The sequence below is a fragment of the Lentzea albidocapillata subsp. violacea genome, assembly GCF_900100275.1.
Lineage (GTDB): Bacteria > Actinomycetota > Actinomycetes > Mycobacteriales > Pseudonocardiaceae > Lentzea > Lentzea violacea.
On the sequence record NZ_FNET01000032.1, the window covers coordinates 1 to 56293 of the forward strand.

The 56293-nt window shown below is 68.8% G+C and carries 56 protein-coding genes (1 of these 56 cut by a window edge); 33 read left to right on the top strand and 23 right to left on the bottom strand.

Annotated features, from left to right (window positions below; genetic code table 11):
* Window positions 1-362: 362 nt before the first annotated feature.
* The 5 genes from BLR21_RS38595 to moeA all read right to left on the bottom strand — a co-directional run bounded on the left by BLR21_RS38595 (window position 363) and on the right by moeA (window position 7158).
* Entirely contained in the window at window positions 363-2528 is a 2166-nt protein-coding gene (locus BLR21_RS38595) for an AAA family ATPase (protein WP_090014748.1), read from the bottom strand.
* A gap of 110 nt (window positions 2529-2638) precedes the next feature.
* Window positions 2639-3607, bottom strand: a complete 969-nt coding sequence (gene pssA / locus BLR21_RS38600) for a CDP-diacylglycerol--serine O-phosphatidyltransferase (protein WP_090014750.1) — start codon at window positions 3605-3607, stop codon at window positions 2639-2641.
* Window positions 3607-4302, bottom strand: a complete 696-nt coding sequence (locus tag BLR21_RS38605; protein WP_030480613.1) for a phosphatidylserine decarboxylase — start codon at window positions 4300-4302, stop codon at window positions 3607-3609. Before BLR21_RS38605 ends, pssA begins: the two co-directional genes overlap by 1 nt.
* A gap of 204 nt (window positions 4303-4506) precedes the next feature.
* Entirely contained in the window at window positions 4507-5934 is a 1428-nt protein-coding gene (locus BLR21_RS38610; protein ID WP_090014752.1) for a M48 family metallopeptidase, read from the bottom strand.
* Between the two features lie 27 nt (window positions 5935-5961).
* Window positions 5962-7158, bottom strand: coding sequence for a molybdopterin molybdotransferase MoeA (moeA, locus tag BLR21_RS38615; RefSeq protein ID WP_256335212.1), 1197 nt, complete (start codon window positions 7156-7158; stop codon window positions 5962-5964).
* Window positions 7159-7229: 71 nt separating this feature from the next.
* Between moeA and BLR21_RS38620 the strand changes: the two genes are divergently transcribed.
* The 6 genes from BLR21_RS38620 to BLR21_RS38645 all read left to right on the top strand — a co-directional run bounded on the left by BLR21_RS38620 (window position 7230) and on the right by BLR21_RS38645 (window position 12561).
* Window positions 7230-7880 (top strand): AIM24 family protein, encoded by a 651-nt coding sequence (locus tag BLR21_RS38620; RefSeq protein ID WP_090014838.1) that lies wholly within the window; start codon window positions 7230-7232, stop codon window positions 7878-7880.
* 80 nt (window positions 7881-7960) lie between these two features.
* Window positions 7961-8167 (top strand): cold-shock protein, encoded by a 207-nt coding sequence (locus BLR21_RS38625; RefSeq protein ID WP_090014840.1) that lies wholly within the window; start codon window positions 7961-7963, stop codon window positions 8165-8167.
* 68 nt (window positions 8168-8235) lie between these two features.
* A complete protein-coding gene (locus BLR21_RS38630; RefSeq protein WP_090014754.1) occupies window positions 8236-9459 on the top strand; it encodes a serine/threonine-protein kinase in 1224 nt (407 codons plus the stop codon).
* Window positions 9460-9682: 223 nt separating this feature from the next.
* Window positions 9683-11302, top strand: a complete 1620-nt coding sequence (gene groL, locus BLR21_RS38635; RefSeq protein WP_090014756.1) for a chaperonin GroEL — start codon at window positions 9683-9685, stop codon at window positions 11300-11302.
* A 111-nt stretch (window positions 11303-11413) separates the two neighbouring features.
* Window positions 11414-12079 (top strand): DddA-like double-stranded DNA deaminase toxin, encoded by a 666-nt coding sequence (locus BLR21_RS38640; RefSeq protein WP_176929997.1) that lies wholly within the window; start codon window positions 11414-11416, stop codon window positions 12077-12079.
* Entirely contained in the window at window positions 12076-12561 is a 486-nt protein-coding gene (locus BLR21_RS38645) for an Imm1 family immunity protein (protein WP_176929998.1), read from the top strand. The genes BLR21_RS38640 and BLR21_RS38645 overlap by 4 nt, the downstream gene beginning before the upstream one ends.
* Window positions 12562-12846: 285 nt before the next feature.
* Here BLR21_RS38645 and BLR21_RS38650 read toward each other — a convergent pair whose 3' ends face one another.
* Window positions 12847-13323 carry a carboxypeptidase regulatory-like domain-containing protein gene (locus BLR21_RS38650; protein WP_169746023.1) on the bottom strand — a complete coding sequence of 159 codons (477 nt, stop codon included), beginning with the start codon at window positions 13321-13323 and terminating at the stop codon, window positions 12847-12849.
* Between the two features lie 5 nt (window positions 13324-13328).
* Complete coding sequence (locus tag BLR21_RS38655; RefSeq protein WP_090014759.1) at window positions 13329-13934, bottom strand: RNA polymerase sigma factor; 606 nt, start codon at window positions 13932-13934, stop codon at window positions 13329-13331.
* 353 nt (window positions 13935-14287) lie between these two features.
* Here BLR21_RS38655 and BLR21_RS38660 point away from each other — a divergent pair, with 353 nt between their 5' ends.
* From BLR21_RS38660 to BLR21_RS38680, 5 genes are all read left to right on the top strand, one after another.
* Complete coding sequence (locus tag BLR21_RS38660) at window positions 14288-14947, top strand: copper homeostasis protein CutC (RefSeq protein ID WP_090014761.1); 660 nt, start codon at window positions 14288-14290, stop codon at window positions 14945-14947.
* A gap of 79 nt (window positions 14948-15026) precedes the next feature.
* Window positions 15027-16304, top strand: a complete 1278-nt coding sequence (locus tag BLR21_RS38665; RefSeq protein WP_090014763.1) for an extracellular solute-binding protein — start codon at window positions 15027-15029, stop codon at window positions 16302-16304.
* 2 nt (window positions 16305-16306) lie between these two features.
* Entirely contained in the window at window positions 16307-17191 is an 885-nt protein-coding gene (locus BLR21_RS38670; protein WP_090014765.1) for a carbohydrate ABC transporter permease, read from the top strand.
* Window positions 17188-18021 (top strand): carbohydrate ABC transporter permease, encoded by an 834-nt coding sequence (locus tag BLR21_RS38675; protein WP_256335213.1) that lies wholly within the window; start codon window positions 17188-17190, stop codon window positions 18019-18021. The genes BLR21_RS38670 and BLR21_RS38675 overlap by 4 nt, the downstream gene beginning before the upstream one ends.
* Complete coding sequence (locus BLR21_RS38680; RefSeq protein WP_090014766.1) at window positions 18018-19385, top strand: beta-N-acetylhexosaminidase; 1368 nt, start codon at window positions 18018-18020, stop codon at window positions 19383-19385. The genes BLR21_RS38675 and BLR21_RS38680 overlap by 4 nt, the downstream gene beginning before the upstream one ends.
* Here BLR21_RS38680 and BLR21_RS38685 read toward each other — a convergent pair whose 3' ends face one another.
* Window positions 19386-19616, bottom strand: a complete 231-nt coding sequence (locus BLR21_RS38685; RefSeq protein WP_090014768.1) for a PspC domain-containing protein — start codon at window positions 19614-19616, stop codon at window positions 19386-19388.
* A 114-nt stretch (window positions 19617-19730) separates the two neighbouring features.
* Between BLR21_RS38685 and tnpB the strand changes: the two genes are divergently transcribed.
* Window positions 19731-21032 (top strand): IS607 family element RNA-guided endonuclease TnpB, encoded by a 1302-nt coding sequence (gene tnpB, locus BLR21_RS38690; protein WP_256335214.1) that lies wholly within the window; start codon window positions 19731-19733, stop codon window positions 21030-21032.
* A 40-nt stretch (window positions 21033-21072) separates the two neighbouring features.
* Here tnpB and BLR21_RS38695 read toward each other — a convergent pair whose 3' ends face one another.
* Window positions 21073-21456 (bottom strand): VOC family protein, encoded by a 384-nt coding sequence (locus tag BLR21_RS38695; RefSeq protein WP_090014770.1) that lies wholly within the window; start codon window positions 21454-21456, stop codon window positions 21073-21075.
* A gap of 29 nt (window positions 21457-21485) precedes the next feature.
* On the opposite strand from BLR21_RS38695, the gene BLR21_RS38700 reads away from it, so the two are divergent.
* The 8 genes from BLR21_RS38700 (at window position 21486) to BLR21_RS38735 (ending at window position 29939) form a co-directional block, all read left to right on the top strand.
* Window positions 21486-22316, top strand: coding sequence for an AAA family ATPase (locus tag BLR21_RS38700; RefSeq protein ID WP_090014772.1), 831 nt, complete (start codon window positions 21486-21488; stop codon window positions 22314-22316).
* Window positions 22313-23287, top strand: coding sequence for a vWA domain-containing protein (locus tag BLR21_RS38705; RefSeq protein WP_090014774.1), 975 nt, complete (start codon window positions 22313-22315; stop codon window positions 23285-23287). Before BLR21_RS38700 ends, BLR21_RS38705 begins: the two co-directional genes overlap by 4 nt.
* Entirely contained in the window at window positions 23280-24371 is a 1092-nt protein-coding gene (locus BLR21_RS38710) for an XdhC family protein (protein WP_090014776.1), read from the top strand. The genes BLR21_RS38705 and BLR21_RS38710 overlap by 8 nt, the downstream gene beginning before the upstream one ends.
* Window positions 24372-24450: 79 nt before the next feature.
* Window positions 24451-24984, top strand: a complete 534-nt coding sequence (locus BLR21_RS38715; RefSeq protein WP_090014778.1) for a (2Fe-2S)-binding protein — start codon at window positions 24451-24453, stop codon at window positions 24982-24984.
* Window positions 24981-27407: a xanthine dehydrogenase family protein molybdopterin-binding subunit gene (locus tag BLR21_RS38720; protein WP_090014780.1), complete on the top strand. Its 2427-nt coding sequence runs from the start codon at window positions 24981-24983 to the stop codon at window positions 27405-27407. The genes BLR21_RS38715 and BLR21_RS38720 overlap by 4 nt, the downstream gene beginning before the upstream one ends.
* The gene (locus tag BLR21_RS38725; protein WP_090014782.1) at window positions 27404-28228 is read left to right on the top strand and encodes an FAD binding domain-containing protein; all 825 of its coding nucleotides are present in this window, start codon (window positions 27404-27406) and stop codon (window positions 28226-28228) included. Before BLR21_RS38720 ends, BLR21_RS38725 begins: the two co-directional genes overlap by 4 nt.
* Window positions 28225-28821 (top strand): SRPBCC family protein, encoded by a 597-nt coding sequence (locus BLR21_RS38730; RefSeq protein ID WP_090014784.1) that lies wholly within the window; start codon window positions 28225-28227, stop codon window positions 28819-28821. Before BLR21_RS38725 ends, BLR21_RS38730 begins: the two co-directional genes overlap by 4 nt.
* A gap of 26 nt (window positions 28822-28847) precedes the next feature.
* The gene (locus BLR21_RS38735) at window positions 28848-29939 is read left to right on the top strand and encodes a CapA family protein (protein ID WP_090014786.1); all 1092 of its coding nucleotides are present in this window, start codon (window positions 28848-28850) and stop codon (window positions 29937-29939) included.
* Here BLR21_RS38735 and BLR21_RS38740 read toward each other — a convergent pair.
* The 5 genes from BLR21_RS38740 to BLR21_RS38760 all read right to left on the bottom strand — a co-directional run bounded on the left by BLR21_RS38740 (window position 29936) and on the right by BLR21_RS38760 (window position 34006).
* On the bottom strand, window positions 29936-30352 hold the full coding sequence (locus BLR21_RS38740) for a DUF6892 domain-containing protein (protein WP_090014788.1): 417 nt from the start codon (window positions 30350-30352) through the stop codon (window positions 29936-29938). The genes BLR21_RS38735 and BLR21_RS38740 overlap by 4 nt on opposite strands.
* A gap of 45 nt (window positions 30353-30397) precedes the next feature.
* On the bottom strand, window positions 30398-31330 hold the full coding sequence (locus BLR21_RS38745; protein ID WP_090014848.1) for an o-succinylbenzoate synthase: 933 nt from the start codon (window positions 31328-31330) through the stop codon (window positions 30398-30400).
* Between the two features lie 8 nt (window positions 31331-31338).
* On the bottom strand, window positions 31339-31770 hold the full coding sequence (locus BLR21_RS42955) for a GerMN domain-containing protein (RefSeq protein WP_090014790.1): 432 nt from the start codon (window positions 31768-31770) through the stop codon (window positions 31339-31341).
* 182 nt (window positions 31771-31952) lie between these two features.
* Window positions 31953-33329 (bottom strand): ATP-binding protein, encoded by a 1377-nt coding sequence (locus BLR21_RS38755; RefSeq protein WP_090014792.1) that lies wholly within the window; start codon window positions 33327-33329, stop codon window positions 31953-31955.
* The gene (locus BLR21_RS38760; RefSeq protein ID WP_090014794.1) at window positions 33326-34006 is read right to left on the bottom strand and encodes a response regulator transcription factor; all 681 of its coding nucleotides are present in this window, start codon (window positions 34004-34006) and stop codon (window positions 33326-33328) included. Before BLR21_RS38760 ends, BLR21_RS38755 begins: the two co-directional genes overlap by 4 nt.
* A gap of 129 nt (window positions 34007-34135) precedes the next feature.
* On the opposite strand from BLR21_RS38760, the gene BLR21_RS38765 reads away from it, so the two are divergent.
* On the top strand, window positions 34136-35647 hold the full coding sequence (locus tag BLR21_RS38765) for a trypsin-like serine protease (protein WP_090014796.1): 1512 nt from the start codon (window positions 34136-34138) through the stop codon (window positions 35645-35647).
* Here BLR21_RS38765 and phnE read toward each other — a convergent pair.
* From phnE to BLR21_RS38785, 4 genes are read right to left on the bottom strand one after another with little or no spacing between them, the layout of a single operon-like run.
* The gene (gene phnE / locus BLR21_RS38770; RefSeq protein ID WP_090014798.1) at window positions 35565-36368 is read right to left on the bottom strand and encodes a phosphonate ABC transporter, permease protein PhnE; all 804 of its coding nucleotides are present in this window, start codon (window positions 36366-36368) and stop codon (window positions 35565-35567) included. The genes BLR21_RS38765 and phnE overlap by 83 nt on opposite strands.
* Window positions 36365-36982, bottom strand: a complete 618-nt coding sequence (locus tag BLR21_RS38775; protein ID WP_090014800.1) for a phosphonate ABC transporter ATP-binding protein — start codon at window positions 36980-36982, stop codon at window positions 36365-36367. The genes phnE and BLR21_RS38775 overlap by 4 nt, the downstream gene beginning before the upstream one ends.
* Entirely contained in the window at window positions 36982-37866 is an 885-nt protein-coding gene (locus tag BLR21_RS38780) for a phosphate/phosphite/phosphonate ABC transporter substrate-binding protein (protein ID WP_090014802.1), read from the bottom strand. The genes BLR21_RS38775 and BLR21_RS38780 overlap by 1 nt, the downstream gene beginning before the upstream one ends.
* On the bottom strand, window positions 37866-39173 hold the full coding sequence (locus BLR21_RS38785) for an FAD-dependent oxidoreductase (RefSeq protein WP_090014850.1): 1308 nt from the start codon (window positions 39171-39173) through the stop codon (window positions 37866-37868). Before BLR21_RS38785 ends, BLR21_RS38780 begins: the two co-directional genes overlap by 1 nt.
* Before the next feature lie 96 nt (window positions 39174-39269).
* Between BLR21_RS38785 and BLR21_RS38790 the strand changes: the two genes are divergently transcribed.
* The gene (locus tag BLR21_RS38790; protein WP_090014804.1) at window positions 39270-40016 is read left to right on the top strand and encodes a GntR family transcriptional regulator; all 747 of its coding nucleotides are present in this window, start codon (window positions 39270-39272) and stop codon (window positions 40014-40016) included.
* A complete protein-coding gene (locus tag BLR21_RS38795) occupies window positions 40013-40732 on the top strand; it encodes a phosphonatase-like hydrolase (protein WP_218131096.1) in 720 nt (239 codons plus the stop codon). Before BLR21_RS38790 ends, BLR21_RS38795 begins: the two co-directional genes overlap by 4 nt.
* Here the strand turns inward: BLR21_RS38795 and BLR21_RS38800 are convergent.
* Window positions 40706-41134: a hypothetical protein gene (locus BLR21_RS38800; RefSeq protein WP_090014806.1), complete on the bottom strand. Its 429-nt coding sequence runs from the start codon at window positions 41132-41134 to the stop codon at window positions 40706-40708. The two genes, BLR21_RS38795 and BLR21_RS38800, sit on opposite strands and share 27 nt — an antisense overlap.
* Window positions 41131-42771 carry a DNA repair helicase XPB gene (locus BLR21_RS38805; protein WP_090014808.1) on the bottom strand — a complete coding sequence of 547 codons (1641 nt, stop codon included), beginning with the start codon at window positions 42769-42771 and terminating at the stop codon, window positions 41131-41133. The genes BLR21_RS38800 and BLR21_RS38805 overlap by 4 nt, the downstream gene beginning before the upstream one ends.
* 109 nt (window positions 42772-42880) lie before the next feature.
* Between BLR21_RS38805 and BLR21_RS38810 the strand changes: the two genes are divergently transcribed.
* The 4 genes from BLR21_RS38810 (at window position 42881) to BLR21_RS38825 (ending at window position 45574) form a co-directional block, all read left to right on the top strand.
* Window positions 42881-43468 carry an LppU/SCO3897 family protein gene (locus BLR21_RS38810; protein ID WP_090014810.1) on the top strand — a complete coding sequence of 196 codons (588 nt, stop codon included), beginning with the start codon at window positions 42881-42883 and terminating at the stop codon, window positions 43466-43468.
* Window positions 43469-43518: 50 nt separating this feature from the next.
* A complete protein-coding gene (locus BLR21_RS38815) occupies window positions 43519-44001 on the top strand; it encodes an LppU/SCO3897 family protein (RefSeq protein WP_090014812.1) in 483 nt (160 codons plus the stop codon).
* Between the two features lie 146 nt (window positions 44002-44147).
* The gene (locus BLR21_RS38820; RefSeq protein WP_090014814.1) at window positions 44148-44705 is read left to right on the top strand and encodes an LppU/SCO3897 family protein; all 558 of its coding nucleotides are present in this window, start codon (window positions 44148-44150) and stop codon (window positions 44703-44705) included.
* A gap of 83 nt (window positions 44706-44788) precedes the next feature.
* A complete protein-coding gene (locus BLR21_RS38825; protein ID WP_143028073.1) occupies window positions 44789-45574 on the top strand; it encodes an LppU/SCO3897 family protein in 786 nt (261 codons plus the stop codon).
* Window positions 45575-45632: 58 nt separating this feature from the next.
* Here BLR21_RS38825 and BLR21_RS38830 read toward each other — a convergent pair whose 3' ends face one another.
* The gene (locus BLR21_RS38830; protein WP_090014818.1) at window positions 45633-46610 is read right to left on the bottom strand and encodes an ABC transporter substrate-binding protein; all 978 of its coding nucleotides are present in this window, start codon (window positions 46608-46610) and stop codon (window positions 45633-45635) included.
* Between the two features lie 484 nt (window positions 46611-47094).
* On the opposite strand from BLR21_RS38830, the gene BLR21_RS38835 reads away from it, so the two are divergent.
* From BLR21_RS38835 to BLR21_RS38850, 4 genes are all read left to right on the top strand, one after another.
* Window positions 47095-50427: a sensor histidine kinase gene (locus BLR21_RS38835; RefSeq protein ID WP_256335215.1), complete on the top strand. Its 3333-nt coding sequence runs from the start codon at window positions 47095-47097 to the stop codon at window positions 50425-50427.
* Window positions 50424-50843, top strand: coding sequence for a roadblock/LC7 domain-containing protein (locus tag BLR21_RS38840; RefSeq protein ID WP_030470879.1), 420 nt, complete (start codon window positions 50424-50426; stop codon window positions 50841-50843). Before BLR21_RS38835 ends, BLR21_RS38840 begins: the two co-directional genes overlap by 4 nt.
* A 216-nt stretch (window positions 50844-51059) precedes the next feature.
* A complete protein-coding gene (locus tag BLR21_RS38845; RefSeq protein ID WP_256335216.1) occupies window positions 51060-51644 on the top strand; it encodes a DUF742 domain-containing protein in 585 nt (194 codons plus the stop codon).
* On the top strand, window positions 51625-52230 hold the full coding sequence (locus BLR21_RS38850; protein WP_030480664.1) for a GTP-binding protein: 606 nt from the start codon (window positions 51625-51627) through the stop codon (window positions 52228-52230). Before BLR21_RS38845 ends, BLR21_RS38850 begins: the two co-directional genes overlap by 20 nt.
* A 149-nt stretch (window positions 52231-52379) precedes the next feature.
* Here BLR21_RS38850 and BLR21_RS42960 read toward each other — a convergent pair whose 3' ends face one another.
* Both BLR21_RS42960 and BLR21_RS38860 read right to left on the bottom strand, forming a co-directional pair.
* Window positions 52380-52661, bottom strand: a complete 282-nt coding sequence (locus tag BLR21_RS42960) for a hypothetical protein (RefSeq protein WP_090014821.1) — start codon at window positions 52659-52661, stop codon at window positions 52380-52382.
* 120 nt (window positions 52662-52781) lie between these two features.
* The gene (locus BLR21_RS38860) at window positions 52782-55034 is read right to left on the bottom strand and encodes a helicase-associated domain-containing protein (RefSeq protein WP_090014822.1); all 2253 of its coding nucleotides are present in this window, start codon (window positions 55032-55034) and stop codon (window positions 52782-52784) included.
* 86 nt (window positions 55035-55120) lie between these two features.
* On the opposite strand from BLR21_RS38860, the gene BLR21_RS38865 reads away from it, so the two are divergent.
* Both BLR21_RS38865 and BLR21_RS38870 read left to right on the top strand, forming a co-directional pair.
* Window positions 55121-55306 carry a hypothetical protein gene (locus tag BLR21_RS38865; protein WP_030480667.1) on the top strand — a complete coding sequence of 62 codons (186 nt, stop codon included), beginning with the start codon at window positions 55121-55123 and terminating at the stop codon, window positions 55304-55306.
* Window positions 55307-55413: 107 nt separating this feature from the next.
* Window positions 55414-56293, top strand: the 5' portion of a protein-coding gene (locus BLR21_RS38870; RefSeq protein ID WP_030480668.1) for an NAD-dependent malic enzyme. Its footprint extends 503 nt past the window's final position; 880 of the gene's 1383 nt are visible here — the first part of the coding sequence; its start codon is at window positions 55414-55416; the stop codon falls past the right edge of the window.

The window sequence follows — 56293 nt, forward strand, 5'->3', positions numbered from 1 at the left end:
CCTGGTGAGACAGGCTCCTATCAGGTCACTTCCGCCCGCCTGGTGACGTGCACGCGAGACCGCCAGGCCGGACGACAGATCCGGCGAAAGACACCCTGGTCAGTTGCTTTGAGGGTCAGACCAGCCCAGGCGATCCCGCCACAACATCCTCTCTGTTGCTTTGAGGGTTGCGTTGGCGGTGGGGTCCCATCACGAGCCGAGCCAAGAGCGGGCCACATGTGAGAAGGGGTGTCAACTCGACGAAAAGCGTGTCGAGTTGACACCCCTTCTCACATGCAGCAAGGGCTATGGCGCGACTCGTGATGGGACCCCACCGCCTGGCCCGCGCGGTAAGGACGGCTTGCCTTCGGCTTCGCTGGCTGTTAGGCGTTGCTGCTGCGGTTTGCTGCGTATGCGGCTAGTGACACCAGTTGTGCTGGGTCCAGGGATGGGCGCACTACGTTTCGTGCTTTTGTCAGGTGGGTTTGTGTTACTTCTGCTGCGTCTAGTGATTCGCGCATTGCCGTTAGTGCTGCTTCTCGTACTAGGGCTGCGCAGTCCGCTGCTGAGTACATTTCCAGTTCGCCTGCCAGGGTGGCCAGGTTTACGTCTTCGGACAGTGGTGTGTTGCGGGATGTTGCCTTGAGGATTTCCGTGCGGGCCTCTGCGTCTGGTGGTGGCACGTAGACGAGGCGTTCCAGGCGGCCTGGGCGTAGTAGGGCCGGGTCGATCAGCTCTGGGCGGTTTGTTGCGGCGATCACCACTACGTCGCGCAGTGGTTCTACACCGTCCAGTTCTGTCAGGAGGGCGGCTACCACTCGGTCGGTTACGCCTGAGTCTGAGGATTGGCCTCTGCGTGGGGCGAGGGCGTCCACCTCGTCCAGGAAGATCAGGGCCGGGGCTGCGTCTGCTGCTCTGCGGAAGAGTTCTCGTACTGCTCGTTCCGACTCGCCTACGAACTTGTCCATCAGTTCGGCGCCCTTGACCGTCAGGACGTTCAGTTGGCCTGAGCCTGCCAGGGCTCGTACCAGGAACGTCTTGCCGCATCCCGGTGGGCCGTAGAGCAGGACGCCTCGTGGGGGTTCTACGCCCAGGCGGGCGAAGGAGTCCGGGTAGCGCAGGGGCCAGAGGGCTGCCTCGGTGAGGGCCTGCTTGACCTCCTTCATGTCGCCTACGTCGTCCAGCGTGAGTCCGCCGGTTTGCACGGTGTCCGAGGCGGACATGGAGATCGGGCGGACTGTGTTCAGGGCGGCCAGCAGGTCTTCCTGGCCCACTCGGGGTTCTGCCACCTCGCGTTGGCGTAGGGCGGCTCGGACTGCTGCTTCTCGGCGGAGGGCGCAGAGGTCTGCCGCTACGAAGCCTGGAGTGCGGGCGGCTACCTCGCCGAAGTCCACATCGGACTCCAAAGGGACGTCGCGGAGCAGTACGCGCAGTAGTTCGGTTCTGCCTGCTGTGTCCGGCAGGGGGAGCGTCAGTTCGCGGTCTACCAGGTCTGGGGCGCGTAGGCGGGCGTCCGCGGATTCTGCCCTTGCCGAGGTGACCACCAGGGCGAGGTTCGGGCGGGAGATCGCTGTGCGGAGCATGTCCAGGACGACGGTGGCCACCGGTGGTGGGGTGGTGGGCAGCAGGGCGTCGATGTCTGTCAGGAGCAGGACTGTGGGCTGTTCTGGGACGCCTGCGATCGCGTCGCCCAGTTGTTTGGCCATCGCGCCCGGTTCCAGGACGGCGATGCTGGGGGCGGCCAGTTCCACCACGGCGGCGTCGAGGGACCTGGCTACCGCGCGGACCAGCGTTGCCTTGCCGACGCCCTCCGGGCCGCTGACCATTGCGGCCAACCTCGCGGAGGCGCCCAGCTTCGTGAGGAGTTCTGGCTGGCGGAACATCAGTTCCAGCCACTCGGTGAGGCGGCGGGCCTGGTCGCGCTGGCCCACCAGGTCGGCGACGGGGAGTGCGTCGTGCTTCTCCTGCACCACGACAGGGGTCACCTCGGCGGCCGGGGCCTGGGCCGAGCGCCAGCCCACGACGCTCGACGGCTGCACCGCCACCGGGCCCGCCGGGTCGGTCGAGGTGATGGTGATGAGTTCGTTGGTCCACGTCATGCCGATGGCGTTGGACAGCTTGCGGCGCGTCTCGGAGAGGTTCGCGCCGGGCGGCGGTGCCAGGTCCTGGGGGAGCAGCGAGACGTTGTCGCCGACGGTGAGGACCTTGCCGGTCAACGCCATGCGCACGTGTTCCGGCGTTAGTGCTGTGGTGGCGAGGCGGGAGCCTGCGACGGTGATCGAGCGCGCGGCCGTGACCTGGACCGGGGCCACGACGATCTCGGAACCCTCGACCACGCCCAGGTTGGTGAGCGTGACGTCGTCGACCAGGACGACGCCGGGCGGTTGTTCGCCCGCCGCCGCCAGGGCAGCGCTCACGCGGGCGCCGGTCAGCTTCACCGCGTCCCAGGCGCGCAGGCCCAGGGCGTCGAGCACCTCCGGGTGGAGGCGGACTACGCCGCGCCGGGTGTCCAGAGCGGACGGGGACAGGCGAGCCGTCAGCGTGATCACGCCGACGACTCTAGTTGACCTCGTCCGAATGCGGAGTTCGTTGGCAGCGGGGGCAAAAACCGGGGCCGGACACGTTCGACGTGCCCGGCCCCGGTTGGAAGTGCTGGCGATCAGCGCTTGGGCTGGCGCCTCAGTCCCAGCTGACGCCACGAACGGCGGCGCCCGTTGGCACCGGACGCCGCGCTTTCCGCCGCAGCAGCGGTAGAAGCGTCACGCCGAGGCCGGCGCACCGCCCGCATGGCCGCACCAGCGACACGACCGTGCAAAGGCTGACGCAGCCCAAGCCGACGAGCCGCAACCCCATGCGCCCGCTTGATGGCACGACGATCAGCCCCGGTAACGGTCCACGCCTCAGGATGCTTGGACAGCCACATGTACCGGCGCACCGAGTAAGGCAGGTGCGCCAAATACACGACCATTGCGATGATCAAAGCCACCAACGGGTACGTGATGATCGCGGCGGCGAGCAGTCCGATAAGGACCAGCAAAGGCGCGACCGCACGCGGCGGCACCTTCACGGTCTTCACGGACAAAGTCGGAATCCGCGATACCAAAAGCATCGCCACGACCACAGTCCATACGCCGACGACGATCGGGCTGTTCCACCAGCCGTCACTCCGCACCTGCTCCTCGATGATCAAAGGCAGCAGCAGCAACAAGCCGCCGGCCGGAGCGGGGACGCCGACGAAGAACTCCTTCGCGAACGGCGGTTGTTCCTTCTCCAGCAACGTGTTGAAGCGGGCCAGGCGGACCACCATGCAGACGGCGAAGATCAGTGCGATGACCCAGCCGGCGCGGCTGCCCTCGAACTTCCAGAGGTAGATCGCGAGTGCGGGCGCGACGCCGAACGAGATGGCGTCGGCCAGCGAGTCGAGTTCCGCGCCCATCTTCGACGTCGCGTCCAGCATGCGGGCGATGCGGCCGTCGAGGCCGTCGAACACGGCTGCTGCCGCGATCGCGGCGATGGCCGCGCCCCACATGCCGACGTTCGCGAAGTGCACCGCGGACAGGCCCGAGCACATGGCCAGGACTGTGATCGCGTTCGGCAGCAGGCGAACGCCGGGCCCGCTGGGCGCCATCAGGCCTCCGGGAGTTCGGCGAGAACGGTCTCGCCGCCGATCGTGCGCTGGCCTGCTTCGACCAGGACACGGCTACCGCGCGGGACGTAGAGGTCGACGCGCGAACCGAAGCGGATCAGGCCGTAGGTCTGGCCGGCGGTGACCTTCTCGCCCTCGGCGACCTCGCACACGATGCGGCGCGCGACCAGGCCGGCGATCTGCACGACGACGAGGTCGTGGCCGTCGACGGTGCGCAGCAACACGGTGTTGCGCTCGTTCTCCTCGGAGGCCTTGTCGAGGTCGGCCGAGAGGAACTTGCCGGGGTGGTACGAGACCTGGACGACCTCGCCGTCCGCGGGCACGCGCTGCACGTGCACGTCGAAGACCGAGAGGAAGACGCTGACGCGCGTCATCGGCTGCGAGCCGAGGCCGAGCTCGGCGGGCGGGACGGCGTCGACCACGTGCGAGACGGTGCCGTCGGCCGGGGCCACGGCGAGGTTCGGACGGGTCGGCGTCACGCGCTTCGGCTCGCGGAAGAACCACGCCACCCACGCCGTGACCAGCGCGAGGACGACGCCCAGGCGCTTGAAGCGCAGCCGGACGAGGAGGGTCGCGATCGCCGCACCGGCGACGAACGGGCGCCCAGCCGGGTGCATCGGCGGCACCATGCCGCGCGCGAGTTCGAGGAAGTGGGAGACGGGCTTCTCGCTGCTCATCGTGTCTGTGGGTTCCGTAGCTTCCGTGGATTGTCGGGCAGCATCACGCTACGGCAACACGCCACACCGCCCATCGGGACTGCCGGAAAGACAAGTGGCCGGTCGGCCCGTGCATCCCCCGACGAATGCAGGGGCCGACCGGCACCTGCGGTCAGTGTAATCCCCGTCACATGGCGTGAACAACGTCGCTGGGTGAGCGTTCCGTCACAGTCCGTCGACGCCAAGCGCCTGCAGTCTGAAACGCACGTCAGGCACCTGGTTTGCGTCACGCACGGCGGGCGCGACCAGGTCCTCCGGATAGACCGCAGCTCCGTCCGGCATCCGCAGTACGAACAGTCCGCCCCAGTTGAGTTCCAGCGTCGCGCGGCCGGCCGTCACGAGCAGGTCAGCGACCATGCACCCGAGCAGTTCCGTCACGGCGTCGACGGCCGCTTCGTGCACCTCCTCCGTGGTCAGCGAGGCGTCCACAGGAGCTCCGGTCAGCTTGTGCAGCTCGGCCCGGGACAACGCCGCCAGCACGTCGGCCGGCGTCTCGCCGACCTTGCTCACCCTGCCCGCGTGCCGCAGCAGGTCCGCGTGCTGACGGACGAGCGCCGGTCCGGCCAGCGCGGCGAGCTCCTCCCAGGTGATCGGTGGCCCCTGCACCCCGACGAGCGCCGCCACCTCCTCGGGTGGCGTGCCGTCGAGCAACGGCCAGGACTGCCGTTCGTCGACCGCCTCGGCCACGCCGCCGGTGAACGGCGAGAGCCGCGCGATCGTCGCGACCCGCTCCCGGACCGGCGGATGGCTGTTGAACACCGACTTCGGCTCCTGCGCGGCCAGCAGCGGCTCGATCTCGCGCAGCTGGTGCACGCGCCGCGGGTGGTCCAGGTAGGCGCGGAAGCCCTCCAGCAACGGCGGCGTGCGTCCGGCCAGCACCGCCAGCGCGACGTACCAGCGCTGGTAGTCGGCCCAGGCGACGCCGAGCGGGCCGCCGCGCAGCAACGACCGCATCGACGCCTCACGCCCGGCCGCCGCGACGGACACCTCGTCGGCGAACCGCTCGTGTACCCGGCTCGCCGAGGCGGCGACCAGCGCATACAGCCTCGCCCACGCGTAGAGGACACCGCTCAGGTAACCGGCGCCCTGCTCGCTCATCATCCCGAGGGCGACCTTCGCGCGGAACGTGACGGCGGAGAGTCGCGTGTGCCCGCCGCCGTAGTGGCCGAGCTCGTGGGCGAGGACCGACCGCAGTTCGCCGATCGTCATGCCGGCCACCCATGGCAGGCCGAGCTCCAGGTACCGCGTGCCGCGGCGTTCCCAGACGCCCGCGTTCGCCTCGTTGACGAGCCGGATGTCGTCAGGACTGCGGGTGCCGGCGATCGCCGCGAGCTCGTCGACGTGCCGCCAGAGCTCGGGGTGCGTCGCGCGGGTCAGTGGCACGCCGGTCGCCCGCGGGCGCGCCCAGATCGCTCTGACCAGCGCGTACAGCGTCGGCGCGGCCAAGATGAGCGCCAACGCCAGGAGCCACGACCCGCCCTCGACGTCACCTCGGCCGAAGAGGACGGACGCGAGGACGCCCAGGCTCGCGATGATGCCCACCGCGAGCACGAAGAACCCGGCGAGCATCACCAATGCCAGCGCCGCTCTCATGTCCTGCTTCCCCCAGATCGTTCAGAACTACTGCAGGTATCTCACGGTGACCTCGGCCCCCGCAGCCAGTTCGGTCACGTCCTCGGGCACCTCGATCAGGCAGTTCGACAGCGCGAGCGCCGACAGCAGGTGCGATCCCGGACCGCCGACGGGCGTCACGACCTGGCCGGACGACGGGTCGTGCAGGCCGCGCCGGAACTGCGTCCTGCCCGCCGGAGACGTCAGCCCCGTCGTGATCCTCGCGCGTGCGGTGGGACGTTCGGTCTGCCGGTGGCCCATGGACGCCAGCAGCGCCGGCCGCACGAAGACCTCGAACGACACCTGCGCGCTCACGGGGTTGCCCGGCAGCGACAGCACCGGCACGCCCTCGTACCGGCCGGAGCCCTGTGGTCCACCCGGCTGCATCGCGACCTTGGTGAACTGCATGTCGTGGTCCGCGAGGGCGTCCTTGACCACCTCGTACGCGCCCGCGCTGACCCCGCCGGACGTCACGATCACGTCCACCGCGCCCAGGTACGGCTTCAGCGCCTGGTGGAACGCCTCGACGTCGTCCGGCACGAACCGCAGCTGGGTGGCGACGCAGCCCGCGTCCCGCACGGCGGAGGCGAGCATCATGCCGTTCGACTCGTAGATCTGGCCGAGCTCCAGCGGCCGGCCCGGTTCGACCAGCTCGGAGCCCGTCGACAGGACCAGCACGCGCGGGCGGCGGCGGACCGGCAGCTCGGGCAGGCCGAGTGCGGAGGCGAGGCCGAGCGTGGACGGGCGCAGCACGGTGCCCGCGGCCAGCACCGCGTCGCCCTTCTGCACGTCGTCGCCGCCGATGCGGATGTTCTGGCCGGGCTCCACGGCCCGGTGGATGGCCACGGTCTCGGTGCCGCCGTCGGTCCACTCGACCTGGACCACCGCGTCCGCGCCGGGAGGCAGCGGGGCGCCGGTCATGATCCGCTGCACCGTGCCGGGCTCCAGCGGGTTCAGCTGTGTGCGGCCCGCCGGGATGTCGTCCGCCACGACGAGACGGACCGTCTCGTCTCGGCGGAGGTCGGCGGCGCGCACCGCGTACCCGTCCATCGCGGAGTTGTCGAACGGTGGCAGGGCGAGCGGCGCGATGACGTCGGCGGCGAGCACGAGCCCGAGGCACTCCTCGAGCGGGAGTTGCAGCACGGGCATCGACCCGACGAGCTCCGCGACGCGCTGGCGGTGTTCGGCGACAGTGGTGGGGGACACGACTGCATACTGCCAACGTCGCGGTGGCCGTGACGATCGCTTTGCCCCGTTTCCTCCCGGAGGTGTTGTTCGTGCAGGTCCGGACCAGGCACACACCGACGTTCGGCGTGGCGAGACTCGTTCTCGCGCCCGGCGAGGCGGTGGTGGCGGACCCGCTGACCATCGCGGCCACCAGCTACGGGCTCGTCGTCGAGGTGAAGGGCGCGGGCGCCAAGGCCGTCGCGCTGTGCACGGCGGGCGCGGAGGGCGGCTGGATCGACGCGGCGCCCGTGCTGCCGGGAGACCTGCACCAGGTCGAGCTCGACGGTACGCACGGCTGGTGCCTCGCCCGGCACAGCTGGATCGCGTCGAGCAGCACGGTCGCGATGAACCCCGGGGCGCCGCCGATGCAGGCGATCTTCGGGGGCGCCGAGGGCTTCATGAACTACGCGCATGGTCAGGGAGCGATGGTGCTCGCCTGTTACGGCGCGCTCGACCTCGTGACGCTGGAAGCAGGCGAAGCGGTGACCATCAGCAGCGATCACGTCGTGGCGTTCGCGGACACCGTGCAATGCCGTCTTCGGCCCTCGGCACCGGATGGCGCGCAATCCATTCAGACAGGTGAGGGCCTGGTGTTCGACTTCGCCGGTCCCGGTGCCGTGCTGACCCAGGCGCGTGGACCCCGCAGGCTCACCACCTGGTTGCGCGCCAACGGAGTCAGCCCCTCGTTCATGACTCCGTAAGGAGGTATCCGCGTGAGATTTCTTTCTTTAGCGTTGCGTTCTGCGCTTTGCGCGAGGTGCGTGATCTGAAGGAGGACGTCTTGGCTCTCGGTACCGTCAAGTGGTTCAACTCCGAAAAGGGATACGGCTTCATCGCAACCGATGGCGGGCCCGACGTGTTCGTGCACTACTCGGCGATCCAGATGGAAGGCTTCCGGACGCTCTCAGAAGGCGACCGGGTGGAGTTCGAGGTGCAGGCCGGGCGGGACGGGCGCAGCCAGGCCTCGGACGTGCGCCGCGCCAGTTAGAACCGACCTGATCACAGCTTGGGCCAACCCCCGGCACGCCGATCCGGCCGGACGTTAGGCTGCCTCGCGTGTCGGAGGACCTGAGCGGACGGCGAATCGCCCATTACCGGATCGACGGTGTGCTGGGTCGCGGTGGCATGAGCGTGACGTACCGGGCCACAGACGTGAGACTGGGCCGGAAGGTCGCTCTCAAGGTCATCGGTGAGCACCTGGCGCCCGACGCGGAGTTCCGCGAGCGGTTCGTCGACGAGGCGCGCAACACGTCCGCGATCGACCACGCGAACATCGTGCCGCTGTACGACTTCGACGAGGTCGACGGCCTGCTCTACATCGCGATGCGGCTCGTGGACGGCCAGGACCTGTCCGGGCACATCAAGGAGGGCCCGCTCACCCCGGCACGCACGTTGATGCTGCTCGCCCAGGTGGCCGAAGCGCTCGACATGCTGCACGGCAAGGGCCTCGTGCACCTCGACGTGAAGCCGGCCAACGTGCTGGTGACCCAGAAGGAGGGCGTGCGCGAGCACGTCTACGTCGCCGACTTCGGCCTGACCCGCCGCGGCGCCACCGGGCACCGCACCCGAACGGGTGATTTCCTCGGCTCGCCGACCTACGCGGCGCCGGAGCACCTGCGCGGCGAGCCCGTCGACGGCCGCACCGACCAGTACGCCCTCGCCTGCATGCTCTTCGCCTGCCTGTCCGGCCGTCCGCCGTTCCAGGGCGGCGTGCAGGAGGTCATCGCGGGCCACCTCGGCAGCGTCGTGCCCGCGCTGTCACAGGTCGTGGCGCTGCCGCCGGCGATCGACGACGTGATCCGCAAGGGCACCTCGAAGGACCCGGCGCAGCGGTACGCGAACTGCGCCGAGCTCATCAACGCCGCCCGCGTCGCTCTCGCCGGGGTCGCGCAGAGCTCGGCTCCCGCTCAACTCGGACCGCAGTCCGGCTCGTTCCCCGCTCAAGCGCCGGTCTCCGGGCCGATGCCGGTGCAGCAGGGGCAGTACCAGGGCGGCTACCAGCAGCAGTTGCAGGACCCGGTCCGGCTGCGCCCGCCGAACCAGGTGGGCGTGAGCGCGTTCACGTCGTCGGGCAAGAAGGAACGTCCCGCGTGGTTCGCGCCGGTCATCGCGGCCGTGGCGGCGATCGTGGTGATCATCATCGTGGTGGTGATCCTTTCGCCTGGTGACGAGCCCGCACGGCAGCCCAAGAAGAGCTCCGCCCCGTCGCTGAACATCGGCGACGAGACGACCTCGAAGAAGCCGCTGCCGACCTCTGTGCCGGTGCGCACATCACGCTGAGAGTCGCCTGCGAGTCGTCCGGGTTCGCTTGCACTCGACGTGCCCGAGTGCTAAACACGAACTAGCACTCGGCTCCATCGAGTGCCAAAAAGTGAGGCTGGGACGGTGAGGCCCTCCGGGGTCGTCCGTCGCGGGCACCGAGCCTGGCCACGCGAATCGTGTTCCGCTGCGGGCAAGCGCTCGCAGTGGCCCAGAATCCACATAGGCGGAGGAACACACCGCAATGGCCAAGATGATTGCGTTCGACGAGGAAGCCCGTCGCGGTCTCGAGCGCGGGATGAACATCCTCGCTGACGCCGTCAAGGTGACGCTCGGCCCCAAGGGCCGCAACGTCGTGCTCGAGAAGAAGTGGGGCGCGCCGACCATCACCAACGATGGCGTCTCCATCGCGAAGGAGATCGAGCTCGAGGACCCGTGGGAGAAGATCGGGGCCGAGCTCGTCAAGGAGGTCGCGAAGAAGACCGACGACGTCGCCGGTGACGGTACGACCACCGCGACGGTGCTCGCACAGGCTCTGGTCCGCGAGGGCCTGCGCAACGTGGCTGCCGGCGCCAACCCGCTCGGCCTCAAGCGCGGCATCGAGCAGGCCGTCGAGGCCATTGCCGAGCAGCTCCTGAAGAACGCCCAGGAGATCGAGACGAAGGAGCAGATCGCTGCTACCGCGTCCATCTCCGCCGCTGACCCCACGATCGGCGCGCTCATCGCCGAGGCGATGGACAAGGTCGGCAAGGAAGGCGTCATCACCGTCGAGGAGAGCAACACCCTCGGTCTCGAGCTTGAGCTCACCGAAGGCATGCGCTTCGACAAGGGCTACATCTCCGGTTACTTCGTGACCGACCCCGAGCGTCAGGAAGCGACCCTCGAGGACCCGTACATCCTGCTGTTCGGCTCCAAGATCTCCACGGTCAAGGACCTGCTCCCGCTCCTCGAGAAGGTCATGCAGGGCGGCAAGCCGCTGCTGATCATCTCCGAGGACGTCGAGGGCGAGGCCCTGGCGACCCTGGTCGTCAACAAGATCCGTGGCACCTTCAAGTCCGTCGCCGTCAAGGCGCCTGGCTTCGGTGACCGCCGCAAGGCCATCCTCCAGGACATCGCCACCCTCACCGGTGGCCAGGTCATCACCGAGGACGTCGGCCTGAAGCTGGAGAACGCCGACATCTCGCTGCTGGGCAAGGCCCGCAAGGTCGTCGTCACCAAGGACGAGACGACCATCGTCGAGGGTGCCGGTGACGCCGACCAGATCCAGGGTCGCGTCAACCAGATCCGCGCCGAGATCGAGAAGTCGGACTCCGACTACGACCGCGAGAAGCTCCAGGAGCGCCTCGCCAAGCTCGCCGGCGGCGTCGCCGTCATCAAGGCGGGCGCGGCCACCGAGGTCGAGCTCAAGGAGCGCAAGCACCGCATCGAAGACGCGGTCCGCAACGCCAAGGCCGCCGTCGAGGAGGGCATCGTCGCCGGTGGTGGCGTCGCGCTGCTCCAGGCCGCCGAGGCCGCCTTCGCGGGCCTGAAGCTCACGGGCGACGAGGCCACTGGCGCCAACATCGTCAAGGTCGCCGTCGAGGCTCCGCTGAAGCAGATCGCCGTCAACGCCGGCCTCGAAGGCGGCGTCGTGGTCGAGCGCGTCAAGTCCCTGCCCGCGGGCGAGGGCCTGGACGCCGCGACCGGCGAGTACAAGGACCTGATCAAGGCCGGCATCATCGACCCGGCCAAGGTCACGCGCTCCGCGCTGCAGAACGCCGCGTCCATCGCCGCCCTGTTCCTGACGACGGAAGCCGTCGTCGCGGACAAGCCGGAGAAGAACGCTGCTCCGTCAGCACCGGACGCCGGCGGCATGGACTTCTGAGTCCGCCCGCTTCGCATCACCTCTGAAAGGCCCGGTTCGCTTCGGCGAGCCGGGCCTTTCGGCTTGCCGGGTTTCGGGTGAGCGAATGCGATGCTGTGGACAGGGGTGCGCATGGCGTCGTTCGAAGAGGTGTCCGCCGAGCTGAACCGGGTGGTCGACCAAGTCTGCAGGTGGCAGCGGCCCTGGAGCAGGCGGGACAACTCGCTGACGAGGCCGCGCAGCGCGGTGCGGCAGTGGTCAGATGTCACCACGAGAGCTGCTGAGTTGACCCAGGCCCTCACAGTGGTCCGGCGGGGCGTCGAGAGCTACCACAAGACCCTTCAGGGAGACCGGGCTTCGCCGAACCTGCCAAGCCCCACGGCACCGGCCGGGTCAACTCCAGCCTTCCCGCAGACAACGTGGATCGAGCGCCAGCGCGCGCAACTACCGGCCTACGTCACCAGCGGGTTCCATCGCGACGAGGAGCGGCACGGCGATCTGGTTCAGAGCGGCGCTGAACCCAACGGTGAGGACAGAGCCATCGCCCAGCACTTGGTCGCCATCGGCCGGGTGCGTCCGAGGACGTTCCCGACTGCGGCCCAGCACGTCGAGACCAAGGTGGGGTGGCGCATGCGGATGTCTGGTGTCCGGCGCGCCGAGGTGGTGGTGAACAACCGGCTCTGCGAGGGACCCCTGTCGTGCTTCGAGCTGTTGCCTTTGCTGCTCCTGCCAGGGCAAACGCTGGTCGTACACGATCCGGTAAGGTCCCACACGTTCCAGGGGAAAGGCACCCGGTGAGCTACACGCTTGATGTCTGGTACTACCGGGGCGACGATGTCGCCAGGCCTGCGAACGTTCCCGTGGCCGTCACCTCCAGCTCCGAGTTGAAGGAGCTGCTGGAGTACATGCTGGCGCACGGGCAACCGCATCCCTCGCAGATCGTCGCCCGTGAACGTCCAAGGGTCGGTCCGTACGACGAGCCGGACACCCTGATCAAAGTCGCCGTGGCCATTCCCGAGCGGCAGGGCGCGCTGCTGTTCCTCAGCCCGGAGTCCTGGGAACCGCCCGCAGCCGGAGACGACTCGACCGGCGTGTACGCCACCCTTGGCGACCAGCCAACGTCGGACTCGCCGACGTTGTACGTCGACACCGACACGAAGACGCCGTTTCCGAAGAACTCGGCACTCCCGATCGCCCGAATAGTCGAGGCGCTCGAGGAGTTCCGTCAGACCGGTGAGCGTCCGACCTGCGTGGACTGGCAGGAGTCGGACGTTTCCTGAGCGGTGCACCCGAGCTCGCTATCGTCGCGGACAAGCCGGAAGGCTTGGGCGAGCCACCCAACAACCAACGGCAATGGCGAAGCCGAGGCGTACAAACCAAGCCCCAATCGCAATCGTCGCGAAGCGGCGATGAATTGATCCGGCCCGTCATGACCTGCCCAGCCACCTGCGCAAGGTGACTACGCGCACGCCAGGCGACCACTCCGCTGGAACCCAAATCGTCCAGCCAAAGTCGACCCACTGAAAAACCCCAGAACCCCAGAAAGCCGCCGTAGAACCAAAAACTCAAAGCATGATCGTGGGCGTGACCACAGTCCGCCCAGGCTCTCCGCGAGAATTCACCAGATGCACCAGAATCTGGGTGGTCCCAGCCGGCACATCAGGCAACACGAACCGCCCACCATCATCAGCCCGAGTGCAGGACGACTGATGATCGGCCACCCGGACCTCGACCTCGTGCTCCCCGGCCGGCACCAGCCACCCGTCGATCCGGTGCCGTGACCCGGTCGAGGTGAAGTTCACCATCAACGTCAGGTTGTCCACGGTGAAGGTGATCGTGCCGGTCTGCCCGCCCCGGACTCCGGCGAACGAGCCGGCGCGTTCCCAGCGGGCGACCTCGACGTCCAGGGACTCCAGGGCGATCGCGAACTTCACGCGGTCCACCAGGTCGGCGGGCGGCGGGTCCAGTTCGTCCACGAGCCTGTTCAGTTCGGAGAGGACTGCGGTGTCCTCGGGGCCCCTGCGGTCGTCGCGCGGGTCGATCTCGTTCACCGCGATCCTCCTTCCGTCTCCAGGTAGTTGCGCAGCAGAGTCAGACACCGTCCCCTGGTCGGACCGATGCTGCCGTGGGGCATGGCCAGTGCCTCGGCGACTGCTCGGTACTCCGCGCGGCCCGCGAGCACGGTGAGTCGGAGCAGTTCCTGGCACCTTGTGGTCAGGCGGCCGAACGCGAGCCACAGGCGGCGGTCGCGGTCGTCCAGGAGCGTGACGTCCTCGGGCAGGCCGGTGTCGGATTCGAGCTGTTCGGCGTATTCGTCGGACAGGTGCGTTTCCCGCTTGTTGGGTGTCCAGGTTCGGCGTGCTTCACGCCTCGTCGTGACAACCAGGTACCCGACCAGGGCTTTTGGCTCGTTGATGTTCTCGATGTTCTTCAAGAACGCGAGCCACACGGTCTGCACGACGTCTTCGGCGGCAGCCCGGTCGAGGCCCTGCCCGCGGGCCACGTGCCACAGCAGCGGGGTCAGCTCGGTCACCAGGACGTCCAGCGCGCGGCGGTTGCCCTCGCGTGCCGCGGCCACGCACACCGCGTGCCGTTCGGTGCCTTCAAGCCCGTCCCACGGCGGACGGTCATCCGCCGTGTGCAGCTCGTCCATGCAGCACCTCCGATCGGCCGCCCTGTCAGCGCCGTCCGCCAACTCATGAAGGGCTAACTGGGCGGTAGATACAAAATTCACTCGATTGGAGCAGTGTCACCGCCAAGGTGACCCTCATCTTCCTCCGGGTACGCCAGCGGCCCGTGAATCCCCCTCCGAGTCACGGGCCGCCAGTGGTGGGAGCCCGCGCCGGCCGGCACCCCTCGAACCGACCGACGCGTGCTCCACGCCTGAAAAGCGCTCATCATGAAGGAGCGGAACTCAGGCGAGCAGATACAGCTTCTGACGCACCGAACGGCCCGCGCGCTCCCGATTCCCGAAAGCACACAGCGAAGAACGTTATGGTCTAGACCATGCCGATTCTCGAAGTGATCGCACTGGACGCGCAGGACGCCGTGGCCGCACAGGCCGGCGGCGCCGACCGGCTCGAACTGGTTGCCGACATGGCCTCGGACGGCCTCACGCCGTCGGTCGCCACCTTCAAGGAGGTCCTCGCAGCCGTCGACATCCCAGTCCGCGTGATGCTCAGGGACGCCAAGGGTTTCGCGCCCGGCGACCTGAAGGAGTTGCGCCGGAGCGCGGCTGAACTCAGGGAGGCCGGTGCCACCGAGTTCGTCCTCGGCTTCCTCGACGCGGGGGGTGAGATCGACGAGGGCGTCACGCTCAACCTCGCCGCGGAACTGGAGGGCTGCGCCTGGACCTTCCATCGTGCGCTCGACAACTCCAACGACGTCTTCCGGTCCTGGGCGACCGTGCAGACCCTCGGTTGCGACACCGTGCTCGCCGCCGGCAGTGCGAAGGGCGTCGAGGACGGCATCGAGAACCTGAAGAAGCTCGTCGCCCAGGCTCCGCCCGCGCTGCTCGTCGGCGGCGGGCTGCAGGCTCGGCACGTGCCGGAACTGCTGGCAGCGGGCGTGAACGGATTTCACGTTGGCAGCGCCGTCCGTCCGTCCGGATGGGACTCACCGGTCGATTCGGCATCAGTTCGGGAATGGGTCGATCGTCTGGTCTAGACCCTTGCCCTGGAGCGTTCTACAGTCACGTTGCTTCATGTGAAATGGCTGTTGCACGATACGCAATGCGGAGGGCGCGATGAGGCTGAAGGCACTTGTGGCCGTGCTGGGCGTGGGCGCGGTGGTCGCCTGCGCACCGGTGCAGTCAGGTCCGACGAGCTCGGGCACGGACGAGCAGACGGGACAGCTGCGGGTCTGGCTGTTCGACGAGGTCAACCGCGGCCCCAAGGAGGCCGTGGTCAAGGAGGCGATCTCCGAGTTCCAGGGCAAGCACAGCGGCGTCACCGTCGACGTGCAGTACATCCAGGTGTCCAGCCGGGCGGAACGCTTCAAGGCCGCCTTCAGCGACCCGAAGAGCGCCCCGGACGTCGCCGAGTTCGGCAACACCGACCTGGCGGGCTACGTCTCCGCGGGTGGCTTCTCGGAGCTCGACCTGGGCAAGTGGGACGAGTCGAAGGACCTGGTTCCGTCGATCCTCGACACGGCCAAGGTCGACGGCAAGACCTACGGCGTGCCGTGGTTCGTCGGCGTGCGCGCTCTGTACTACCGCACGGACGTGTTCAGCGAGCTCGGCCTCAAGCCGCCGACGACGCTGGACGAGATCGCGCCGCTCGCCCGGCAGATCCGGCAGAAGAAGCCGGAGCTGATCGGCATCTCGGCCGGCGGCAAGTACCTGTTCGCCGCGCTGCCGTTCATCTGGGCGCAGGGCGGGGACATCGCCAAGCAGGACGGCGGCAAGTTCACCGCCGCCATCGACAGCGCCGAGGCCAAGGCCGGTGTCGCCAAGTACACCGAGCTGATCAAGGACGACATCTGCCCGCCCGCCACCTGCGCGGGCAACGGCGGTGACGCGAGCGTCGAGGCGTTCCGCGCGGGCAAGGCCGCGATGACCATCGGCGGCGACTTCAACCGCAAGTCCGTCGACGCGTCCAGTGCGGCCGGCAAGTACGGCGTCGTGCCGCTGCCCGGCAAGACCAAGGACTCGGTCGCTCCCGCGTTCGCCGGCGGCAACCTGCTCGGCGTCATGAAGGGCACGCAGCGCAAGACGCTCGCCAACGAGTTCACGCAGCTGCTCGCCTCGAAGAAGTACCAGCAGAAGATGTACACCGCCATGGGCAACCTGCCGACGTTCAGCGACGTGCAGAAGCAGGTCGCGGACTCCGACAAGTTCCTGGAGCCGTTCACGAAGACCCTGCAGGCGGGCACGAAGTTCGTCCCCGTCACGCCGGCGTGGGCGAAGATCGAGGCGCAGGCCGTGGTGCCGACGATGCTCCAGGAGATCGTCACCGGCGCGAAGAACGTCGACACCGCCACGGCCGACGCCGCCAAGACGATGAACGCGGCCTTCACGTCGTGAGCATGACCGCCAAAGGCCAGGGGCGGACCGCGTTCGCCTACCTGGCTCCAGCGCTGCTGATCCTCGGGGGCCTGCTGGCCTACCCGATCTACCAGCTGGTGCTCATCTCGCTCTACGACTACGGCCAGGAACAGGTGAGCGGCGGCGCGCCGCTCGAGTTCCTCGGTCTCGGGAACTACCGGAACCTGCTGGGGAACCAGCAGTTCTGGGGTGTGCTCGGGCAGACCGTCGCCTTCGCGGCGGTCTGCGTGGTCGGCACGTTGCTGGTGGGCGCGTTCCTCGCGATCCTCGCCACGAGGGTCCGCACCTGGGTCCGGATGACGTTGTTCCTGGCGGCGCTCGGCGCGTGGTCCACGCCCGCCGTCGCCGGCTCGACGATCTGGCTCTTCCTGTTCGACGCGAACTTCGGGTTGGTGAACGAGGTCCTGGGCACCCAGGGCTTCTCCTGGACGTTCGACAAGTGGACGGCGTTCGGACTCGTCGCGGCACAGGTGATCTGGTGCTCGTTCCCGTTCGTCATGGTGACGCTCTTCGCGGGCATCAAGGCGATTCCGGGCGAGGTGCTGGAGGCCGCCGCACTGGACGGCGCGTCGGCGTTCCGCACGGCGTGGAGCGTCACGCTCCCGCTGCTGAAGCCGATCATCCTCGTGGTGACGATCCAGTCGATCATCTGGGACTTCAAGGTCTTCACGCAGATCTACGTGATGACGAACGGCGGCGGCATCGCCGGGCGCAACCTCGTGCTCAACGTCTACGCCTACCAGCAGGCGTTCGCGGCGTCGGAGTACGGCCTGGGCGCGGCCATCGGTGTCGTGATGACCGTGCTGCTCCTGGGAATCACGATGTTCTACCTCCGCGCGCTGCGGCGGTCGGGGGAGGTCCTGTGAGGCGCTGGCTGACCGAGGGCTTCGTCCTCATCATCGCCGCCGTGGTGGCGTTCCCGCTGTTCTGGATGGTGCTGTCCGCGTTCAAACCGGAGGACGAGATCATCTCGGCCGACCCGGTGCCGTGGACGACGCGGCCGACGCTCGACAGCTTCACGCGGGCGCTGACCGTCGCGAACTTCGGGCGCTACTTCATGAACAGCATCATCGTCGCGTTGATCGTGGTGTTCCTGAGCATCCTGATCTCGTTCCTCGCGGCGACCGCGCTGACCCGCTTCCGGTTCCGCAGCCGCACGACGTTGCTGATCATGCTGCTGGTCGTGCAGATGGTGCCGGTCGAGGCGTTGACCGTGCCGCTGTTCTTCCTGATGCGGTCCGTCGGCGACAGCGTTCCGGTGTTCGGCCTGAACCACCTGGGCTCGCTCGTGCTGGTGCACCTGGCTTTCAGCCTGCCGTTCGCGATCTGGATGCTGCGGGGCTTCGTCGCCGCGGTGCCGGTGGAACTGGAGGAGGCCGCCACCCTGGACGGCGCCTCGCGGTTCCGGTTCCTGTGGCAGGTGCTGTTCCCGCTCGTCGCGCCCGGCCTGGTGGCGACGTCGGTGCTGTCGTTCATCCACGCCTGGAACGACTTCCTGTTCGCCAAGACGTTCATCATCTCGGCCGTGGAGAACCAGACCCTGCCGCTGGCTCTCCAGGTGTTCGTCAAACCCGACCAGAACGATTGGGGCGCGATCATGGCGGGCTCCACCCTGATGACCATCCCTGTGCTGATCTTCTTCATGCTCGTGCAGCGCCGGCTCGTGTCCGGGCTCGCGGGGGCGGTGAAGGGATGAACCTGCTGCCACGCCCGGTGTCCTATGTGGACGGCGGAAGGCTTTGTGAGTACCGGGGCTGGGAGAGCGTCCTCGTCGACGGCCCTCCTGGCGGCTACCGGTTGGTCTCGTCCGACGACGGCGTGCTGATCGAGGCGAACGACGCGGCCGGCGAGATGAACGCGCTGCAGACGTTGCGGCAGCTGCTCGGTGCCCAGGCGTTCCGGGCCGCGGGGGAGAAGCCGTCGGTCATCCCCGCGTGCGAGGTCGTCGACTACCCGCGGTTCGAGTGGCGTGGCGTGATGCTGGACGTCTCGCGGCACTTCCTGCCCAAGCGGGAGGTGCTGCGGTACGTCGAGCTGCTGTCGGTGCACAAGCTCAACGTCCTGCACCTGCACCTCACCGACGACCAGGGCTGGCGCTTCGAGGTGAAGCGCTACCCGAAGCTCACCGAGGTGGGGTCGTGGCGGGAGGACTCGAGGTTCGGTGATCGGCGTTCCGCGGGCATGAAAGGCCGTCCGCACGGCGGTTTCTACACGCAGGAAGACCTGCGGGAGATCGTCGAGTACGCACGGGCACGGCACGTCACGGTGATCCCGGAGATCGACATCCCCGGTCACTCCCAGGCGGCGATCGCGGCCTATCCGGAACTGGGCGTGCACGGCGGTGGCGTCTGGACCGACTGGGGTGTCAACGAACGCGTGCTCAACACCGAGGAGTCCACAGTGGACTTCTATCGGAACGTGTTCGACGAGCTGATGGACGTCTTCCCGGCGGAGATCATCGGCCTGGGCGGCGACGAGGCCCCTGGTCACGACGGCGAGCTGGTCCGGGCGATCGCGAAGCACATCGTGCGGAACGGCCGGCGGCCCTACGGGTGGGACGAGATCCTGGAGTCCGGCCCGTTGCCTGTGGGCACGGTCGTCGCGTCCTGGCGCGGTATCGAGGGCGGCGTCACGGCGCTGGGCGACGGACACGACGTGGTCATGTGTCCTGAGCAGCACGTCTACCTGGACTACCGGCAGTCGGACTCGCCCGACGAACCGATTCCGGTCGGAACGGTGACGACGCTGGAGGACGTCTACGCGTGGGAGCCGGTGCCCGAAGGCCTCACGGGCGAGGAGCCCGGACGGCTGCTGGGCGCGCAGGCGAACATCTGGACCGAGCATCTCGACTCGGCCAGGCGGGTGGACTACGCGGCGTTCCCGAGGCTGGCCGCGTTCGCCGAGGTCGTGTGGTCCCCGGCGGAGAAGGATCCCGAGTTCGTGCGGCGGCTGAAGGACCACCACCTGCCCAGGCTCGACGCCCTCGGGGTGGAGTACCGGCCCCTCAACGGACCCCACCCCTGGCAACGGCTACCCGGCGTGCCCGGTTTCCCGCGGTGATCACATCGCAGCGTCTTCCTCGGGCATGAGGATCCAGGCGGCGACGTAGAGGAGCGCTCCGGTGCCGAACCCGAGCAGCGTCGCCGCCACGAGGATGATCCGCAGGATCGCGGCGTCCACGCCGATCATCTTGGCGACGCCGCCGCAGACGCCGGCGAGCATCTTGTCGCCGCGACTCCTGCGGAGCTTCTTGACCTGGGCTGTCGCGTCGTTGAGCACGTTGTTCGTCATGGCTCAAGAGTCGTCGAAACGACGGTCCCGCACATCGGTGACCACCCCGAACCCGACCCTGATTCCCCGGTCGGGCCCCAGGGTTCTGAACTGTTCGGTGGTGTGTGGTCGAACGTGTTCGTCTGTGGGCTGGGATGCCCCTTCGCGGCGATCCAGGCGTACCGGTTCGCCCTGGACCCCAACTCCGGCCAGGAGCAGGCGTTGCGGTCGCATTGCGGTGGTCAGCGGCGCGCGTTCAACTGGGGCCTGGCGCGGATCAAGGCGAATCTGGATCAGCGGGCCGCCGAGAAGACTTACGGCGTGGCTGAGGACGAGCCGACGCCGCCGGTGTCGTGGTCGGCCTACGGCCTGCGCAAGGACTGGAACCGAGCCAAGGACACGGTCGCGCCGTGGTGGGCTGAGAACTCGAAGGAAGCCTATGCGTCCGGCCTGGCCAACCTCGCGACCGCGCTGGGCAACTGGGCGGACTCCAAGCGAGGTGCGAGGAAGGGCCACGGGTTCGGGTTCCCAAGGTTCAAGGGCAAGCGGTCCGGCCTGTCCTGCCGGTTCACCACCGGCGCGTTCGGGCTCGCCGACGACCGCCGGCATGTGAAGCTGCCCCGCATCGGGACGGTCCGCACCCATGAGTCGACCCGCAAACTCGCCCGGCATGTCGAGCGCGGTACCGCCCGTATCCGCTCGGCCACGGTGTCCTTGCGGGCCGGGCGGTGGTTCGTGTCGTTCTCCGTGGAGATCGCCCGCACCAGCCCCGCGCCCACGCGACCCGGCAGCGTGGTGGGTGTCGATCTGGGCGTGAAGTCGCTGGCCGTGCTCTCGACGGGCGAGGTGATTGCCAACCCGAGACACCTGGAGGTCGCTCAGCGGGAACTGCGTCGCCTGCAACGCCAGGCCGCCCGCCGTAGCGGACCTGACCGGCGTGTCCGCCGGCGACCATCGGGCCGGTGGCGCAAGACCCAGGCCCGTATCGCGAGGCTGCACACCACGGTCGCGAACGCCCGTCGGGATGGGCTGCACAAGCTCAGCACCCGGCTGGTCCGCGCCCACGGCACGGTCGTGGTCGAGGACCTGAACGTGTCGGGTATGACGCGTAACCGGCGGCTGGCTCGGCATGTCGCCGGTGCCGGCCTGGCCGAGCTGCGCCGTCAGATCGAGTACAAGGCCCGGTGGGCGGGCGTGCGGGTGCATGTCGCCGGCCGGTGGTATCCCAGTTCCAAGACGTGTTCGGGCTGTGGTGTGGTGAAAGCCAAGCTGCGCCTGTCCGAACGCATCTTCCGCTGCGACGCGTGTGGTCTGGTCCTGGATCGGGACCTCAACGCCGCGCGCAACCGCACCGCGCGGGCAACGGGTACGGCCACGGGAAGACCCGCACCGGTTGGTGCGGGTCAACGCCGACGCCGCAAGGCGACGGCTGCCTGAACCACGATGAACTCACGTTCACTCACACTTCAGACAACGGTCAGTCCAGGCAGAACTCGTTGCCCTCGACGTCCTGCATGACGATGCACGACTCGTTCTCCTCGTCGGCCTCCATCACGCGCACGCACACCGCGCCGATCGCCTCCAGCCGGGCACGCTCGGCCTGGAGCGTGGCGAGGCGTTCCGCACCGACGAGCCCGGTGCCCGCTCGCACGCAGACGTGCACGCGGTTCTTGACGACCTTGCTCTCGGGAACGCGCTGGAAGAAGAACCGCGGGCCCTCACCCGTCGGGTCGGCGACCGCGGACCACGAACCGTCGCTCTCCGGCGGCGCGTCGTATCCGAGCACCTGGCTCCAGAACTCCGCGACGCGCACGGGTTCCGCGCAGTCGAACGTGATCTGGACTTTCTTGATCGACCCCATCCGTCCAGGTTAGTCGTACCCTGAGGCGCATGCAGTCCCCCGAGGAACTGGCGTCAGGGCTCGACGACGCGGGGTACCTGCCGGACGGCGGGATCGCCACGGCGGCGTTCCTCGCGGTCCGGATGGGGCGGCCGCTGTTCCTCGAAGGTGAACCCGGCACCGGCAAGACCTCGCTCGCGCTCGCGCTGGCCAAGTCGATGGACGTGCCGCTGATCCGCCTGCAGTGCCACGAGGGCATCGACGCCACACAGGCCTTGTACGACTGGGACTACCCGCGCCAGCTCATGCACCTGCGGGTGCTGGAGACGCGCGGCGAGGTGGACGAGGCGTCCCTCTACACGCGACGGTTCCTGCTGGCCAGACCACTGCTGCAGGCGTTGGAGAGCGCGCCGTGCGTGCTGCTCGTCGACGAGATCGACCGGGCGGACGACGAGTTCGAGGCGTTCCTGCTGGAGGTGCTGTCCGAGAACGCGGTCAGCATCCCCGAGTTCGGCGAGATCAGGGCGACGACGCCCCCGCTCACCGTGCTGACCTCGAACCGGACCCGCGAGGTGCACGACGCGTTGAAGCGCCGCTGCCTCTACCACTGGCTGGAGCACCCGTCCCTGGAGCGCGAGATCGCGATCCTGCGCCGCACCCTGCCCGGTCTCGACGAACGGCTCGCCGTCCGGGTCGCGGAGGCCGTGCAGCAGATGCGGGGCCTCGACCTGCTCAAGCCGCCGGGTGTCGCGGAGTCGCTGGACTGGGCGCGGGCGCTGCAGGCGCTGGGCCGCGCTGAGCCGGACGTGACGACGCTCGGAGCGGTCCTGAAGTACCGGGAGGACGCGGAACGCGTTGCCGGGAGCACAATCGTGGGATGACGGAAGCCTGCGTCGGGTTCACGCGCGTCCTGCGGGGCGCCGGACTGCAGTGCGGGCCCGATCGCGTCCAGGCGTTCCTGCGGGCCACCGAGCACGTCGACCTCTACTGGGCCGGGCGCCTCACGCTGTGTGCCGACCCGGACGACCTGCCGCGCTACGACGCCGCGTACCGGGCGTACTTCGGCGGCGCCCCGCCCCGTCCGCGCACGACGATCGAACTCGACTCCATGACCGTCGGCGTGGCCGCGTCCGACGTGGAAGTGCTGAAGCACAAGGACATCTCCGAGTTCGACGCGGCACCGCTGATCGCCCGGCTGAACCCGCTCCCGCCGCGCAGGCGCTCCCGCCGGCTCCGCAAGGCCCGTCGCGGCCGGCTGGACCTGGCCCGCACGGTGCGCGCGATGATCGAGACCGGCGGCGAGATCGCCCTGCCGCGCCATCGCCGCCGTGGCTCGAAACCACGCCGGCTGGTGCTGCTGATCGACGTGTCCGGCTCGATGGCCGCCTACTCGGACGCGCTGCTGAGGTTCGCGCACGTCATCGCCCACGCGATGCCCGTCGAGGTCCGCACGATCGGCACCCGGCTGACCCGCGTGACCCGTCAGCTCCGGGAACGCGATCCGGAACGGGCGCTGCGGGCCGCCGGACGGGCGATCCCCGACTACGAGGGCGGCACCAGGCTCGGTGACGCGCTGCGGCGGTTCAATCAGCAGTGGCGGCAACGGGGTGCGGTGGTCGTGCTGTTCAGCGACGGCTGGGAACGCGGCGACCCAAGCCTGCTGGCGACCGAGATGGCGAGGCTCAGGCGCTTGAGTCACAAGATCATCTGGGCCAACCCGCACGCGGGCAAGTCCGGCTACCGGCCCGTCCAGCAGGGTGTGCTGGCGGCGCTCCCGCACGTCGACACGATGATCGCGGGCCACAGCGTGCACGCGTTGGAAGAACTGCTGAAGGAGGTGCGCCGTGCGTGATGTCCTCTACGACCTCGCTGAACGGGTGGCGAACGGCGAGACGGTCGGGGTCGGCACGGTGGTCGCGACCTTCAGTTCCGCGCCCCGGCCGGCGGGTGCGGCGATGCTCGTGACGCAGGACGGCGAGGCGGTCGGCAGCGTGTCCGGCGGGTGCGTCGAGGGCGCGGTCTACGAACTGGCGCAGTCGTCGGACGCCCCGGTCCTACAGCGGTACGGGGTGAGCGACGACGACGCGTTCGCGGTCGGGCTGACCTGCGGCGGGATCATCGACATCTACGTCGAGAAGATCAACGCCGAGACGTTCCCCCAGCTCGGCGAGGTGGTGGAGACGGTCCGCGCCGAGGAGCCGGTGGCCGTCGCGACGGTCGTCGAGCATCCGGGCGGCATCGGGCGGCGCATGGTCGTCTGGCCCGACCGCCGTGACGGCAGCCTTGGCAGCGGACGGATCGACGACGCCGTCGCGGACGACGCGCGCGGCATGCTCGCTTCGGGACGGAGCGGCGTGCTCCAGTACGGGCCGGACGGGCAGCGGCGCGGCGAGGGCATGAGCGTCTTCGTGAACTCGTTCGAACCGCCGCCGCGCATGCTCGTGTTCGGAGCGATCGACTTCGCCGCGGCGATGGCCCGGCTCGGCGCGTTCCTCGGTTACCGCGTCACCGTCTGCGACGCGCGACCGGTGTTCGCGACGCGCAGCCGGTTCCCCGAGGCGGACGAGGTCGTCGTCGCCTGGCCGCACAGGTATCTGCAGGCCGAAGCGTCCAAGCTCGACGAACGCACGGTCATCGCCGTGCTGACCCACGACCCGAAGTTCGACGTCCCGCTGCTGGAGGTCGCGTTGCGCCTCAAGGTCGGTTACGTGGGCGCGATGGGATCCCGCCGCACCCACGAAGATCGTCTGCAACGGTTGCGGGAAGCAGGTTTGACCGAGGGTGAGCTAGGGGCTTTGGCCTCGCCGATCGGCCTGGATCTGGGCGCGCGGACGCCGGAGGAGACGGCGGTGTCGATCGCGGCCGAGATCATTTCCTTGCGGTGGAAGGGATCGGGCCGACGCCTGGTCGATCTTGGTGAACCGATTCATCACTGATCGGGTTGTTGAACCAGCAAACAGGGAGCAAGCTGGAGTGACCCTCGTCACTTAAGGCCCACCACCCTGGGAGGGTTCAATGCACATCTCGGTCAACGTCGACGGAATGACATACGCCGACGAGGTCGAACCCCGCCTCTTGCTCGTGCACTACCTACGGGAGCGACTGAGCAAGACCGGCACCGTCGTCGGTTGCGACACCGGCAACTGCGGCGCCTGCACTGTTCACCTCGACGGCCACAGCGTGAAGTCGTGCCAGATGTTGGCCGTGCAGGCGAACGGGCACGAGGTCACCACGATCGAAGGCCTCGCTCGCGACGGCAAGCTGCATCCCGTGCAGGAGGCGTTCCGGTCGAACCACGCGTTGCAGTGCGGTTTCTGCACCCCCGGCATGATCATGCAGGCCATCGACCTGCTCGCCGACGAGTCCGATCCCGACGACGAGGCCGTGCGCAAAGGCCTGGAGGGCAACCTCTGCCGCTGCACGGGCTACCAGAACATCGTGCGCGCGGTTCAGGACGCCGCCCAGCGGATGAAACCAGGCGCGGGCCCCAAGCAGGAACAGCACAGCGACGAGCACATCGCCGCGACACAGCCGGTAGGTGGCGAATGACCGCCACAGCGGAACCGGAGATCGGCAAGGCGCGGCTCCGCAAGGAGGACGCCCGGCTGATCACCGGTCAGACGAGGTGGACCGACAACCTCCAGCTGACCGGCATGCTGCACATGGCCGTGCTGCGCAGTCCCGTCGCCCACGCCCGCATCACCAATATCGACGTCAGCCGCGCGACGGCGATGCCCGGTGTGGCCGTGGTGCTGACCGGTGAGGACTTCGCCGCCGAGCAGGGCTCGCTGCCCTGTGCCTGGCCGATCACCGAGGACATGAAGTCGCCGCCCGCGCCCGCCATGGCCGTCGGCCAGGTCAACTTCGCCGGCGAGGCCGTCGCCCTCGTGATCGCCGACAGCGCCTACCACGCCGCGGACGCGCTGGAAGCGATCGACGTCGACTACGACGAGCTGCCGGTCGTGCTCGACATGGAAGAAGCCCTGCGGGACAACGATCTGGTGCACCCGGATCTCGGCACGAACAAGTGCGCGACGTGGATCTTCGACTCCGCCGAGGCCGGATCAGGGACGAACGTCGAGGACGAGATCGCGTCCGCCGAGGTCGTGATCGAGCGGACGTTCAAGCAGCAGCGGCTCATCCCGGCGTTCATGGAACCGCGGTCGGTCGTCGTGGACACGACCGCGGGCATGTTCACCGTCTGGTCGGCGACGCAGATCCCGCACATCCTGCGCTGGATGCTGTCCGCCGTCACGGGCATCTCCGAGCACAAGCTCCGCGTGATCGCGCCGGACGTCGGCGGCGGGTTCGGCGGCAAGCTCCAGGTCACTCCGGAAGAGCTGCTGTGCCTGCTGGTCGCCCGCCGCATGGGCCGCCCGGTGAAGTGGACGGAGTCACGCACCGAGTCGATGCTGTCCGCGCACCACGGCCGCGACCAGATCCAGAAGATCACGCTGTCCGCCCGCCGCGACGGCACCGTGACCGGCCTGAAGGTCGAGCTGCTCGCCGACATGGGCGCCTACCTGCGCCTGGTCACGCCGGGCGTGCCGATCCTGGGCGCCTTCATGTTCAACTCGATCTACAAGTTCGCCGCCTACCGGTTCGTGTGCACCAACGTGTTCACGAACAAGGTGCCCACGGACGCCTACCGCGGCGCCGGACGGCCCGAGGCCACGTTCGCGATCGAGCGGATGATGGACGAGCTCGCGGTCGAGCTCGGCATGGAGCCGATGAAGATCCGCCAGATGAACTGGATCAGGCACGAGGAGTTCCCGTTCAACACGGTCGCCGGCCTGACCTACGACTCCGGCAACTACGAGGCCGCGACGGCTCGCGCGATGGAGTTGTTCGGGTACGAGGAGATGCGCGAGGAGCAGGCCCGCCGCCGTGCTGACGGTTCAGTCGTGCAGCTCGGCATCGGGATCTCCACCTACACCGAGATGTGTGGCCTGGCGCCGTCGCGGGTGCTGGGCGCTTTGCGTTATGCCGCAGGGGGTTGGGAGACCGCGTCGATTCGCATGCTGCCCACCGGCAAGGTCGAGGTGATCACCGGGACCTCGCCGCACGGACAGGGCCACGAGACGGTCTGGTCGCAGATCGTCGCCGACAAGCTCGGCGTGCCGTTCGAAGACGTCGAAGTGCTGCACGGCGACACGGCGACGTCGCACAAGGGCATGGACAGCTACGGGTCGCGCTCTCTGGCTGTCGGTGGCACGGCGCTCGTGTACGCGGCGGACAAGGTGCTCGCCAAGGCACGGACGTTGGCCGCGCACATGATGGAGTGCGACGAGGCGGACGTGGAGTTCGCTTCCGGCTCGTTCGCCGTGCGCGGCACCTCGACGGTGCGTTCGCTGGGTGACGTGGTGCTGGCCGCGCACGTCGCGCACGACCTGCCGGAGGGCATGGAACCGGGCATGGACGCCGATGCCACCTTCGACCCGGAGAACTTCTCGTTCCCGCACGGAACCCATTTGTGCGCAACGGAAGTCGACACCGAGACGGGCATGGTGCGCATCAGCCGGTACGTGGCGGTGGACGACGTCGGTACGGTCATGAACCCGTTGATCGTCGACGGTCAGGTGCACGGCGGGCTCGCGCAGGGCATCGCGCAGGCGTTGTACGAAGAGGCCACGCACGACGAGATGGGCACGCTGACGACGGCGACGTTCGCCGACTACCTCGTGCCTTGCGCGGCAGACCTGCCAGCGTTCCTCACGGACCGCACGACCACACCGGCGACCTCCAACCCGTTGGGCGCCAAGGGAGTCGGCGAGGCAGGCACGATTGCCTCGACGCCTGCCGTGGTGAACAGCGTGCTGGACGCTCTGCGACACCTGGGCGTCCGGGACATCGAGATGCCGATGTCGCCGGAACGGGTGTGGACCGCGCTGCAGGGTCGTCCCGATCCAGGCACCGATGACGTGGCCGCGGGTGGGCTCGGTTCGATCGACGCACAGGGAGGACAGTCGTGATCCCGGCGGAGTTCAAGTACCTGTTCCCGTCCTCTGTGGACGAAGCCGTGCGGATGCTCGCCGAGGAGGGAGAGGACGCCAAGGTCATCGCGGGCGGGCAGTCGCTCGTGCCGGTGCTGCGCATGCGGCTGGCGGCGCCCACGGCGTTGATCGACATCGCCGGCCTGACCGAGCTGACGGGCGTGCGCGACGACGGAGACTCGTTGCTCATCGGTGCCATGACCACGCATTACGAGGTGCAGCGCGATCATCTGGTCCAGGACCACGCGTTGTTGCTCCGCCTGGTCACGGACACGATCGCGGACCCGCAGATCCGGCACCGCGGCACGTTCGGCGGCTCGCTGTGTCACGCGGACCCGGCCGGCGATCTGCTGGCGCCGGTGCTCGCCTTGGATGCCGTGATGATCATCGCCGGGCCTGCGGGACGTCGGGAGGTACCGGCGTCGGAGTTCTTCGTCGACTACTTCACGACCGCGCTGGCGCCCGACGAGATCCTGCTCGACGTCCGCGTGCCGAAGTACACGGGCTGGGGCGCGCACTACGAGAAGCTCAACCGGGTCGCGCAGGCCTGGTCGATCGTCGCGGTCGCGGCGGCCGTGCAGGTGCGTGACGGCTCGATCTCCGCCGCTCGGGTGGGCCTCACCAACGTGGGATCCGGGCCGTTGCGCGCTACCGAGGTCGAGGCGGCGCTGGTCGGGCAACCGGCTACCGCGGAGGCGATCTCCGACGCGGCCCTGCGCGCGTCCTCGGGCGACGGTTACAAGGACAACCTGGCGCGGGTGCTGACCGGCCGTGCGCTGACGGCGGCGGTCGCGGGATGAAGTTGACGCACTCGTTCACGGCACCGGCGCCCGCCGAGGAGGTGTGGCAGGCGCTGATCGACCCTGAACGGGTGGCGCCGTGCCTGCCCGGCGCCACCCTGACCTCGGTGGACGGCAAGACGTTCAGCGGGGAGGTGAAGGTGAGACTCGGCCCGGTGCAACTGCTGTACCGGGGCAGCGGCGAGTTCGTCGAGATCGACCCGGTACTGCGCCGTGCCGTCATGAAAGCCGCGGGTAAGGACACCCGCGGCAACGGCACGGCGTCGGCGGTGGTGACCTTCGTGGTCGGGGACTCGGTCGAGGTCGAGACCGATCTGGCGATCACGGGCCGTCCCGCCCAACTCGGTCGCGGCCTGATCGCCGAGGTCAGCGGCAGGCTCGTCGACCAGTTCGCGGAATGCCTGGCGAGCACGCTGGGATCCGTGGATCCTGACGAGGTGGCGCAACAGCAGCATCTCCGAGTGGTCCCCGACGAGCCGATCGACCTGATCGACACGGCAGGCGTTCCGGTGTTGAAGCGCGTGCTGCCCATCGCGGCGGCGGCGCTGGCGGTCGTGCTGTTCGTGGTCCTGCGACGCAGGCGGCAGCGCTGAAGCGTGCAGTCCGGTGGCCGGCCTTCGTGCTGGTCACCGGCTTGCTGCTGTCCGCGTGCACCGGCTCGCCGGTCGTCATCACCTCGGCGCCTCTACCGCCGTCGTCGACCTCCCAGGGCCCGCCCCCGCCGCGCTCGTTCGTGCTCACCGCGGGCGGCGACATCCTGATCCACCCGGCGCTGACCGACCAGGCGGTAGCCGACGGAGGCGCGGCCGGACGTGACTTCCTGCCGTTGTTCGCGGGCATCAAGGACACTCTGAAAGCCGACCTCTCCCTGTGCCACCTCGAGGTGCCGCTGGGCCCGAAGGAGGGCCCGTTCTTCGGCTACCCGGCCTTCCTGGCACCGCCCGAGGTGGCGAAGGGCCTGGTCGACGTGGGCTACGACTCGTGCTCGACGGCCTCGAACCACACGCTGGACCGCGGCGTCTCCGCGATCACGACAACCCTGGACGCGATGGACGCCGTCGGCCTGAAACACACCGGCTCGTTTCGCACGCAGGAGGAATCGGCGGCGCCGCTGATCCTGGACGCGAACGGCGTTCGCGTGGCCCAACTGTCGTTCACGTACGGCTTCAACGGCATCCCGCTACCGCAGCCGTGGCGCGCGAACCAGATCAACGCGGCCAAGATCCTGGCCGACGCACGCAAGGCGCGCGAGGCCGGTGCCGAGGTCGTCGTGCTGTCCGTGCAGTGGGGCAACGAGTACCAGCACGAGGCCACCGCGGACCAGAAGGCCCTGGCCCGTCAGCTGCTGGCCGATCCCGCCCTCGACCTGATCATCGGGACGCACGTGCACGTCGTGCAGCCGTTCGAGAAGATCGGCAACAAGTGGGTCGCCTACGGGCTCGGCAACGAGGTCGCCCGGCACGCCGAGCCTCGTGGCGTCACCGAGGAGGGGGTGATCGCGCGGTTCAAGTTCGAGCAGGGGGCCTCTGGGTGGGCTGTGGTCGAGGCTTCCTACACGCCCACTTTGGTGGAGCTGGGGCCGCCGATCCGGCTGGTGGACCTGACTCGGGTGCCGGCTTCGGCGCGGCGGACCGAGGCGATCAACCGGACCGAGGGGATCGTGTTCAGCCTGGGGGCGAACGAGCAGGGGCTCGCTCGGGGCAAGCCTTAGACCCAGTCCGCATCGATCCCGCGGGCACGCAGCATCTCCAGCGCCTCCTCGTTGCCGGTGTAGAGCAGCGTCATCGACTTCAGGTTGGGAAAGTGCCGCAGGTCGGCGAACTCGTCGACGTCGAACAGTTCGTCCTCGCCGTCCCAGCCCGGCGCGATCTCGAGGTAGATCTCGTTGCCGCCGTCCATCTCGATCTCGGTGATCTTCTCCGCAAACTCGACGGGGACCTCGAGCGCCTCGAAGTAGGCCAGAGCCTCAGGCACCGCCTCGAAGCTCCGGGCGTCGTAGGTGAAGCCGTGCTCGGCGGCGTACGTGGTCAACCTGAACTCCGGCAGGAGGCCCTGGTTGTACATCAGCTCCTGGACGACGGAGAGCTTGAAGTTGGTGTCCGCGAACGGGATCGACTGGCTCATGCCCGAATCGTAGGCGGTTCCCTCCGAAGATCCGGGTCGATCGACTCAACGACTGAGCTTGCTGAACACCCGGTCGTACCGGTTGATCCAAGCCTGCGTGAGCACGTCGCTCTCGAACTCCTCGACGCGGTCCGGCACGGGTGGCTTTGCGAGCACCGGCAAGTAGCCGTCCACAGGCACGAGTGAATCGCTCGTGACATCCCCGTCCAACAGCGGCAACGTCGCCAGCCCGCACGCGTAGTCGAGCTCGGGCAGAGCCGCCGCCAACGCCACCCCGGCCGCCATCCCGACCGAAGTCTCCAGCGCCGACGACACCACACACGGCAGCCCGCACGCCTCGGCCACCTCCAGTGCCTTCCGCACCCCGCCGAGCGGTGCCACCTTGATCACCGCGATGTCCGCCGCCCCCGACACGGCCACCTTCAGCGGGTCCTCGGCCTTGCGGATCGACTCGTCCGCGGCGATCGGCACGGAGACCCTCCTGCGGACGGCCGCGAGCTCGTCCAAGGTGTGGCACGGCTGTTCCACGTACTGGAGCCCGCCGGACGCCTTGTCCATGGCCTTGATAGCGGCGACGGCCGTGTCGACGTCCCACAGCATGTTCGCGTCGACCCGGATCGCGCCCCGAGGCCCCAGGGCGTCCCGCACCGCTTCGAGGCGCGCGCAGTCCTCTTCCAGCGTCGACTCGGCGACCTTCACCTTGGCCGTCGAGCAACCCGACCTCGCCACGATCTCGTGCGCCTTCGCGGGGCTGACCACGGGCACGGTGCAGTTGACCGGGATGCGGTCCCGCACCGGCGCCGGCCAGCCGTCGTTCGCGGCCTCCAGCGCGCAGGCGAGCCAGGCCGCGGCCTCGGCGTCGTCGTACTCCTCGAACGGGCAGAACTCGCCCCACCCGGCCGGTCCTTCGAACAGCAGGCCGGTGCGCTGGGTGATACCGCGGAACCGGACGCGCATCGGGATGGAGTAGGCGTGCACGGCCAGATTCAAGCGCACTTCTGGAACTCCAGCGAATGCCCGCCCCCATGCAGGTTCACCGTGCCGACGGGTTGAGCGGCGAGCAACGTGCACACGATCTGCTGCACAGCAGCGCCACTGAGCTGCGAGACGTCGCTCGAGAGGTTCACGTCGAGGCCGTTGGCGACGCGGTCCACGGTGGCCGGCGCGGCGTCGAACGGCACCTCGGTGGACAGCCCGCGGCCCTGTTCGGCGTTGGTGGGCCCCTGCGCGAGCAACGCCACGACGTCGAACCCGCTGAGGCTGCCCTCCGGCCGCCCGACCGGCACCACCCTGCCGCCGGGGGAGACCCAGTAGAGCGACGGCGAGGTGTTCTCGACGGGGCCGCTGGGCGCTTCGAGGCCCGGGATCGGGTCGGTGGGGCGGATGCCGCAGGCGGTGAGGACGGCTAGGACGAGCACTGCGAGCCCAAGCTCGCGCAGGCGTCGGCGGATTGCTGGTCCGAACTCGGGCAGGGGTCGCCGCGGTGCCGGCCCATGCTCGCGTGGGAGTCCACGCAGTGCCGGCCCATGCTCGCGCAGGGGTCCCCTCCAGGGGGTCCCCCTAATTTCATTATCCCAGGCAGCACCGACAGTTTTCGGCCTCACGACCCACCGTCCAGCGGCAGCCGCAGCGTGAACAAGGCACCACCACCCGGCCGGTTGGCCGCCACCAGCGTGCCCCCGTGCAGCCGCGCGTTCTCCCACGCGATCGCCAGCCCGAGCCCCGAGCCCTCCGACCGTCCGCGCGACGAATCGGCCTTGTAGAAGCGCGCGAACACGTGCGGCAGGACCTCGTCGGGCAGTCCCGGCCCGGAGTCCGCCACCTCGATCACCAGTGCAGGCCCCGCCACCGACAGCTCGAGCGACACCGGCGGCGAACCGTGCCGCAGCGCGTTGCCGACCAGGTTCGCCACGATCACGTCCAGCCGCCGCGGGTCCAGCCGTGCGCGCACCCCGTCCGGCAGCGCCGCGGACACCTCCGAGAAGCCGCGCATCCGCAGACAGGTCCGCACCACCTCGGCCACGTCGACGTCGTCGAGCGCGAGAGCCGCGGTGCCCGAGTCGAACCTGGTGACCTCGATCAGGTCGTTCACCAGCCGCGTCAGGTTCTGCGTCTCCCGGTTCACCAGCCGCGCCGCCTGCCCCGCCACGCCCGGCAGCGAGGCGGTCTCGGCGTCCAGCACGTCGGTCACGGCCGTCATCGCGGCCAGCGGAGTCCGCAGCTCGTGCGACACGTCCGCCACGAACCGCCGCGCGTCGGCCTCCATCCGGCGCAGCTCGCCCACGTGGTGTTCCAGCGAGGAAGCCGTGCTGTTGAACGTCGACGCGACGGAGGCCAGTTCGTCCCGCCCGCGCACCGGCACCCGAGCGGAGAGCTCGCCCTGCCCGAGCTTCCAGGCGGCCAGCTGCAGTTCCCGTACGGGGCGCAGCACGCCGCGGGCCGCCAGGAAACCCAGTCCCAGCGCCAGAAGCAGCACGGCGCCGCCGATCAGCCACGCGTTGCGCGCCAGCTCGTCGACGAACGCGATCTCCGACGTGAACGGCCTCAGCACGTACACCTCGATGCCCGACGGGGCACCCGAAGACACCCGCAGCTGCATGCCCACGACGAGCCAGACACCGTCCGCGTACGACACGCGTTGCCAGCCGACGCGCCCGGACGACACGAGCGAACGCAGCTCCGCCGTGATCACGGAGGGGTCCATGCCGCCGGCGGAAGTCCCGTTGCCGTAAGCCAATGCCTGGCCTTCACGCCCGGAAACCCGTGCGGCGACCCGGTCCAGGGTGGCGGCGTCCACTGCTCGGGCGGGCAACGGGTAGAGCTGCTCGACGCGGTTCGTGGTTTCGATGACGGCGTTGTCCTGGGCGCGCTGCACGATCGCGTCGCGCGCCCGCACGTAACCCGCACCGGCGACGGCCGCGGCGGTCACGATGGTCAGGAAGGTGAACGCGAGCAGCAACCGCAGGCGGAGCGTCACAGCGGTCCGAAGCGGTAGCCGAAGCCCCGCACGGTCTGGACGAACACGGGCGCGGCCGGGTCGTCCTCGATCTTCGAACGCAGCCGCTGCACGCACGCGTCGACCAGCCGTGAGTCGCCGAGGTAGCCCTGGTCCCACACGGAACCCAGCAGTTGCTGCCGTGACATCACGCGGCCCGGCGAGGAGGAGAGTTCCAGCAGCAGCCGCAGTTCCGTCGGCGCCAGCGAGACCGGCTTGCCGAACCGCGTCACGACGAGGCCCTCGCGGTCGATCGTCAGGTCGCCGTAGCGCTCGGCCACGACCTCGGTGACGGAGGCGGACGAACGGCGCAGCACGGCGCGGATGCGTGCCTCCAGCACACGGGCCTGGGCCGGCTTGGCCACGTAGTCGTCGGCGCCGGCCTCCAGGCCCGCGACCACGTCGATGTCGTCGTTGCGCGCGGTCAGCATGATGATCGGGAGGTCGCCGGAGGCACGGATGCGGCGGCACACCTCGAACCCGTCCACGCCCGGCAGCATCAGGTCCAGCACGACGACGTCGGGCGTGACGCTGCCCAGCAGTTCGAGGCCTTCCTCGCCCGTGCGCACCGCGTCGACGGTGTGTCCCTGGTAGGTCAGGGCGAGCGACAGGCCCTCGCGGACCGCCTCGTCGTCCTCGATCAGCAGTACGCGCGGCATGCCCTCCAGCCTTCCCGATGGGTCTCATGGGGACGTTCGTGCGACGTCATCGTTGCGTAACGACCGCCCGTGCGCAGTTGTTGCAGAGCCATCACGCCGCGCGGACACAGGTTCGACAGCCTCTGTGACATGCGAAAAGTGCTACTGGCGATGAGCTTCGCGGCCATCGCGGTGATCACCACCGCCACCCCTGCGCCGGCCATCAGAGGCGGTGCCGAAGCCCAGGCGCCCTACCCGTTCTCGGGCTCGCTGCAGCGCCCCGACTCGCCGCGCGCCGACGGCCACACCTGCGGCGTCACGCTGGTCGCGCCGGGCTGGGCCGTCACCGCGGGCCACTGCACCCGCAACAACCCCAGCCTCGCCCAGGTCGGCAGGCCGAAGAACTGGTCGGTGCGGCTCGGCACGCTCGACGCGGGCAGCGGCGGCGAGGTGATCGAGGTCGAGCGGTTCATCACCTACTCGCCCAATCCCGTCCACGACGGCGACATCGGCCTGCTGAAGCTGCGGAAGAACGCGAGGACCAAGCCCGTCACGCTGCCGTCGGCCCGGCCCGCCGAAGGCACCGGCGCGCGGATCCTCGGTTGGGGCATGACGTGTGACCGCCGTGCGCCCGAGTGCTACCCGCAGAAGCTGCGCGAGGCGGACACCGTGATCCAGCCGACTGCCGCCTGCGACGGCATCCACGCTGATCGCGAGCTGTGCATCGGCGCACTGGACGGCAGCGTCGCCGCCACGAACATGGACTCCGGCGGCCCCGCACTCGGCCGCGACGGCGACCGCTGGGTGATCACCGGCCTCGTGAGCGGCTCGGGCGGTGACGACAGGCCGGTCATGTACACCGACGTCCACCACTTCAAGGGCTGGATCGACGACGTCGTCACGGGGAAGATCAACCCGCCGGACACCCCGGTGCCGAACCTCGAGGGCGCCGCGTCACTGGCGGGAGTCTGCTCGGCGTCCGTGGTCAGGAGCGATCACGGCAAGCCCGGTGACCAGGCACTTCTGCTCACCAACGGCCACTGCGTCCCAGAGCGCCCGGCACCCGGCGAGACCCTGAGGGACGTCGCGATCAAGCTCCCGGCGACCATCGGCGACCGCCAGGGCTATCCGCAGGCCAAAGCCGAGACGAGGCGCCTCCTCTCGGCGACCATGACCGGCACCGACACCGCGCTCTTCGAGCTCGACCAGACGTACGCCCAGCTCAAGGCCAAGGGTGTGAAGATCTTCAAGCTCTCGGACAGGTCAGCCAGGCCAGGACAACGCGTCGACATCATCTCGGCGGGCAACGGCAAGCGCTTCAGCTGCACCATCGAGGCCGTCGTCCCGCATCTGCGCGAAGAGGGCTACACGCAGGACAACGCCTACCGCTACGACCCCGCGTGCACGCCGTCGCACGGCGGTTCGGGCTCGCCGATCGTGCTTCGGGACGGCGTCACCGTCGTCGGCGTGCACAGCACCGGCAACGACAACGGTGAGCGGTGCACGGCGAACAACCCGTGCGAGGTCGCAGCGGACGGCTCGGTGACCGTGCACCAAGGCGCCCGCTACGGCCAGCAGGTCAAGCACCTAGCCGCTTGCGTACGAACCCAGAAGCCTGGTCGACCACAACGACCAGAAGCAGCACCACGAGGATGTGCGTGACCATCTCGTCGAACCGGAACAGCTTGATGGACTGGTTGATCAGGAAGCCGATCCCGCCCGCTCCGGCCAAGCCGAGCACGAGCGACGACCGCACGTTCACGTCCAGCCGGTAGAGCAGGAGTCCCGCCAGCGAAGGCATGACGGTCGGGAGCACCGCGTGCAGCGCGATCTGCGGACCGGACGCACCGGTCACCTTCACCGCGTCGCGCGGCCCGCGGTCGCTCTCGTCCATCGCCTCGGCCCAGAGCTTGCCCATCACGCCGGTGTTGTGGAACACCAGCGCGAGCACGCCCGCGAACGGCCCGAGCCCCACCGCCGTCACGAAGATCAGCGCGAACACCACGTCCGGCACCGAGCGCAGGAACGACAGCACCGCACGGGCCGCCTGCTGCGCCCACGCCGCCGATGTCGTCGCCCTGGAGGCCAGAAGAGCCAGAGCCAGGGCGAACGGGATCGAGAACGTGGTGCCGAGCAGTCCGATGTAGAGCGTGATCACCGCTGCTTCCAACGACTTCCCGAGCACCGAGAAGTCCGGTGGCAACGACTCGGCGAGGAAGTCGGCCATCCCCTCCCAGCCCGCGATCAGCGCGGCGGGCGAGAACTCCGTGGCCTGCCAGGCAAGCACATGCACGACGAGGAAGACCGCCACCACGACCCACACGACGGGCGCGGGCCAGCGACGGCGAGGAACCGCGAGCTTCGGAGAAGCCGTGACACTCATGCCGCCACCGTCGCCTTCATCTCCACGACGCGATCCGCGTAGGTGCGCGCGAGCTCCGGCTGGTGCAGCACGGCCACCACCGCCATTCCGTCGCCTGCCAGGGCTTTCAGCAGTTCCATCACCTGCACCGCGGCCTGCGGGTCGAGCGCCGACACCGGTTCGTCGGCGAGGATCACGTTGGCGCGCTGGCACAACGCGCGTGCGATCGCCACACGTTGTTGCTGCCCACCGGAAAGCCGCGCGCACCGGTCCAGCGCACGGTCCACGAGCCCGACCCTCTCCAGACAACCCATCGCCTCTTCCCGGACGTCCTGCGGGAAGAAGAACGAGCGGTGCAGCGGAAGCCGTCCCAGAGCGCCGGAGCAGACGTTGTCCAACGCATTCCGGCGGCCGACCAGGTGGATCTTCTGGAACACCATCGCGGCGTTCCCGCCGACCTCGACCTCGCCTCCGTCGGGAGTTTCCAGCCCGACCACGCAACGCAACACCGTGGACTTGCCCGAGCCGTTCGGCCCGAGCAGCGCCACGAACTCACCGGGTTCGACCGAGAGGTCGAAGCCGTCCAGCACGGTGCGGCCGCCGAACGACTTGCGCAGGCCGCGGATGGCGAGCATCAGACGTCCTCTTCCTGGAGCCCCAGCGTGGTCGCGAGGTCGAAGAGCACCTTGTACGTGTCGTTGTTGACCTGCACGAGCGGTCCGGGCGGGGTGACGTCGAGGAACGCGCCGACCTTCTCGACGTCGGCCGGCGAGAGCTCCAGCAACGCCTTGCGCACCTTGTCCTTGAACGCCGGGTCGAGGTCGCCGCGCACGGTGATCGGGTCGTTCGGGATCGGCTCGGACTTCCAGATCTGACGGAACTTCGACTCGTCGAACGTGCCGGTGCCCTTGGCGGTCGCGAGCTGCTGGCTGTTGATCTCGGCTGCGTCCACCTTGCCGTTGATCAGCGACAGCATGGCCTCGGGATGCCCGCCCGCGTAGTCGAGCTTCACGTCGGCGACGTTGTGCTTCTTCAAGCCGTAGCGGGGAAGCGCGTCACCGGACGCCGACCCGACGCTGCCCAGGGCGAGCGACTTGCCGGCCAGGTCCTCGATCGTCCGCGCGGGAGAGTCCTTCGCGACCCAGATGCCGGCGGTGTAGCTGGTGAGCTTCCCGGAACCGTCCGCGAACGACACCATGGGCTCCGCCTTGGCCTTCTGCGACGCGAAGACGTAACCGAGCGGACCGAACTGGGCGATCTCCAGCTTGCCGTTGCGCATCGCCAGCACCTCGGCCGCGTAGTCGTCGACGACCTGCAGCTCGACCTCACAGCCGAGCTTGGTCGCCAACGCCTTCGCGAGCACCTCGTAGGCGGGCTTGAGCTTCGCCGGGTCCTCGTACGGCTCGACGCCGAAACGCACCTTGCCGTTCGGGCAGTCACCACCGCTCGAAGCGGAGTTCGTGGTGCCACAAGCTGTCAGGGCCAACGCCGCAGCGAGAACAACGCCGAGGGTTCTCATCACATCTCCTGGAGGAGGTCGTCGAGCACGGCCGGGGCGAGGCCGAGCGCGGTGGTCATGCCGATGCCGGAGGTGACCGAGACGGCCCTGGTGAGCGGAGCGGGCGTCGCGGTCAGGAAGGGCTCGGGGGCGGACGCGTAGATGCCGCGCCAGCGTTCGAGCACGCGGAGCGAGGGAACGCCGAGCAGCCGGGCCGTCTCGGTGAGCACCAGGTCGTCCAGGTCCTCGGACCGGTACGGGCCGACCGTGCGGCTGTAGTGGTGGGTGTCGCCGATCGTGAGCGAGCCGTCGGGGAGCTGGGTGAACATCAGGTTCAGCCCGGCTTCGACCAGCTCGGGGTGGTCGTTCGTGAGTCGTTCGCGGACTCTCTCGATGCTTGGGCACCGGGCGAACGCGTCGTAGCGCAGCATCGAGAACCCGGTCAGCACGGCCGGGTCGATCACGCCGTCGTGCGCGACGCGCAGCATTCGCAGCTGGCAGCGCTGGACCTCGCGCTTTTCGGCGATCTCGGGGAAGAACCTGTCGATGTCGTGGCCTACGGCCACGACCGCCGCGCGGCATCGGATCTCGCCGCGGGAGGTGCGGATCAGGCCCGGCTCGATGGTGAGCACGTTGGTCGACCAGTGGAACGTGACGCCGCGATCGTTCAACAATCCTGCAATCGCGTGGACGGCTTCGCGTGGGTCGACGCGGATGTCGAGGGGGAGGAAGGCGGCGCCGAGGATCGAAGGATTGTTCAACAATCCGGTCGTGGGATTGTTGAACAATCCAACCTGCGGATCGTTGAACGATCCCACGCTGGAGTTGTTGAACAATCCGGCGCGAGGATCGTTGAACGACCCAACGCCGGAGTTGTTGAACGGCCCGACCCCGGGATTGTTGAACGATCCGACGCCGGAGTTGTTGAACGATCCGACGTGGGGGTTGTTGAACGATCCAACCCGAGGATTGTTGAACGATCCCTTCGTTGGATTGTTCAACAACTCAACATCGCGGACCTCGGCGAACTCCCGCAGCACCTCGAGTTCGTCCTCCGCGCGGGCCACGACGACCGAGCCAGACTCACGCAGCCAGAAACCGGCCTCGCGAGCGAGCTTCAGCCACTGCTCGCGTGCAGTCATCGCATACGAGAACGCCACCCCGTCCTGAGCGGTAAAGCACCCGTGCCCGAAGTTGCGCACGGAAGCCCCGGCCGCGTGCTCGTCACGCTCGACCACGGCGACGGAGAGCCCCCGCTGAACCGCGTGCCAAGCGTGCGCGAGCCCGACGATCCCCGCGCCGACGACCACCAGGTCCACACTTGTCATGACAGGAACGATGAGCGGCGGCAGAACCAGAAGCAATGGCTGTTCTGATGTGTTCACTTGGAGTTCAGACTTGTTATGACATGTATCCTCAGCGGCATGGAGATGCCCCTGCACGAGCGCATCGCGGCCGACCTGCGCCGCCGCATCGCCTCCGGTGAACTGGCCGTCGGAGATCCCGTGCCGTCCGAGTCGCAGCTGGGTGCGCAGTGGAACGCCTCGCGCGCGCCGGTCCGGCAGGCGCTGACGTCGCTCAGGGCCGAGGGCATGATCGGCGGCGGCCGCGGGAAGCCGGCGGTGGTGCGCAGGCACACGTTGTCGCAGCCGTTCGAGACGTTCCTGTCGTTCTCCAGCTGGGCCGCGGGTCTCGGGCACGTGCCGGGGCAGCGAACCCTGGAGATCGCGCGCCGCCCGGCCGACGCCGACATCGCCGACGCCCTCCAGCTCGACGAGGGCACGCCGGTGGTGCAGCTGCTCAGGCAGCGGCTGATCGACGGCAGGCCGACGATGCTGGAGCGCACGACGTTCGTGGAACCGGTGGGGCGCCTGCTGTTCGACTTCGACTGCGACAGCGGCTCGCTCTACGCGTACCTGGGGGAGCAGGGCGTCGACATGACCGTTGCGCGGCACCAGATCGACGCCGTCGCGGCCGATGCGCAGGACAGCGAGTTGCTGGAAGTCGCCCTGGGGGCACCACTTCTGCGGGAACGGCGGTGTGCGTCCGGAATGGACGGACGGCCGGTCGAGTACTCCGACGACCGCTACCGCCCGGACATGGTCAGCTTTTCGATCGAGAACTCCCAGCAGGCGCACCCGGCGCTGCTGCGGGACTGGAGGGCTTCGTGAACCGGATCGACCTCGTGGTGCTGGACATCGCCGGCACGACCGTGGAGGAGCACGGGCTGGTCTACAAAGCGTTGGCGGACACCGTGATCGCGGCCGGTGGATCAGCACAGGACGTCGGCGACTGGATGGGCGCCGACAAGTACGAGGCGATCTCGGCGATGCTCGGGAAGTCCGAAGTGGACGCCGAGTTCAGGGACTTCCACGAGCGGCTCGCGAAGTACTACGCCGAGACGCCGCCGACGCCGATCCCCGGTGTGCCGGAAGCGTTGGCGCAGCTGCGGAGCAACGGCGTCAAGGTCGCGCTGACCACCGGCTTCGACAGGCCGGTCGTGGACGGGCTGCTCGACGTCCTGGGCTGGCGCGAGGGCGTGCTGGACGCGGTGGTGTGCGTGGACGACGTGAGGGCCGGCCGTCCCGCGCCGTACATGATCCACCGGGCGATGGAGCTGACCGGCGTCCGGGACGTCCGGCGCGTGCTGACCGCCGGCGACACCACGAGAGACCTGCAGGCGGGCACGAACGCGGGTGCGGCGTTCGTCGTCGGCGTACTCAGCGGCAGCCAGACGGCGGAGGAACTCGGCACCGTCCGGCACACACACCTGCTCAAAAGCGTCGCCGAGATCCCGTCACTAGTCGAGGGCGTTGCCGAGATCCCGTCACCAGTCGAGGGCGTTGCCGAGATCCCGTCACTAGTCGAGGGCGGCGGTGTGGCGTAGCTGCTCGGGCGTCGGGTCCGCGACCAGGACCCGCAACGCGTCCGCGAACTGGTCGAAGCGCCGGTCGAACTCGGCCAGCTCGCGCGACGGCTCCGCGACCAGCGCCGCCCGGCCCGGTCTGGGCACGGCGCTCGCCAGCGCGTCGCGGAGGGGCTGGGCCCGGCGCAACGCGACGAGCAGCGTCCAGAGCCGTTGCTCGATCAGGGCGACCTGCACCGGGTCGCCCGTCACGCGCTGGAAGTCCGAACGCACGGCGGTGGCGCGGCGGCGCTGGGTGGGGCAGGTGAAGTCGGCGGACCGGACGACCTGCGTGTCCGGTGCCGACCGGGCGAGTGCTTCCTCCGACCGGAACCGCCGCACTGGCGGGGTTCCGGCCGGGTTCCACATCCACCAGGACGTCATACGACCAGGTCGTCCGCGTCGACGATCTTGTACGCGTAGCCCTGCTCGGCCAGGAACCGCTGCCGGTGGGCGGCGTAGTCGGTGTCGAGCGTGTCGCGCGAGACGACCGAGTAGAAGTGGGCCTGCCGGCCGTCGCCCTTGGGGCGCAGGATCCGGCCGAGGCGCTGTGCCTCCTCCTGCCGCGAGCCGAACGTGCCGGACACCTGGATGGCGACGGACGCCTCGGGCAGGTCGATGGAGAAGTTCGCGACCTTGGACACCACCAACGTGCGGAGCTCGCCCTTGCGGAACTGGTCGAACAGCTCCTCGCGCTCCTTGTTCTTCGTCGATCCCTTGATCACCGGCGCTCCCAGTTCCTCGCCCAGTTCGTCGAGCTGGTCCAGATAAGCACCGATCACGAGCGTCGGCTCGCCGGGATGCCGCTCCAGCACCCGCTTGACCACCGGGATCTTGGTCCGGGCCGTCGAACAGAGCTTGTAGCGCTCCTCCGGCTCGGCCGTCGCGTACTGCATCCGCTCGTTGTCGGTGAGGGTCACCCGCACCTCGGTGCACTCGGCGGGAGCGATCCAGCCCTGCGCCTCGATGTCACGCCACGGCACGTCGTACCGCTTCGGCCCGATCAACGAGAAGACGTCGCCCTCCTGGCCGTCCTCGCGCACCAGGGTCGCGGTGAGTCCGAGGCGGCGACGCGACTGCAGGTCGGCGGTCATCCGGAACACCGGCGCCGGCAGCAGGTGGACCTCGTCGTAGACGATCAGGCCCCAGTCGCGCGAGTCGAACAGGTCCAGGTGCTTGTACTCGCCCTTCGACTTGCGGGTGATCACCTGGTAGGTCGCGATCGTGACCGGGCGGATCTCCTTGCGCTCACCCGAGTACTCGCCGATCTCCTCCTCGGTGAGCGAGGTGCGCGCGATCAGCTCCCGCTTCCACTGCCGGCCGGCCACGGTGTTCGTGACCAGGATCAGCGTGGTCGCCTGGGCCTCGGCCATCGCCGCCGCGCCGACCAGCGTCTTGCCCGCGCCGCAGGGCAGCACGACGACGCCGCTGCCACCGGCCCAGAACGCCTGGGCGGCCATCCGCTGGTAGTCGCGTAGCTTCCAGTCGTTCTCCTCCAGTTCGATCGCGTGCGCCTCGCCGTCGACGTACCCGGCGTGGTCCTCGGCCGGCCACCCGACCTTGAGCAGCAGCTGCTTGAGCCGCCCGCGCTCGCTCGGGTGCACGATGACGGTGTCGTCGTCGATGCGGGCCCCGAACATCGGCGCGATCTTCTTGTTGCGGAGCACCTCTTCGAGCACCGCGCGGTCGTTGGAGTGCAGGACCAGCCCGTGCACGGGGCTGTTGGTCAGCACCAGCCGCCCGAAGCGGCCCATCGTGTCGACCACGTCCACCAGCAGCGGCTGCGGCACCGGGTAGCGGCTGAACCGCACCAGAGCGTCGACCACCTGCTCGGCGTCGTGCCCGGCCGCTCGGGCGTTCCACAGGGCCAACGGCGTCACGCGATAGGTGTGCACGTGCTCCGGAGCCCGCTCCAGCTCGGCGAACGGCGCGATGGACGTGCGCGCGTCGTCGGCGAGCGGGTGGTCGACCTCGAGTAGCAGGGTCTTGTCCGACTGGACGATCAATGGGCCATCGGTCACGGCGACAAGTCTCCCTGACGACGCCAAATGCGTTCGACCTGCGTCAACTGGTGACGGCAACTGTGAGGCGACACACGAAGCCAACATGCCGTGTCGTACGTTCTCGCCCATGAGCACCGAGTCGACTGATCCCGTCGAGCCGCCGGCCGTGGTGACCCCGGAACCCGCGGAGACCGAGACCGACGAGTCGCCCAAGAAGAACAGCTGGCTGAAGTTCGTCATCGTCGGTGTGCTGGCGGTCGTGCTCGTCGGCGGCGGCGTGTGGGCGCTGACGGCACTCAACTCCACCAGTGTCGGCGACTGCGTGAGCGCCTCGCCCAAGGATGTGGACAAGCCGGACGGCGACTGGGACATCTCGTCGAAGAGCTGCGACGACGCCGCCGCGACGCACCGGGTCGCTGCCGTACTGAACAGCGCCGAGGACCAGTGTCCCGCCGAGGGCATCTACGAGCAGATGCGGTCGGGCGGTGACAAGTCGATGTGCCTGATGCCGAACCTCGCCGAGGGCAACTGCTACACGTCGAGCGACGATGGCGCCTTCAAGAAGGAGGCCTGCACCACGGACTCGCCGGTGAAGATCGTGAAGAAGGTCGACGGGCTGCCCGAGGAGGGCTCGGTGTGCCCGGAGGGCTCCAGCGAGCTGAGGTTCAGCGAGCCGGCCTCGGTCTACTGCATGGGTGTCCACGAAGGATCCTGATCGGGTGAACTCGGTTGAGTTGAACCCCTTCTGACGCCGATACCCAGGCCATGAAGAAGGTCGGCCTGGGTATCGCCGTTGTCCTTGCGCTCGTGCTGCTCGGCGGGTTCGTCGTGAACCAGCTCGGCGACGTGGCCACGGCGGCGCGGGCCGGCGACTGCGCGCGGATCTCCGGTGCGCTCGAGAACCCGACGTACCAGGCGCTCGACTGCGGTTCCGAGCAGGCGAACGTCAAGATCGCGAAGGTCCTCGACTGGAACGAGAAGGCCTGCCCGTCCGGCGGCATGGACTACTCGACGTACACCGGCGACGCCACGCTGTGCCTCATGCCGAACTTCGTCGAGGGCGCCTGCTACGGCCAGGACTCCGAGAGCGGCATCGCGAAGGTCGACTGCTCCACGAAGGACTCGGTGAAGGTCGCCAAGGTGTTCAGCGGCAAGACCGATCGCACCGTCTGCGGGGCCTCGCGCGCGGCGGTCTTCCCCGAGCCCGCGGTCACCTTCTGCCTGGAACGCGGCGACCAGAAGCAGTGACCTGCCGCACCGCGACCGCCATGTGATCCAAGCGGCCGTAACGTTTCCGTAAAGCCTGAGCGCTTTCCTGCGCCACATGGCACTGTCTGCTCCGGCTGTGTCGGGGGGCATGGGCCATCTGGGGTATTCGGAAATGAGAGAACCGCATGAGCACGACTGAATCCGCTTCGCCCGCGTCAGCGCCGGAGCCCACTCAGGAGCCCGCGCCGAAGAAGTCGAGCATCGGCAAGCGGATCCTGACCTACATCGTCGGCCTGATCGTCGTCGGTGGCGCGTTCTACGCGTTCAACTACTTCAGCAGCGACGTCGCGCAGGCGAAGGCCGGCGACTGCGCCGTCGTCTCCGGCACGTCGACCAGCCCGGAGTACAAGCCGGTCGACTGTGGTGCCGCCGAGGCGAACTACACGGTCGGCAAGGCCGGCGGCACGAGCGAGTCGTGCGGCAAGGGCTACGACGAGTACACGCAGACGCAGCGCCGTGGCCCGAAGACGAAGCTGTGCCTCGCACCGCTTCTCGCCGAGGGCAAGTGCTACGCCGAGAACACCGGCGGCGTCGGCGCGAAGGCCGTCGAGTGCGGCGGGTCGGCCGCCTTCAAGGTGACGAAGGTCGTCAAGGACACCGCCGCACCGCAGTGCGCGGAAGGCGAGGAGCCACAGTCCTTCCCCGAGGCGAAGCTGCACTACTGCGTCGGCGCGCCCGCGTAACAGGCTTGATCCAGCGAAACCGGAGTCGTGTCCCACGGCTCCGGTTTCGCTGTCTTTCGCGTGACTCATCCGAGAGGAATCCAGTGACCGACCCCAACCACCCCCAGCAGCCAGGGCCCTACGGACCGCCTCCCGGTGGACAGCCGCAGCAGCCGTACGGCCAGCCGAACCCGTACGGTCAGCCGCCCCAGCAGGGCTACCCCGGCCAGCCCGGTCAGCCCTACGGCCAGCCAGGACAGCCCGGCGACCCGTACGCCCAGCAGCCGGGCCAGTACGGCCAGCCCGCAGGTCAGCCGATGCCCTACGGCCCGCCGCCCAAGAAGAGCGCCGCCGGCAAGATCATCGGTTCGATCGTCACCATCGTCGTGCTCGTCGGCGTCGGCATCCTGGTGAAGGTCCTGATCGGCGGCGGCCTGAGCGCCATCACCGAGCCGTCGGCCAAGCCGGGCGACTGCGCGAGCCTCACGGGCACCACGTTCAAGCCGACGTACAAGAAGGTCGACTGCTCCGCGGCCGAGGCGAACTACTTCATCGCCAAGGCCATGAACTCCACGAAGGAGGCGTGCCCGAGCGAGGACTACGCCGAGTACACCGAGTCCGGCCGGCGCAGCTCCTCGCTGAAGCTCTGCCTCGTCGAGAAGCTCGAAGAGGGCAAGTGCTACGAGGAAGAACTCGTGAAGATGAAGATGGACGGCATGAAGGTCGTCGACTGCTCCAAGGGCAACAACGAGTTCGCCGTCCAGAAGGTCCTGAAGGTCGAGAAGGTCGTCCGGGCGGCCACCGCGGACTGCGGTGAGGCGACGGCCGTCGCCTACGCGGAACCCGCTCCGGGCATCACCTACTGCATCTCGGCCGCGGGCGGCCAGTGACCGCACGAAAAATGGCGGGCCGGTTCGCCGGTCCGCCATTTCTCATGCCACGAAGCAACTAGTTGGTCGTGCCAGGCGGCAGTAGCTGCTGCACGTCCAGACGCCCGGACAGCACGTCCTCGGTGTCCATCATGTCGGCGACGCGCTGGAGCCGGATCGGGTTCAGCGACAGCGGGAACGTGCCGACCGACACGAGGGCCGCGGTCGCCGCGTCGACGTCCGCGTAGCTGGTCAGCGAGTCCTGCACGGCCAGCTTGTTGGCCTGCGCGCGCTGCTGCGCCTCGCGCAGCACTTCCCGGAACACCTTCATCGTCTTCGGGTTCGCCTCGGCGAACTTCTTCGACGACGCGTAGCCGGACATCGGGAAGTCCAGTGTCGGGCCGCGGGCGGTGTCGGTGACGATCTTCGCGCCGATCTTGCGCTGCGCCTTCGTGATGAAGGGCTCGATCATGAACGCCGCGTCGACCTGCCCGGCCGTGAGCGCGGCCTCCATGTCGGCGTACGCCATCGGCCTGAACTTGATCTTCTGCTTCTCGACCGCGGCGGTGTCCAGCACGGCACGCGTGGTCAGCGCGCCGATGTCGGTCTCGCTGTTCACGGCGATCGTCGGCTGGGCCTTCTTGCCGGGGTCGTCGTAGTCCGACCGCGCGTCCGCGACCAGCGCCATCGAGTTCGGGCCGGCCTGGTAGGCCTCGCCCTGCAGCTGCAGCTCGGTGCCCTCGGCGACCGCGCGGAAGAGGCTGACGTGTGTCGCCCACGTGAGGTCGAGCGTGGTGTCCAGCTGCTTGATGGCCTCTGCCTCGCTGGGCTGGGTGACCAGGTTGACCTGCAGACCGGCCTTCTCGAACAGCTTCTCGGTCAGCGCGATCCGCAACGGGGCCACGTCGACGACGGGCAGCACGCCGATGCGGATGACATTGCGCTCCACGTCCGCGTTGCCGCCGTTCGACGAACTTCCGAACAGGCCGCAGCTCGCGGTCAGAACACACGTGATGAGCACTGCAGCAAGCCGCAGAGCTGTGGCTCGGGTAGCCATGGCACCTCTCGCCGGTAGGGCTTGGGTAGCTTCGAATTGATCAGTGAGTGTCGCCACAGACCAGGGCGTCCGCAGTCCCAACTGCGAGTTCGGACGGACGTGGGGTGTGCCGACATCCGGGGATGTTAACCACCTGAACGTATGAAACGACACCCCATCTCGATACGGTGAGTGCTTCTGGAGACTTCCCCCGGAGGTGGGGTGACCATTACCCTTCCGGCTCGGGTGGCACAGGTCGTAGTAGACCTACGTGTCTTCAGACGGGGTAGGGCGCCTCACCGGGCGAACGACCCCTGTGCTGCAATTCGGCCCGTTTGACGAGTCCATGCTCGGTCCTGGGGAGAGACCGGGACACTGCTGCTGGAAGAGGAAGCCCAGAGTGGCCCGACGTGAGAGAGGTCCCAGCCAGTTTGGCGTGGGTGACACCACACGCTCCGAAAGGCCCGAATCGGGTGACGGACTGGCTGCGCTGGGTAACGGACCGATGAGCGTGACACCGGACCCGGTGAAGCACGACGGCGGTGCCGGGCCCGGTTCGGGATCTGCCCGATCCGCGGGATGGCGCCTGCGTAACTGGCGGTTGCGCACGAAGCTGCTCGCCGTTCTGCTCATCCCGACGGTCTGTGCGCTCGCCCTGGGTGGTCTGCGAGTCCGCAGCGACCTCCAGGCCGCGACGGAGTTCAACAACCTCGCGAACCAGATCCGCCTCGAGACCGCGGTCGCGGACCTGGTGCAGCAGCTGCAGCGCGAACGCGACCTGTCGGTCAGCTACGTCGCGTCGAACAAGAAGGTCGACAGGGTCGTTCTCGAACGGCAGCTGCGCCGCGTGAACGACACCAGCGAGGCGTTCAGCAACAAGATCGCCGAACTCAGCTCCGACCTGAACTCGGCTGCCGTCGAGCGCTTCCAGGTCGCGGCCAAGCAGCTCGACCGCCTGAACAGCCTCCGCAACTCGGTGCGCGACACGCAGTACCCCGCCGAGGCCGTCCAGCGCACCTACTCGGAGTCCATCGAGACGCTCCTCGGGCTCGGTGAGCAGACGATCTCCGAGATCAACGACCCGGAACTGGTGCGACTGCACCTGACCACGAACGCCATCGCGCGCATCAAGGAGCAGGAGTCGCTCAAGCGGGCGATCCTCCTGGACGTCTTCCAGCGCAAGGCGTTCACGCCGTCCCAGCTGCGGTCCCTGCAGGCAGCGGACGCCGAGCTCGAAGCGGCCCGCAACGACTTCCGCAAGTCCGCGACGCCCGAGCAGGCCAAGATCTACGACGACACCGTCACCGGCCTCATCGTCGACAACGCGAACGACATGCAGGAATCGGCGATCAACCAGCAGGCGGGCCAGAAGGACTTCACGCAGGTCACGCCCGAGAAGTGGGACATCGCCGCCACGCTGACGGTCAACCTGACCCGTGACGTCGAGAACCTGCTGGTCGAGCAGCTGCAGACCAAGACCGACGTGCTGGCCGGCGAGACCCGGACCAGGGCGTACGTCGAGTCCGGCATCGTCCTCGCGATCCTCGCGCTCGCGTTGCTGATGGCGCTGTTCGTCGCCCGCTCGATCCTCAACCCGCTGCGCATCCTGCGCCGCACCGCCCTCGACGTCGCCGACCACGGTCTTCCCGACGCGGTCGAGCGGATCCTCGCGGACGCCAACCCGGAGGACGCGGCCAAGACCGCCGTCGAGCCGGTGCCGGTGCACACGCGGGAAGAGATCGGCCAAGTGGCGCGCGCGTTCGACGCGGTGCACGGTGAAGCGGTGCGACTGGCCGCCCAGCAGGCCCTCCTGCGTGACAACGTCAACGCGATGTTCGTCAACCTGTCCCGCAGGTCGCAGGCCCTGGTCGAGCGCCAGCTGAACCTGATCGACCGGCTGGAGCAGGACGAGCAGGACCCGGACCAGCTGGCCTCGCTGTTCGAGCTCGACCACCTCGCGACCCGCATGCGCCGCAACTCGGAGAACCTGCTGGTCCTCTCGGGTACGGACCTGTCGCGCCGCCTGACCCGGCCCGTTCCGGCCGCCGAGGTCCTCGGCGCCGCGGTCTCCGAGGTCGAGCAGTACGCCCGCGTGCAGGTCGGCCAGACCCCGGACCTCACGGTCCAGGGCCGCGCGGTCAACGACCTCGTGCACCTCATCGCCGAGCTGCTGGACAACGCCACGGCGTTCTCCGACCCGGTCACCAAGGTCACCGTTCGCACGGCCAAGACCCGCAAGGGCGAGCTGGCGATCGAGATCCAGGACCGCGGCGTGGGCATGGGCGAGCAGGAGATCATCGACGCCAACGACCGGCTGGCCGACCCGCCGGACGTCGACGTCGCCGTCTCCCGCCGAATGGGCCTGTACGTGGTCGCGCGGCTCGCCAAGCGCCACGACATCAAGGTCCGCCTGCGCGGCAACGAGGACATCGAGGGCGGCACGACGGCACTGGTGATCGTGCCGGAGACGCTCACCGCGATCCCCGGCCAGGCACCGGTCTCGACCCCGCCGTCCGGCTCCGGTTCGCTGGCCTCCGCGTTCGGCATGTCGCCGTCCGCGTCGGCACCGGCGATGCCGCCGGCCGAGCACACGACGGAGATCGGCACCACCGCGGTCAGGGCCAGCGGCATCGCCGGCGCCTTCGGCGGTGCCACCGGTACCACGGGCTTCACACCGCGGATCGACGAGTCGAGCCCGAGCAACCCGGGCATCCCGGTCAACTTCGTGCCCAGCTCGATCACGGACACCGGTGCGGGCGCGACGGCGATCCCCGTGTACAGCGACCCGCCGATCGAGGACGTGACGCCGTCCGAGCGGTGGCGCCGCGACCAGCTCGCGGCGGTCGAACCGGAGGGTTCGTTCGAATCCACCCTCTTCACGGCCTACGAGGACCGCAACGAAGAGGCCGGCGAGATCTCCTTCGAGCCCGGCTACGAGACCACCCAGTTCGTGCCGATCCCGCCGATCGAGGACGAGCCCGTCTCGTCCAACGGCTTCTCGCGTGCCTCGGCCGACGAGGGTCGTCTCGACATCGGGATGGGTCACCGCAACGGGACCTCGGAAGCCTCGCGCAAGAAGATCGAGCACGACCTGGACGCCCCGACCGAACGCCTCCCGATCTACGAGGCCGTCCTGTCGCAGTGGTTCCAGGCCGTGGGCAGCGAGACGTCCGCATCGGCCGCTCAGCCGGTCCCTGCGGCCGCCGAGGACGATGTACCGGCCGTCACCAACGGACACGTCGAGTCGAGGCTCGGCGGGACCGGCAAGCGCTCGGTCGAGTACATCGACGAACCGCCGACCGTCCCGCCGCTCTCGGACGGGCCGGAACCGGAGCTGCCGACCCGATCCCGCAAGCCTGTACCGGCGGTGGCACCCACCACGTCGGCCGCTGGTCTTCCGGTGCGCACGCCGCGCTCGAAGGTCCAGCCGGCGGCCGAGGAAGTACCCGCACCCGCCGAGCAGGAGCGAGTTGTGGAACCCGAGCCCGTTGTGGAGGAGACTCCAGCGGCGGCACCTACTTCCGAGTCGGCCTGGCAATCGCCTGCCGATGAGGGATGGCACGCGGCTCAGGCGTTGTTGAACAAGACGCCGGAGACGAAGACCACGGCAGGATTGCCGAAACGGACACCGAAGGCTCAGCTCGTGCCAGGATCTGCAGCACCCAAGCAGCAGTCCCTGTCGCAGACAGCACAGCGCCCGCCGCTGCCGCCCCGTACCGCTGACGCGGTGCGCGGACGGATGTCGAGCCTGCAGAGTGGTGTCAAGCGAGGCCGGCACGCATTGATCGAGGCATACGCTGGTGACCAGTCGAGCCGGCAGAACGAGGAGCAGGAGTGACGACCGCAGCGCAGCCAGGCAGCTTTGGTTGGCTTATCACCGACTTCGTGCGGAGGGTGCCCGGAGTGGCACATTCCGTTGTGGTGTCCGCGGACGGGCTGTTGCTCGCGGGATCCCAGGGCCTGCCCCGGGACCGTGCAGAGCAGCTTTCCGCGGTCGCGTCCGGACTGGTCAGCCTCACCCAGGGTGCTGCCCGCTGCTTCGAAGCAGGCGGGGTCAACCAGACGGTCGTCGAGATGGAGCGGGGGTACCTGTTCCTCATGTCGATCAGTGACGGTTCTTGCCTTGCCGTCCTGGCGGCACCCAACTGCGACATCGGCCTCGTGGCCTACGAGATGACGCTGTTGGTGGAGAGAGTCGGTCAACAACTCACCCCTGAGCTGCGCGCGCAGCTTCAGGGTGTGGTCCGTCGCTAGACCTCATCTGAAGTTCAGGGGTGAGAACAAATGGCTGGTAGATCTGGCGCTAGAGGCCGGGGCTTCGGTAGGAACTTCAACTACCAGGAGTGGGCTTCTGGTGGGTTCCAGTTCGACGAGCCTGACGCGATACCCCAAGAACCAGAGGAAACCGAGGACGCGCCCCACGATGAGCGGGTTACAGGGCAAGGGCTAGGCGATATGTCTCAGCGTGAGGTGGACGACTCGTCGTCGTATCCGTACGACGACGTGCCGAACCGGTTCGACATAGACGGGTACGGCTCCGGGCTGTTCGGTGGCCCCGGCGCGGACCTCTTCGGCCAGCACGTGATGCCGGAGGCGGTGCCGGAGCAACTGCCGTACACAACCGGTCCGCATCCGGTCTACAGCACTGGCGGCCAACCGGCGTACAGCACCGGTGCGCAGCCTCAAGTGCGTCCGGAGGAGAATGCTTCTGCGGAATCGGGTTCACTGGTGCGGCCTTACACACGCACCGGTGGACGCACACGACCCGACTACGACCTTGCTATCGAGGCGCTGATTTCGACCAGCGAAAAGGGCCTCGAACGGGATGCCGCAGTACTTCCCGAGCACAGGTCGATCTGCGGGCTGTGTGTGGACACGCGGTCGGTGGCCGAGGTCGCGGCACTCCTACGCTTGCCACTTGGCGTCGTGCGGGTGTTGATCGGCGACATGGCAAGCATGGGTTTGGTTTTGATTCACCAGGGCGGTCTGGTCGTGGGGGACCGGCCTTCCATGGAATTCCTGGAGAGGGTGCTCAGTGGGCTTCGCAAGCTCTAGTCCCCAGGGCGCCGAGGGCGCACGGAAGCCGACGACGTCTGCCAAGATCGTGGTGGCGGGTGGCTTCGGTGTGGGCAAAACGACGTTCGTCGGCTCGGTGTCCGAGATCGTCCCGTTGACCACCGAGGCGGTGATGACCGAGGCCAGCGCGGGGGTGGACGACCTCTCCGCCACGCCCAACAAGGTCACCACGACCGTCGCGATGGACTTCGGCCGTGTGTCGCTCGACAGCGACCTGATCCTGTACCTCTTCGGTACACCGGGTCAGCACCGGTTCTGGTTCATGTGGGACGACCTGGTACGCGGCGCCATCGGTGCCATCGTGCTGGTCGACACCCGCCGCCTGGCCGACGCGTTCGCCTCGATCGACTTCTTCGACGACCGGCAGCTGCCGTACGTCGTGGGCGTCAACTGTTTCGACGGCCTCCTGCACCACCGCATCGAGGACGTGCGCGAAGCGCTGACGATCGACGAGTCGGTGCCGATCGTGACGTGCGACGCGCGGAACCGGCAGTCGACGAAGCAGACGCTCATCACGCTGGTGGAGCACGCGATGCGCCAGTGGATGTCCGTCCGCGCGGGCTGAACTCCTTCCGCCGGAGTACGACCGCACACACAACTGAACGAGGCGAGCGCCACCTTCGGGGACGGCGCTCGCCTCGTCGTTGCGGTCTGATTCAGCTCGGTTGTCCGTCCAGGCGGTCGTCCCTTCGCCGTTCTTCGCCGCTGTCGCTGTCAGCCGATGTGCAGGCCGACACCGATGCCGATGTTGATGCCGTCGAGCAGACCGTGATGACCGTGGTGCCAGTGGTCATCCCAGTCGTCGTCCCAGTCGTGACAGTCGTCCCAGTCGTGCCAGTGGTTCCAGTGGTGTCCGGTGCTGATCCCGACGCCGAGGCCGATGCCGATGTCATCGGTCTTGGGGGCGGCCGCCGCTGTGCCGGACGAGAACAGCAAGGCGAACGCCAGGGCTGTGAAGGTGGCGGCGACTTTGAGCGCCGGCCGGGTGCTGACCATTGCGGGAATCCTCCTAAGTCGATGTGGACGTGTCTCGGGTACGTCCACATCAATCGACGCTAGGTCGCGCAACGCCCACGTAAGGGTGGCCCGCCTTCCCTAACGGGGGATGACCGGCCGTCAGGCCTCGTCCACCAATGCAGCGGACGTGATGCGATGAAGAGGGAACCTGAGCACCTCTCCGTAGCTGTGGTCGTAACCCTCCAGCACGCCACCCCCGACGACGTGCGGCTCGATCACCCGCTGTGCCGCCGTGCCGTGGGAGTCGACGAACCCGACGAGCACGCTGCGGCGCGCCCGCGCGGCCTGCTGGAGCAACGACAGGGTGGCGGACGGACCGGCGCCGAGGTGCCCCGGAACGGAGATCCGTTCACCCCGTGGTGTCGAAGCCGCACGATCACCGGCCCGGACCAGCCGGACGAGTTCACCCAGGCGGTCGTCGGCGGGCACGGCGGGTGACACCGGTTTGCGAGCACTGCGCTGTCTCGGCGTGGTCCGGCGGCCGCCCGGCCGCAGGTCGAGGACCTGGCCGTCCGGGCCCTCCGCAGCCGGGGCGAACCCGGCCGAGCGCAGCCCGTCCAGCACGTCCGCCAGCGGCAACGGGCTGACGAGCACGGTCGGGGCGATCCGGCGCAGCTCCAGCCGCCCGGCCTCGGGGTGCGCGAGGACCTCGCTGATCAGCACCGGGTCGTCGCAGCGCAGGAACGAGCTCGCCGCCCCGCCGCGCAGCCTGCCGTGGCGGCGCGCGGCGTCGTCGATCAGGTAGCTCAGCGACTGCGGGACGGGCGTGCGCGAGCGGGTCCTGAAGAGTTCCTGCAGCTCGTCGGCAGTGCGTCCGGCGTCGAAGGCGCGCCGGACGGTGGCCTCGCTGATCCGGTAGACCGTGGCGCCGCCGGCCGACTCGACGTTCGCGACCAGTGCCAGCTCGTCCGCGAGCTCCGGTTCGAGGCGGCCGGGAGCGATGACGGTGAGGTCGGCCTGCAGCAGCACGTGGTCGAGCGGCGCGGGCAGGGCGTCACCGAGGGACTTCGCGGCGTGGCCAGGACCCTCGTCGAGCAGCACGCGGCCCGCGCTGGTGATCGCACCGAGGGCGAGCACGCCGACCGCGGTGCCCTCCTCGACCGTCCAGCGCACCAGCTCGTCGCGTTGCCTGCCGCCCCGGCGCGGTGCGCGCCAGCCCAGCACGGCGGCCAGGTCCGCGGGGGTCGCCATCGCGGTGCCCTTGGGGAACGCGCCGAGCGCCTCCAGGATCCACCGCCGGTCACGCGGGGCCTGGGCACGGCGGATCTCGTCCGCGAGCGGGTTGAAGAGCTTGTCCTTCTCGTCGCGGCGGCCGACCAGAGCGGGCAGTCGGGGCAGGTCGAGCCAGGCGTGCGCGAGCGTGGCCCAGCGGACCTCGGTGGTCGCGGCGAGCCAGACGTCGGCCTTGGTCGTCGGCACCCACTCGGGTTCCGCGGCCTCGGTGTTCGCGGCCAGGTCCGCGCCGACCACGAGCTCGATCAGCAGTGCGGCGCGGCGTTCGTCGACGTCGAGGTCCTTGACGACCTTGCGCAGCTCGCGGACGCCCAGACCGCCCGACCGCAGCACCGGCGCCGGTTCGGCCGACCAGCTCGCGATGAGGTTCTCGACGTGCCGGACGAGTTCCAGGGCCTCACCCGCGCCGGTCGCGTCGACGCTGCGCTGCTGGAGCGCGGTGGTCCTCGGCTTCGGCTCGGTGACCTGGATCGGGCCGAGGGGGCGGTCGCCGCGCAGTTCCAGGGCGATCTCCCGCGGCAGTTCGACCGTGCCGGGGTCGCGTCGCAGCAGCAGGCCGCGGGCGAGCAGCCGTTGCACGGGCGTCTCGGCCTTCTCGAGCGGCACGACGCGGGAGGCGTCCTTGGTGTCGCCGATGGGCGGTCCGGCGGCGAGCTTCCGCAGGACCCGCTGCTCGCCCTCGGTGACGCCGCTGAGGTCGTAGGTCTGCCCGGTCCCGCGGCCCAGGCCACCCGGATACGGGCCGAACGCCTCGCGCGTGAGGGGAGGGACCGACAGCGCGTCGTCGTCGCCCCAGGTGAGCGCGAGGGACCTCAGCCTCGCGACCGCCTGCTTGAGCGGCCTAAGCTTCACGTCCGGCCCGAGGATCTGCGCGAGTGTGGGCAACGCCACGGGCCCGGCGTCCGCACCCTGTACGACCAGGGCCTCGAGCACGGCCAGCGTGAAGGTGTCGAGGTCCTCGCAGGCGCGCGCGATCGACGCCCTGGTGCCGACCCGTGTCGCGAGCACGGACATATCGGCAGGTGGGGGCGTTGCCAGATCGGGGCGCGCGCGCAGCAGCGCGACGAGAGCAACGTCGTCCTGGGCGCGCAGCCAGTCGGCGAGTGTGATGCCGGACATTCTCACCACGGTATATGGGTCGCTGGAGATGACATCGTGCTCTGTCACACTTGTGCCCGTCAGCAGGCACCACCGAGGAGGAGCACGTGGCGAAAGGACGCCCGGGACGGGTCGACCCGCACTGGCCGGAGGGTGCGGACGGCAGCCATCCCGTCACCGAACTGACCAGTGACCTGCAGGGTGCGCTCTCGCCGTTCGGCACGGTGACGTTCCCGCTGCCGTCGGAGGACCTCCCGTACAGGCACCCGGTGACCGAGATCAACAAGTCCTGAGTGGATTGTCAGGCCGGTCTTAAGACTCGCCGAGTCGGGTGAGTACCGCAAAGGGCCCGGGGATAGGCTCGTTTCCCGCTTGAGCTGTACTTCGTGGGAGGACGACGATGCCGGTCCCCGGCCCTGGTTACTCGATCACCGTTCGTCTGGAGGCGCCGCCGTCAGCGAGCGCCGCGGGTGACCTCACTTCGGCCGTCGGCCGCGCCGGCGGTGTGATCACGGCGTTCGACGTCGTCGAGTCGCACAACGACCGCGTCGTCATCGACCTCACGTGCAACGCGCTGTCCGCGAACCACGCCAAGGACATCACCGACACGCTGGAGACGCTGCCCGGCATCGTCGTCCGCAAGGTGTCGGACCGCACGTTCCTCGTGCACCTCGGCGGCAAGATCGAGATCGCGTCCAAGGTGCCGCTGCGCAACCGTGACGACCTCTCCCGTGCGTACACGCCGGGTGTCGCCCGCGTGTGCGAGGCCATCGCCAAGAACCCGGACGACGCGCGCCGCCTGACCATCAAGCGCAACACCGTCGCCGTCGTCACCGACGGTTCGGCCGTGCTCGGCCTCGGCAACCTCGGCCCCGCCGCCGCCCTGCCGGTGATGGAGGGCAAGGCCGCGCTGTTCAAGAAGTTCGCCGGCGTCGACGCCTGGCCGGTCTGCCTGGACACCCAGGACACCGAGGAGATCATCCGCGCGGTCGAGCTCATCGCTCCCGTGTACGGCGGCATCAACCTCGAGGACATCTCCGCGCCGCGCTGCTTCGAGATCGAGGCCCGCCTGCGCGAGAAGCTCGACATCCCGGTGTTCCACGACGACCAGCACGGCACCGCGATCGTCGTCGTCGCCGCCCTGCGCAACGCCCTGCGCGTGGTCGGCAAGGACATCAAGAACTGCCGGCTCACGGTCTGCGGCGTCGGTGCCGCCGGTTCCGCGATCATCCGTCTGCTGCAGGCCCAGGAGCCCGGCGACATCATCGCCGTGGACGTCG

Coding starts and splice junctions, on each gene's coding strand:
- BLR21_RS38665 (WP_090014763.1), top strand. CDS start 15,027: ATGAGGCTGAAGGCACTTGTGGCCGTGCTGGGCGTGGGCGCGGTGGTC.
- groL (WP_090014756.1), top strand. CDS start 9,683: ATGGCCAAGATGATTGCGTTCGACGAGGAAGCCCGTCGCGGTCTCGAG.
- BLR21_RS38685 (WP_090014768.1), bottom strand. CDS start 19,616: ATGACGAACAACGTGCTCAACGACGCGACAGCCCAGGTCAAGAAGCTC.
- BLR21_RS38700 (WP_090014772.1), top strand. CDS start 21,486: ATGCAGTCCCCCGAGGAACTGGCGTCAGGGCTCGACGACGCGGGGTAC.
- BLR21_RS38670 (WP_090014765.1), top strand. CDS start 16,307: ATGACCGCCAAAGGCCAGGGGCGGACCGCGTTCGCCTACCTGGCTCCA.
- BLR21_RS38640 (WP_176929997.1), top strand. CDS start 11,414: ATGGCGTCGTTCGAAGAGGTGTCCGCCGAGCTGAACCGGGTGGTCGAC.
- phnE (WP_090014798.1), bottom strand. CDS start 36,368: ATGAGTGTCACGGCTTCTCCGAAGCTCGCGGTTCCTCGCCGTCGCTGG.
- BLR21_RS38720 (WP_090014780.1), top strand. CDS start 24,981: ATGACCGCCACAGCGGAACCGGAGATCGGCAAGGCGCGGCTCCGCAAG.
- BLR21_RS38790 (WP_090014804.1), top strand. CDS start 39,270: ATGGAGATGCCCCTGCACGAGCGCATCGCGGCCGACCTGCGCCGCCGC.
- BLR21_RS38605 (WP_030480613.1), bottom strand. CDS start 4,302: ATGAGCAGCGAGAAGCCCGTCTCCCACTTCCTCGAACTCGCGCGCGGC.
- BLR21_RS38800 (WP_090014806.1), bottom strand. CDS start 41,134: ATGACGTCCTGGTGGATGTGGAACCCGGCCGGAACCCCGCCAGTGCGG.
- BLR21_RS38660 (WP_090014761.1), top strand. CDS start 14,288: ATGCCGATTCTCGAAGTGATCGCACTGGACGCGCAGGACGCCGTGGCC.
- BLR21_RS38740 (WP_090014788.1), bottom strand. CDS start 30,352: ATGAGCCAGTCGATCCCGTTCGCGGACACCAACTTCAAGCTCTCCGTC.
- BLR21_RS38830 (WP_090014818.1), bottom strand. CDS start 46,610: ATGGCTACCCGAGCCACAGCTCTGCGGCTTGCTGCAGTGCTCATCACG.
- BLR21_RS38860 (WP_090014822.1), bottom strand. CDS start 55,034: ATGTCCGGCATCACACTCGCCGACTGGCTGCGCGCCCAGGACGACGTT.
- BLR21_RS38655 (WP_090014759.1), bottom strand. CDS start 13,934: ATGGACGAGCTGCACACGGCGGATGACCGTCCGCCGTGGGACGGGCTT.
- BLR21_RS38715 (WP_090014778.1), top strand. CDS start 24,451: ATGCACATCTCGGTCAACGTCGACGGAATGACATACGCCGACGAGGTC.
- BLR21_RS38760 (WP_090014794.1), bottom strand. CDS start 34,006: ATGCCGCGCGTACTGCTGATCGAGGACGACGAGGCGGTCCGCGAGGGC.
- BLR21_RS38765 (WP_090014796.1), top strand. CDS start 34,136: ATGCGAAAAGTGCTACTGGCGATGAGCTTCGCGGCCATCGCGGTGATC.
- BLR21_RS38780 (WP_090014802.1), bottom strand. CDS start 37,866: ATGAGAACCCTCGGCGTTGTTCTCGCTGCGGCGTTGGCCCTGACAGCT.
- BLR21_RS38775 (WP_090014800.1), bottom strand. CDS start 36,982: ATGCTCGCCATCCGCGGCCTGCGCAAGTCGTTCGGCGGCCGCACCGTG.
- BLR21_RS38835 (WP_256335215.1), top strand. CDS start 47,095: ATGAGCGTGACACCGGACCCGGTGAAGCACGACGGCGGTGCCGGGCCC.
- BLR21_RS42960 (WP_090014821.1), bottom strand. CDS start 52,661: ATGGTCAGCACCCGGCCGGCGCTCAAAGTCGCCGCCACCTTCACAGCC.
- BLR21_RS38810 (WP_090014810.1), top strand. CDS start 42,881: ATGAGCACCGAGTCGACTGATCCCGTCGAGCCGCCGGCCGTGGTGACC.
- BLR21_RS38785 (WP_090014850.1), bottom strand. CDS start 39,173: ATGACAAGTGTGGACCTGGTGGTCGTCGGCGCGGGGATCGTCGGGCTC.
- BLR21_RS38695 (WP_090014770.1), bottom strand. CDS start 21,456: ATGGGGTCGATCAAGAAAGTCCAGATCACGTTCGACTGCGCGGAACCC.
- BLR21_RS38610 (WP_090014752.1), bottom strand. CDS start 5,934: ATGAGAGCGGCGCTGGCATTGGTGATGCTCGCCGGGTTCTTCGTGCTC.
- pssA (WP_090014750.1), bottom strand. CDS start 3,607: ATGGCGCCCAGCGGGCCCGGCGTTCGCCTGCTGCCGAACGCGATCACA.
- BLR21_RS38680 (WP_090014766.1), top strand. CDS start 18,018: ATGAACCTGCTGCCACGCCCGGTGTCCTATGTGGACGGCGGAAGGCTT.
- BLR21_RS38815 (WP_090014812.1), top strand. CDS start 43,519: ATGAAGAAGGTCGGCCTGGGTATCGCCGTTGTCCTTGCGCTCGTGCTG.
- BLR21_RS38705 (WP_090014774.1), top strand. CDS start 22,313: ATGACGGAAGCCTGCGTCGGGTTCACGCGCGTCCTGCGGGGCGCCGGA.
- BLR21_RS38730 (WP_090014784.1), top strand. CDS start 28,225: ATGAAGTTGACGCACTCGTTCACGGCACCGGCGCCCGCCGAGGAGGTG.
- BLR21_RS38820 (WP_090014814.1), top strand. CDS start 44,148: ATGAGCACGACTGAATCCGCTTCGCCCGCGTCAGCGCCGGAGCCCACT.